The 56,681-nt window shown below is 64.3% G+C and carries 52 protein-coding genes and 1 pseudogene (1 of these 53 running past the window's edge); 34 read left to right on the top strand and 19 right to left on the bottom strand.

Annotated features, from left to right (window positions below):
* Positions 1-105 precede the first annotated feature (105 nt).
* Entirely contained in the window at positions 106-1,941 is a 1,836-nt protein-coding gene (locus tag DIE06_RS30465) for a S10 family peptidase (RefSeq protein WP_124664601.1), read from the top strand.
* A 187-nt stretch (positions 1,942-2,128) separates the two neighbouring features.
* Here DIE06_RS30465 and DIE06_RS30470 read toward each other — a convergent pair whose 3' ends face one another.
* From DIE06_RS30470 to DIE06_RS30490, 5 genes are all read right to left on the bottom strand, one after another.
* Positions 2,129-2,917, bottom strand: coding sequence for a sulfite exporter TauE/SafE family protein (locus DIE06_RS30470; RefSeq protein ID WP_124664602.1), 789 nt, complete (start codon positions 2,915-2,917; stop codon positions 2,129-2,131).
* A gap of 109 nt (positions 2,918-3,026) precedes the next feature.
* A complete protein-coding gene (locus DIE06_RS30475; protein ID WP_124664652.1) occupies positions 3,027-4,382 on the bottom strand; it encodes an MFS transporter in 1,356 nt (451 codons plus the stop codon).
* 61 nt (positions 4,383-4,443) lie between these two features.
* Positions 4,444-5,484 carry an isocitrate/isopropylmalate family dehydrogenase gene (locus DIE06_RS30480; protein ID WP_124664603.1) on the bottom strand — a complete coding sequence of 347 codons (1,041 nt, stop codon included), beginning with the start codon at positions 5,482-5,484 and terminating at the stop codon, positions 4,444-4,446.
* A 111-nt stretch (positions 5,485-5,595) separates the two neighbouring features.
* A complete protein-coding gene (locus DIE06_RS30485; protein ID WP_260433817.1) occupies positions 5,596-6,702 on the bottom strand; it encodes a TauD/TfdA family dioxygenase in 1,107 nt (368 codons plus the stop codon).
* Positions 6,703-7,174: 472 nt separating this feature from the next.
* Positions 7,175-8,095, bottom strand: coding sequence for a LysR family transcriptional regulator (locus DIE06_RS30490; RefSeq protein ID WP_221624075.1), 921 nt, complete (start codon positions 8,093-8,095; stop codon positions 7,175-7,177).
* A gap of 141 nt (positions 8,096-8,236) precedes the next feature.
* On the opposite strand from DIE06_RS30490, the gene DIE06_RS30495 reads away from it, so the two are divergent.
* Together DIE06_RS30495 and DIE06_RS30500 are read left to right on the top strand one after the other, a co-directional pair.
* Complete coding sequence (locus DIE06_RS30495) at positions 8,237-9,541, top strand: aconitase/3-isopropylmalate dehydratase large subunit family protein (protein WP_124664604.1); 1,305 nt, start codon at positions 8,237-8,239, stop codon at positions 9,539-9,541.
* A 34-nt stretch (positions 9,542-9,575) separates the two neighbouring features.
* Complete coding sequence (locus DIE06_RS30500; protein ID WP_260433818.1) at positions 9,576-10,115, top strand: 3-isopropylmalate dehydratase; 540 nt, start codon at positions 9,576-9,578, stop codon at positions 10,113-10,115.
* Positions 10,116-10,313: 198 nt separating this feature from the next.
* Here the strand turns inward: DIE06_RS30500 and DIE06_RS30505 are convergent, their stop codons facing one another.
* A complete protein-coding gene (locus DIE06_RS30505; protein WP_124664606.1) occupies positions 10,314-11,702 on the bottom strand; it encodes a TolC family outer membrane protein in 1,389 nt (462 codons plus the stop codon).
* Between the two features lie 278 nt (positions 11,703-11,980).
* Between DIE06_RS30505 and DIE06_RS30510 the strand changes: the two genes are divergently transcribed.
* The 5 genes from DIE06_RS30510 to DIE06_RS30530 all read left to right on the top strand — a co-directional run bounded on the left by DIE06_RS30510 (position 11,981) and on the right by DIE06_RS30530 (position 17,824).
* Positions 11,981-12,475 carry a YbhB/YbcL family Raf kinase inhibitor-like protein gene (locus tag DIE06_RS30510; RefSeq protein WP_124664607.1) on the top strand — a complete coding sequence of 165 codons (495 nt, stop codon included), beginning with the start codon at positions 11,981-11,983 and terminating at the stop codon, positions 12,473-12,475.
* A 94-nt stretch (positions 12,476-12,569) separates the two neighbouring features.
* Complete coding sequence (locus DIE06_RS30515; RefSeq protein ID WP_185733509.1) at positions 12,570-13,763, top strand: HlyD family secretion protein; 1,194 nt, start codon at positions 12,570-12,572, stop codon at positions 13,761-13,763.
* 44 nt (positions 13,764-13,807) lie between these two features.
* Positions 13,808-14,401 (top strand): L-threonylcarbamoyladenylate synthase, encoded by a 594-nt coding sequence (locus DIE06_RS30520; protein WP_124664609.1) that lies wholly within the window; start codon positions 13,808-13,810, stop codon positions 14,399-14,401.
* 15 nt (positions 14,402-14,416) lie between these two features.
* Positions 14,417-15,649 carry an MFS transporter gene (locus DIE06_RS30525; protein WP_124664610.1) on the top strand — a complete coding sequence of 411 codons (1,233 nt, stop codon included), beginning with the start codon at positions 14,417-14,419 and terminating at the stop codon, positions 15,647-15,649.
* Between the two features lie 219 nt (positions 15,650-15,868).
* Positions 15,869-17,824, top strand: a complete 1,956-nt coding sequence (locus tag DIE06_RS30530; RefSeq protein WP_124664611.1) for an aconitase family protein — start codon at positions 15,869-15,871, stop codon at positions 17,822-17,824.
* An 82-nt stretch (positions 17,825-17,906) separates the two neighbouring features.
* Here DIE06_RS30530 and DIE06_RS30535 read toward each other — a convergent pair whose 3' ends face one another.
* The 3 genes from DIE06_RS30535 to DIE06_RS30545 all read right to left on the bottom strand — a co-directional run bounded on the left by DIE06_RS30535 (position 17,907) and on the right by DIE06_RS30545 (position 20,592).
* Positions 17,907-18,638 (bottom strand): DsbA family oxidoreductase, encoded by a 732-nt coding sequence (locus DIE06_RS30535; RefSeq protein WP_124664612.1) that lies wholly within the window; start codon positions 18,636-18,638, stop codon positions 17,907-17,909.
* A 200-nt stretch (positions 18,639-18,838) separates the two neighbouring features.
* A complete protein-coding gene (locus DIE06_RS30540) occupies positions 18,839-19,633 on the bottom strand; it encodes a transcriptional regulator (RefSeq protein ID WP_124664613.1) in 795 nt (264 codons plus the stop codon).
* Positions 19,630-20,592: an ornithine cyclodeaminase family protein gene (locus DIE06_RS30545; RefSeq protein WP_124664614.1), complete on the bottom strand. Its 963-nt coding sequence runs from the start codon at positions 20,590-20,592 to the stop codon at positions 19,630-19,632. Before DIE06_RS30545 ends, DIE06_RS30540 begins: the two co-directional genes overlap by 4 nt.
* Positions 20,593-21,004: 412 nt before the next feature.
* Here DIE06_RS30545 and DIE06_RS30555 point away from each other — a divergent pair, with 412 nt between their 5' ends.
* The 11 genes from DIE06_RS30555 (at position 21,005) to groL (ending at position 31,113) form a co-directional block, all read left to right on the top strand.
* Complete coding sequence (locus tag DIE06_RS30555) at positions 21,005-21,784, top strand: ABC transporter substrate-binding protein (protein ID WP_124664616.1); 780 nt, start codon at positions 21,005-21,007, stop codon at positions 21,782-21,784.
* A gap of 67 nt (positions 21,785-21,851) precedes the next feature.
* The gene (locus tag DIE06_RS30560; protein ID WP_124664617.1) at positions 21,852-23,096 is read left to right on the top strand and encodes an FAD-binding oxidoreductase; all 1,245 of its coding nucleotides are present in this window, start codon (positions 21,852-21,854) and stop codon (positions 23,094-23,096) included.
* 482 nt (positions 23,097-23,578) lie between these two features.
* Positions 23,579-25,150: a hypothetical protein gene (locus DIE06_RS30570; protein WP_124664618.1), complete on the top strand. Its 1,572-nt coding sequence runs from the start codon at positions 23,579-23,581 to the stop codon at positions 25,148-25,150.
* A gap of 276 nt (positions 25,151-25,426) precedes the next feature.
* Entirely contained in the window at positions 25,427-25,786 is a 360-nt protein-coding gene (locus tag DIE06_RS30575) for a hypothetical protein (protein ID WP_059530421.1), read from the top strand.
* A gap of 50 nt (positions 25,787-25,836) precedes the next feature.
* Positions 25,837-26,352 carry a sigma-70 family RNA polymerase sigma factor gene (locus DIE06_RS30580; protein WP_124664619.1) on the top strand — a complete coding sequence of 172 codons (516 nt, stop codon included), beginning with the start codon at positions 25,837-25,839 and terminating at the stop codon, positions 26,350-26,352.
* Positions 26,352-27,137, top strand: coding sequence for an anti-sigma factor family protein (locus tag DIE06_RS30585; RefSeq protein ID WP_409364525.1), 786 nt, complete (start codon positions 26,352-26,354; stop codon positions 27,135-27,137). The genes DIE06_RS30580 and DIE06_RS30585 overlap by 1 nt, the downstream gene beginning before the upstream one ends.
* 28 nt (positions 27,138-27,165) lie before the next feature.
* Complete coding sequence (locus DIE06_RS30590; RefSeq protein ID WP_124664621.1) at positions 27,166-27,588, top strand: quinol oxidase; 423 nt, start codon at positions 27,166-27,168, stop codon at positions 27,586-27,588.
* Positions 27,585-28,217 carry a DUF1571 domain-containing protein gene (locus DIE06_RS30595; RefSeq protein WP_124664622.1) on the top strand — a complete coding sequence of 211 codons (633 nt, stop codon included), beginning with the start codon at positions 27,585-27,587 and terminating at the stop codon, positions 28,215-28,217. The genes DIE06_RS30590 and DIE06_RS30595 overlap by 4 nt, the downstream gene beginning before the upstream one ends.
* A gap of 30 nt (positions 28,218-28,247) precedes the next feature.
* Positions 28,248-28,757: an SRPBCC family protein gene (locus DIE06_RS30600; RefSeq protein ID WP_124664623.1), complete on the top strand. Its 510-nt coding sequence runs from the start codon at positions 28,248-28,250 to the stop codon at positions 28,755-28,757.
* A 375-nt stretch (positions 28,758-29,132) separates the two neighbouring features.
* Complete coding sequence (locus DIE06_RS30605) at positions 29,133-29,426, top strand: co-chaperone GroES (RefSeq protein WP_011544732.1); 294 nt, start codon at positions 29,133-29,135, stop codon at positions 29,424-29,426.
* A 46-nt stretch (positions 29,427-29,472) separates the two neighbouring features.
* Positions 29,473-31,113: a chaperonin GroEL gene (gene groL, locus DIE06_RS30610; RefSeq protein WP_044846298.1), complete on the top strand. Its 1,641-nt coding sequence runs from the start codon at positions 29,473-29,475 to the stop codon at positions 31,111-31,113.
* Positions 31,114-31,223: 110 nt separating this feature from the next.
* On the opposite strand, the gene DIE06_RS30615 is transcribed toward groL, so the two are convergent.
* The 5 genes and pseudogenes from DIE06_RS30615 to DIE06_RS30630 form a co-directional block, all read right to left on the bottom strand.
* Positions 31,224-31,673 (bottom strand): hypothetical protein, encoded by a 450-nt coding sequence (locus DIE06_RS30615; protein WP_124664624.1) that lies wholly within the window; start codon positions 31,671-31,673, stop codon positions 31,224-31,226.
* A gap of 4 nt (positions 31,674-31,677) precedes the next feature.
* The gene (locus DIE06_RS39185; RefSeq protein ID WP_260433819.1) at positions 31,678-31,866 is read right to left on the bottom strand and encodes a hypothetical protein; all 189 of its coding nucleotides are present in this window, start codon (positions 31,864-31,866) and stop codon (positions 31,678-31,680) included.
* A gap of 224 nt (positions 31,867-32,090) precedes the next feature.
* Positions 32,091-32,291: pseudogene (locus tag DIE06_RS39465) on the bottom strand (N-acetylmuramoyl-L-alanine amidase); the annotation flags it as partial.
* 15 nt (positions 32,292-32,306) lie between these two features.
* Positions 32,307-32,789, bottom strand: coding sequence for a type VI secretion system tube protein Hcp (locus DIE06_RS30625; RefSeq protein ID WP_124664625.1), 483 nt, complete (start codon positions 32,787-32,789; stop codon positions 32,307-32,309).
* 397 nt (positions 32,790-33,186) lie between these two features.
* On the bottom strand, positions 33,187-34,053 hold the full coding sequence (locus DIE06_RS30630; RefSeq protein WP_124664626.1) for a hydroxymethylpyrimidine/phosphomethylpyrimidine kinase: 867 nt from the start codon (positions 34,051-34,053) through the stop codon (positions 33,187-33,189).
* Positions 34,054-34,308: 255 nt separating this feature from the next.
* On the opposite strand from DIE06_RS30630, the gene DIE06_RS30635 reads away from it, so the two are divergent.
* The 8 genes from DIE06_RS30635 to DIE06_RS30670 all read left to right on the top strand — a co-directional run bounded on the left by DIE06_RS30635 (position 34,309) and on the right by DIE06_RS30670 (position 40,907).
* Positions 34,309-34,479, top strand: coding sequence for a rubredoxin (locus DIE06_RS30635; protein WP_004186709.1), 171 nt, complete (start codon positions 34,309-34,311; stop codon positions 34,477-34,479).
* 104 nt (positions 34,480-34,583) lie between these two features.
* On the top strand, positions 34,584-35,885 hold the full coding sequence (locus tag DIE06_RS30640) for a hypothetical protein (RefSeq protein ID WP_124664627.1): 1,302 nt from the start codon (positions 34,584-34,586) through the stop codon (positions 35,883-35,885).
* A gap of 182 nt (positions 35,886-36,067) precedes the next feature.
* The gene (locus DIE06_RS30645) at positions 36,068-36,646 is read left to right on the top strand and encodes a YqgE/AlgH family protein (protein WP_044846295.1); all 579 of its coding nucleotides are present in this window, start codon (positions 36,068-36,070) and stop codon (positions 36,644-36,646) included.
* Entirely contained in the window at positions 36,643-37,092 is a 450-nt protein-coding gene (gene ruvX / locus DIE06_RS30650; protein WP_124664628.1) for a Holliday junction resolvase RuvX, read from the top strand. The genes DIE06_RS30645 and ruvX overlap by 4 nt, the downstream gene beginning before the upstream one ends.
* Positions 37,079-37,594: a bifunctional pyr operon transcriptional regulator/uracil phosphoribosyltransferase PyrR gene (pyrR, locus tag DIE06_RS30655; protein ID WP_124664629.1), complete on the top strand. Its 516-nt coding sequence runs from the start codon at positions 37,079-37,081 to the stop codon at positions 37,592-37,594. The genes ruvX and pyrR overlap by 14 nt, the downstream gene beginning before the upstream one ends.
* Before the next feature lie 74 nt (positions 37,595-37,668).
* On the top strand, positions 37,669-38,700 hold the full coding sequence (locus DIE06_RS30660) for an aspartate carbamoyltransferase catalytic subunit (RefSeq protein ID WP_044846292.1): 1,032 nt from the start codon (positions 37,669-37,671) through the stop codon (positions 38,698-38,700).
* 52 nt (positions 38,701-38,752) lie between these two features.
* Positions 38,753-40,030 (top strand): dihydroorotase, encoded by a 1,278-nt coding sequence (locus tag DIE06_RS30665; RefSeq protein ID WP_124664630.1) that lies wholly within the window; start codon positions 38,753-38,755, stop codon positions 40,028-40,030.
* A gap of 19 nt (positions 40,031-40,049) precedes the next feature.
* Entirely contained in the window at positions 40,050-40,907 is an 858-nt protein-coding gene (locus tag DIE06_RS30670) for a 1-acyl-sn-glycerol-3-phosphate acyltransferase (protein WP_124664631.1), read from the top strand.
* 34 nt (positions 40,908-40,941) lie between these two features.
* Here the strand turns inward: DIE06_RS30670 and DIE06_RS30675 are convergent, their stop codons facing one another.
* The gene (locus DIE06_RS30675; protein WP_124664632.1) at positions 40,942-41,781 is read right to left on the bottom strand and encodes a symmetrical bis(5'-nucleosyl)-tetraphosphatase; all 840 of its coding nucleotides are present in this window, start codon (positions 41,779-41,781) and stop codon (positions 40,942-40,944) included.
* Positions 41,782-42,117: 336 nt separating this feature from the next.
* Here DIE06_RS30675 and rfbB point away from each other — a divergent pair, with 336 nt between their 5' ends.
* From rfbB to DIE06_RS30700, 5 genes are read left to right on the top strand one after another with little or no spacing between them, the layout of a single operon-like run.
* Complete coding sequence (rfbB, locus tag DIE06_RS30680) at positions 42,118-43,179, top strand: dTDP-glucose 4,6-dehydratase (RefSeq protein ID WP_124664633.1); 1,062 nt, start codon at positions 42,118-42,120, stop codon at positions 43,177-43,179.
* A gap of 11 nt (positions 43,180-43,190) precedes the next feature.
* Positions 43,191-44,084, top strand: coding sequence for a glucose-1-phosphate thymidylyltransferase RfbA (rfbA, locus tag DIE06_RS30685; protein WP_124664634.1), 894 nt, complete (start codon positions 43,191-43,193; stop codon positions 44,082-44,084).
* Complete coding sequence (gene rfbC, locus DIE06_RS30690; RefSeq protein WP_124664635.1) at positions 44,069-44,620, top strand: dTDP-4-dehydrorhamnose 3,5-epimerase; 552 nt, start codon at positions 44,069-44,071, stop codon at positions 44,618-44,620. The genes rfbA and rfbC overlap by 16 nt, the downstream gene beginning before the upstream one ends.
* A complete protein-coding gene (gene rfbD, locus DIE06_RS30695) occupies positions 44,617-45,522 on the top strand; it encodes a dTDP-4-dehydrorhamnose reductase (RefSeq protein WP_124664636.1) in 906 nt (301 codons plus the stop codon). Before rfbC ends, rfbD begins: the two co-directional genes overlap by 4 nt.
* Complete coding sequence (locus DIE06_RS30700) at positions 45,519-46,412, top strand: glycosyltransferase family 2 protein (protein ID WP_409364524.1); 894 nt, start codon at positions 45,519-45,521, stop codon at positions 46,410-46,412. Before rfbD ends, DIE06_RS30700 begins: the two co-directional genes overlap by 4 nt.
* A gap of 45 nt (positions 46,413-46,457) precedes the next feature.
* On the opposite strand, the gene DIE06_RS30705 is transcribed toward DIE06_RS30700, so the two are convergent.
* The 4 genes from DIE06_RS30705 to DIE06_RS30720 all read right to left on the bottom strand — a co-directional run bounded on the left by DIE06_RS30705 (position 46,458) and on the right by DIE06_RS30720 (position 51,819).
* Positions 46,458-48,356, bottom strand: a complete 1,899-nt coding sequence (locus tag DIE06_RS30705) for a glycosyltransferase (RefSeq protein ID WP_124664655.1) — start codon at positions 48,354-48,356, stop codon at positions 46,458-46,460.
* Positions 48,357-48,626: 270 nt separating this feature from the next.
* Positions 48,627-50,024 carry an ABC transporter ATP-binding protein gene (locus DIE06_RS30710; RefSeq protein WP_124664638.1) on the bottom strand — a complete coding sequence of 466 codons (1,398 nt, stop codon included), beginning with the start codon at positions 50,022-50,024 and terminating at the stop codon, positions 48,627-48,629.
* A complete protein-coding gene (locus DIE06_RS30715) occupies positions 50,014-50,838 on the bottom strand; it encodes an ABC transporter permease (protein WP_124664639.1) in 825 nt (274 codons plus the stop codon). Before DIE06_RS30715 ends, DIE06_RS30710 begins: the two co-directional genes overlap by 11 nt.
* A gap of 165 nt (positions 50,839-51,003) precedes the next feature.
* Positions 51,004-51,819, bottom strand: a complete 816-nt coding sequence (locus tag DIE06_RS30720) for a sulfotransferase (protein WP_124664640.1) — start codon at positions 51,817-51,819, stop codon at positions 51,004-51,006.
* A gap of 271 nt (positions 51,820-52,090) precedes the next feature.
* Between DIE06_RS30720 and DIE06_RS30725 the strand changes: the two genes are divergently transcribed.
* Complete coding sequence (locus DIE06_RS30725) at positions 52,091-53,479, top strand: ABC transporter ATP-binding protein (RefSeq protein ID WP_124664656.1); 1,389 nt, start codon at positions 52,091-52,093, stop codon at positions 53,477-53,479.
* 13 nt (positions 53,480-53,492) lie between these two features.
* Positions 53,493-56,681, top strand: the 5' portion of a protein-coding gene (locus DIE06_RS30730; RefSeq protein WP_260433821.1) for a glycoside hydrolase family 99-like domain-containing protein. The gene runs 2,058 nt beyond the window's last position; the window shows 3,189 of its 5,247 coding nt (coding positions 1-3,189); the start codon lies at positions 53,493-53,495; the stop codon falls past the right edge of the window.

Genomic DNA, 56,681 nt, shown 5'->3' on the forward strand with positions numbered 1-56,681 from the left:
TTGCTCAGCGTCACAACCGCTGCGCTGTCGGCGGCATGAACTCATCCGCAAGGAAAAGTGAATTGTTCAGGGCCGACTATTTATCGTTCTGTTCGAGAGGCAATAATGACGACACTGAAGTCCTTGAAAGACGGTTTCGCGCTATTTGGAACGACACTGAGCGTGCCGCTCGCCGCGGCCGCGGCCGCGGCGCTGCTCGTCACGGGGTGCGGCGGCGACGACGGGTCGGGCCCGAGCGCCGCCACCGCGGCAGCCGCGACGACGTCGAACGGCAGTACCTCGGCCAGCACCAATGCAACGGCCGCCGTCCCGGCCGACCAGCCGTACGTCGACAACGACGTGTACGGCACCGGGCCGAACGACGCGGTCACGGATGCGACCGAAGGGGCCGCGGTCGTGCACCGCCAGGTCACGATCGGCGGCAAGACCGTCCAGTACACCGCCACCACCGGGCACCTGACCACGATCGACCCGATCACGTCGGCGCCGAACGCGAAGATGTTCTACGTCGCGTATACGCAGGACAACCCGGACCCGTCGAAGCCGCGCCCGGTCACGTTCTTCTACAACGGCGGCCCTGGCTCGTCGTCGGTCTACCTGCTGCTCGGCTCGTTCGGGCCGAAACGCCTGCAGTCGTCGTTCCCGAACTTCACGCCGCCGGCCCCGTACAAGCTGCTCGACAACCCGGACAGCCTGCTCGACCGCACCGACCTGGTGTTCATCAATCCGGTCGGCACCGGCTACTCGGCGGCGATCGCCCCGGCGAAGAACAAGGACTTCTGGGGCACCGACCAGGACGCGCACTCGATCGACCGCTTCATCCAGCGCTACCTGACCAAGTACGCGCGCTGGAACTCGCCGAAATTCCTGTTCGGCGAGTCGTACGGCACCGCGCGCAGCGCGGTCGTGTCGTGGGTGCTGCATGAGGACGGCATCGACCTGAACGGGATCACGCTGCAGTCGTCGATCCTCGACTATGCGAATGCGCTGTCCGCGCCGGGCACCTTCCCGACACTCGCGGCCGATGCGTTCTACTGGAAGAAGACGACGCTCAACCCGACGCCGACCGATCTCGATGCGTACATGGTGCAGGCCCGCAACTACGCGGACAACACGCTCGCGCCGCTCGCGCAGAAGCCGAACCCGCAGGACGGCGGCTTCGTGAACGTGCGGCTGAACCTGAACCTGCAGACCGCGCAGCAGATGGGCGCGTACATCGGCACGGATCCGACGTCGCTGATCCAGACCTTCGGCAACCCGGCCGCGCTCGGCAACGTGCCGTCGTCGGACGACAACCCGCCGTACACGTTCTTCCTGACGCTCGTGCCGGGTACGCAGATCGGCCAGTACGACGGTCGCGCAAACTTCACGGGCAAGGGCATCGCGCCGTACATCCTGCCGAACTCGGGCAGCAACGATCCGTCGATCACGAACGTCGGCGGTGCGTACACGGTGCTGTGGAACAGCTACATCAACACCGACCTCAAGTACACGTCGACATCGTCGTTCGTGGACCTGAACGACCAGGTCTTCAACAACTGGGACTTCAGCCACACGGACCCGACCGGCGCGAACAAGGGCGGCGGCAATACGCTGTACACGGCCGGCGACCTGGCGGCGACGATGAGCGTGAACCCGGACCTGAAGGTGCTGTCGGCGAACGGCTACTTCGATGCGGTCACGCCGTTCCACCAGACGGAGCTGACGCTTGCGCAGATGCCGCTCGATCCGACGCTCAAGGCGCAGAACCTGACGATCAGGAACTACCCGTCGGGCCACATGATCTACCTGAACGACGCCTCGCGGACCGCGCTGAAGGGCGATCTCGGCAATTTCTACGACGGGATCCTCGCGAACCGTACCGCGCTGCAGCGCGTGCTGAAGCTGCAGGCGCGCACGCAGCAGTTGAAGCAGCAACAGTTGAAGCAGCAGGGGCAGTAAGCGTCGCGTTGCGGGCCCGCGCGGCCCGGCCTTGCGCCGGGCGGTGCGGGTTCGTGAGGCCCCGGATGGACGACAGCCCGTCGGCGCAGGCCGGTCGGGATGTTTTTTGCAGACGAATGGCTAGTGCGATGCGCCGGCCGTCGCAACGGATCCGGCGGCGATGGAGCGAGGCGGCTGGCCGTGCCGCCTATGCGAGCACGAGCCGCACGCCGACCGCGACGAGCGTCGCGGCGAGCAGGTTGCGGAGCAGCCGCTCGGGCGCGCGCGCCGACAGCAGGCTGCCGAGCACGATGCCGGGCAGGGAGCCGAGCAGCAGCGACAGCAGCATCGACCAGTCGACCGAGCCGAGCAGCCAGTGGCCCATCCCCGCGACGAGCGTGAGCGGCACCGCGTGCGCGATGTCGGAGCCGACGATGCGGGTGGTCGCGAGCATCGGGTACAGCAGCAGCAGCACGGTGACGCCGATCGCGCCGGCGCCGACCGACGTCATCGACACGAGCACGCCGAGCACGGCCCCCGTCAGCACGGTCGACCACAGCGTGCGCGCGGGGCTCGGCGCGAGCGGATTGCGCGCGGCGAGCGCGGTGAGCTGCGGCCGGAAGATCAGCGCGAGCGACGTGAGCAGCAGCGCGACGCCGAGCACCAGCTGGATCATCCGCGCGGTGCCGGGCGAGTTCATTCCGTGCGTGTGCAGCACCCACAGCGTGACGGCCGCGGCCGGGACGCTGCCGGCGGCGAGCCGGCCGGTGATGCGCCAGTCGATCGACCCCTTCAGCCCGTGGACGAGCGTGCCGGTGGCCTTGGTCGCGGCCGCGTACAGCAGGTCGGTGCCGACCGCCGTCGCGGGGTGGACGCCGAACAGCAGCACGAGGATCGGCGTCATCAGCGAACCGCCGCCGACGCCCGTCAGGCCGACGAGGATGCCGACGAACAGGCCGGACAGGGAGTACAGCAGATCGATATGGGGAAGCGACATCGGAAGCAGGCGGTTATGCGGCGTTCGGCGGCGCGCGGGTCAAAGTCCGCCATTGTAGCGGTTGCGCCGGGAGGGGGCCTGCCGCGCCGAAAATGGCTGCCGCACCGCGCTAGGATCGCTCGATCTCGGCGGGCTGCGTGACGGTGACGGTTGGCGCGGCCGCGGTGGCCGGACGCACGATGACGACCAATGCGCCTGCTGCCATGAGGCCCGACAGCAGATACAACGCCGGCATCGTCGTTCCGGACGCGTCGCGGACCCAGCCGATGAAATACGGGCTGACGAACCCGGCGATCTGGCCGAGTGAATTGACCAGCGCGATACCGGTGGGATCCGGCCGACCGGGCTGCGACGACGCGTATGGCCAGAACATCGCGATGCCGGTCAGCGTGCCGGCGGTTGCCAGGATCAGGCCGACGATCGCGAGGCCCGCCGTGCCTCCGGCACCGGCGGCCAGGCAAAGCCCGAGAAAGCCGATCAGCAGCGGCACGCCGAGGTGCAGGCGGCGCTCCTGAAGACGATCGGCGGACCAGCCGGCCACGATCATTGCGATGGCCGCCGCCAGATAAGGCAGCGCACTGATGATGCCGATCTGGCCCGGCTTCGAGAATCCCAGCGCATGAATGATCGTGGGCAACCAGAAATTCATCGCATAGGCGCCCATCTGGATACAGAAATACACGGCGCCGAGCATCAGCACGGTGCGGTTCGGCCGGGCGGCGCGTTTCGTTCCGGCGCACCGGACCGCGGCGGCGTGATGCGCATCGCGGTCGAGATCCGACCGGACGAGTTGCTTTTCGGTGTCGGTCAGCCAGCTGGCCTGCTCGACGCGATCGCTGAGTACGAACAGCAGGACGATGCCGAACAGGATGGTGGGGGTGCCTTGCAGCAGATAGAGCCACTGCCATGCCGACAGGCCGCCGCGCCCACCCGCGAAGCATTCCAGGATCCAGCCGGACAGCGGCCCGCCGATCGCGCCGGAGACGGGAATCGACACCATGAACAGAGACATGACGCGCCCGCGACGCCGGGCCGGAAACCACTGTTCGAGGTACGCGACGATACACGGGAAGAAGCCGGCTTCCGCCACACCCGTCAGGAATCGCAGCGCATAAAACGTCGGCGGCGTCTTCACCAGCAGCAGCGCGGTCGACAACGTGCCCCACGTGAGCATCAGCACGCACATCCAGCGGCGCGGCGACACGCGTCGCAATACCATGCTGCTCGGGATGCCGGCGCATACGTATCCGATGAAGAAAATGCCCGCGCCAAGGCCGAAGGCCGTATCGCTCATCTGCAGATCATCGAGCATTTGCAGCTTCGCGAAGCCGACGTTGATGCGGTCGATATAGTTGCAGATGTAGCAGACGAACAGAAGCGGGATGATGTGTAGCGTCGCGATCCGATACGCGCGATCGAGCGCGCGGGCCTGGTCGTTCGTCGATCCGGGGGCAACAGGTGGCATGGCTTTATCTCCGGGCAAGCGCCGCGGGGGCGTCAGTGATCGGCTGGCGCATCGATGCGTTTCAGCGATGCGTTTTTTGTAGGACTTCAAAACGTGTCGGAGGGCGCGCCACGCCGTCAGACACCGATCCATGTTCGGCATGGCGCAGCAACAACGACAGCGCATTCGTGGCTGCACACGCATCGAAGTCGACATGTGCGTCAGCCGGCAGGTTGTCCGGCGACGGAGCGGCCATCTCGTACACCGCGCGTATGCCGCATCCGACGCGCGCGCGCGTCATCAGGCCAGGCAAGCCTGCGAGCACGCTCGTGTGCGCGGCAAGCAGACGGGCGAGGCCGCCGCCGGCGAGCACCGTATCGAAGCCGTTCGGATCGAACACGAGGCGTTCGAGAGCCTGTTCGATCAGCAGATGCTCGAGCTGGATGTCCGGGTATTGCAACGCCACGTCGGCGACCACGTCGCGCCACATGGCCATTGCTTCGGCGCGATCCGCCTGGTCCACGGAAGTCAGCCTGCGCGAGCGTGTGCCGGCGAGCCGAAAGGCGCGATGCGCGATGCGGCGGATACCGGTTTCCGTATAACGCTGCGTGTACCAGCCCACGAGTTCGCGATCGTCGGCATGGACGCCGTGCATGCGCCGGTCCGTCGCGTCGTCCGGCAGGTCGCCGACGATCAAGCAGTCGGTCGAAGGCGCATGGGGCATTCGCAGTGGCGAGTATCGCCTCAGCGCGGACGGAATGACGACCGCATACAGCTCGACGTGGAGCGCCGCGGCCTTTGCGAATGCGGTTACCGCGTCGGCATGCCGCGGCCCCGGCGCGGTGAGCACGACGTCGGCCATTGCGCATGCGTCATGTGCACTGTCATGCGGTGCGTCTGCATCAAGGCACGCATAGTCGAGCGCGTACCCCTGCTCCTTGAGCCTGTCGAGAAATGCGATGGCGTGACGAACCGGCGCAGCGGCGCGATGCGTGCCTGGAACGATCAGGATGTTCATGGCGAGAGACCTGAATTGCGGGTGTCGTGCGCGGCGAACGGCGGGCCGCGCACGACTAAAGCCTCGGGGTGGCCGTGCGAGACGATGGAGAGGCGGGGTATGCATCACCGGCTAGGCGAAGGCGTGCCGCATCACGCGCGAGGTGCGCGCGTGATGACCTGCCCGTATTCGGCGGTACCAGGCCGCCTGCGGCCGAGATGGCGGCCGCGCCGGAAGTCAGGACGGCACCGCCGATTCCCGGACGAGGCCCGGCTGCTCCGCGAAGTAGTGGTCGTAGCGATGCATGCTGGCGTTGTCGCGGAAGCTATAGGTTTTCAGCAGCCAGCGCTTGCGTGCGTCCTCGTGATCATTGATCTCGATCAGCTCGCGATTATGGAGCGCGTCCTGGTTGGCAAACGAGAACAGATCGCCGGTGCGGATATGAACGCGTTCCTTGCTGGCCTTCACGATCGCGTTCTTCAACGACAGGAGCGCTTCGATCGCGCCGGTGGGTGCCCCGGGCGCATAGGTCGTTCGCGTATCGTAGTAGCGGAAGCTGTGGTCGTTCTCGAGGATCACGTGCGAATCCGATACGACCTGATTGAGATTCGAATCGCGCGAATACTCGTCGTACGGCGTGATGAAGTGCGGTTGCCGCAACAGCGCCTGATGGGTTTCGCTGATGTGCTCGAGCAATGCGCGACCGTCGAGGTAACCGGTGTAGATTCGATTGGCGTCACTGCAGCGCATGCCGAGCAGGCTGAGATAGTCGGCTCGCACGGGGTGGGCGGTGCGGTCGTTATGGAAGAACAGCTCGCCGTCGGTCTTCTGCGTCTGAGTCTGGCTGTACTTCTTGTGCGCGTAGACGTCGTGGAAGAAATCGCCGTTATTGCGCGTCTGGTAAGCGAGAAGCGGACTCCTGGTCAGTTGCGCGAAGAGCTCGAGGAGTGACTCGCCGACGAACGAGGTCTTTTTTTCGTATTTGTCCTGGACCGGATCGTTCTGGTCGAAGACCGGGATGGTGTCGTCGAGCGGGACGTTGCGCAGCAGGTGCGCGTAGCGCCTTTTCCCGCTGCGCTCCATGCGAATGGTTTCGCATACGTTCAGAAAGAACACGGGAACGTCGCCATTTGCGATCAATGCACCGATGCCGCGTTGGAAGCCCGAGTAATCCTGATAAGGGCTCGTGTCGATTTTCTGTAGGGCGGCGGATAGATTGCCTTTCTCCTGATCCGAAAATTTGAACGTCGATTTCATAACATCCTCTTCAAGGTAAGGGGATTGAACGCGAATTTCCAGCCCGACGGGCGGGAACGCCAGATCGCACTCGAAATGGCGATCCATTACGGGTGCAATTTTTGATTCAAGCCGTTCGGCCTGCCGATGAGGCGGGCCGACGCACGATCCGTTGATTTGCGCTTGGGGTGGTCGTGTGGGAGCGGTTTTCTGTAAAGAAAATGGCTCCGGTATTACTGAACGTGATCTGCTCGCTAATTGAGCGGAATATTTTATTTTTTGTGATTGTTCATGTTGGCTGGCCTCTCAGGTTCATTTGCGGAATATTATTTTTTAAGTGTTTCTTTCTGTTGCGCTACATGAATGCAGGTTATCACCGGAACATATTGGGCGTTACTTCAAACGGCATGAAATCCGAATTGTTTCCGACGGGAAACTCTTGCATCGGATGACGGAAACGACACCCGTTGCGCGCCTCTCTATCTGTTTATCCGGCCGGCTGCGTGCGTCGAGTCGCAACAAGGGCGACGCGGGGAAGGGGCGACGGGCAGCCGGACATGCCGGCACGGGTGGCCGGAGATCAGCGGCGCGGCGCGCCCGGATCCGTCGAAAAGAACTGCGTCAGTGCCTGTACGAACATCCTGACTCGCGGTGACAGGAAATTGTCTTCGCGATAAAGCACGTATGCGGTGCGTACCTCCGATGCCCACTCGGGCAGCAACTGCACGAGCGCGTTGTCGGCGATGGCCTCCCGCACGACGTAGCGCGGCAGGTAGGCGATGCCCACGCCCGCCATCGCGGCCTTCAGCAACGTGACACTGTTGTTCGAACGCAGGATGCAGCGCACGCGCGTCTCGAGCTGTCGCTTTCCCTGGCGCAACTGCAGTGCGGTCGTATGGGCCGGGCCGCGAAACAGCAGAAACGGATGACGCGCAAGATCGTCCGGCCCGGCGACGGGAGGATGGGCGTGGATGTAGTCCGGCGACGCGTATATGCCCCAGTGGATCTCGGTCAGCCGGTGCGTGTTGGTTCCAGGCTGTTCGGGGCTGTCGCGGCTGATCACGATGGCGACGTCGATGTTCTGTTCGGCGAGGTCCACCATCCTGTCGGTCAGTTCGAGATCGACCTGAACATGAATGTTGCTGGCGATGAATCGGCACAGTGTCGGCACGACTGCATTGTTGCCGAATGTCATCGGCGCGACGACTCGAAGGTTCCCGATCGGCTCCTCGTGATACTGCCGAACGAACGCGTCGGCGCCGCGCACCTCGGCCAGCAGGCGGGAGCAGTATTCGTAGTAGGTCCGTCCGACTTCGGTGACTTCGATGCGTCGCGTGGTTCGTTTCAACAGCGTGACGCCGAGCCGGGTTTCCAGGCGATTGATCTCCTTGCTGACCGCCGACTTCGACAGCCCGAGCAGTTTCGCCGCCTCCGTGTAGCTCAGCGTGTCGACGATCTTCGCGAAGATCGCCATCGAGGTAAGTTGATCCAGCTGATTCACTTCGTTTCTCCATGGAAACAATCGCTAGGAATACGAGCGATTTGTTCTTGGTTGTATATGGCCGTGCTACTTTTTTTCGCAAGCGACGCCGATGCGGCGACCGAGATCGCGTCGGCGCTTCAATGCCAGGAGAAGGTGAATATGAGTCGTGGACAAACATTGAGCCAGAAGGTGCTGGCGAAGGCGAGCGGTCGGGCGCACGTTGCGCCGGGCGAGGTCGTGTGGGCGAAGGTGGATATCCTGATGTCGCACGACCCGTGTTCGCCGGGCGTGATCAGCGTCTTCAGGAAGGAGTTCGGGGCCGACGCGCGCGTGTGGGATCCGGCGCGCTTCGTGATGATCCCGGATCACTTCATCTATACCGCCGACGTGCTCGCCAACCAGAATGTTCGCGTGATGCGCGAATTCGCGCGCGAGCAACAGATCAGGCATTTCTATGACGTCGGCACGCCAAAGTATCGCGGAGTGTGTCATATCGGTCTCGCGGAGGGCGGTCACAATCGTCCGGGCGAGGTGTTGCTCGGAACCGATTCACATACGGTGACGTCGGGCGCATTCGGCACGTTCGCGGTGGGTCTCGGCATCACCGATGCTGCGTTCGCGCTCGGTACCGGGGAAATCCCGCTGAAGGTGCCGGATACGATCCGCGTGAACTTTCACGGCGAATTGCCGCTGCACGTGCTCGCGAAAGACCTGATCCTCGCGGTGCTCGGCGAGCTGACGATCGACGGTGCGACCTATCAGGCGATCGAATTCGGCGGCGAGGTGATCGATGCGCTGTCGGTCGAGGAACGAATGACGCTCTGCAACATGGTGGTCGAGTGCGGCGCGAAGAACGGGATCATGGTGCCGAACCAGGCGACGCTCGACTATCTTGCCGCGCGTAACGATATCCCGTTCGACGTCGTCGAGCCCGATCCGGATGCGCGGTACGTGCGCGTGCTCGACATCGACGTCTCGAGGTTGCAGCCGCTCGTGGCAAAACCGCATTCGCCGGACAATGTCGACAGCATCGAAAACGTCGGGGACATCCGGATCCAGCAGGCGTATATCGGCTCGTGCACGGGCGGCAAGCTCGAGGATTTCGTCGCGGCCGCCAAGGTGCTCAAGGGCCGCAAGGTGACCGTTCCGACCTTTGCGGTTCCGGCGACGAAGGAAGTCTTCCATCACATCGTCACGACGCAGATCGGTGGCGCGTCGATCTATTCGATCCTCACGGAGTCCGGTGTCGTGTTGTCGTCCGAGCCGAGTTGCGCAGCCTGTTGCGGCGGTCCGGCCGATACGTTCGGCCGCGTCAACGAACCCGTTTCGGTCGTGTCGACCACCAACCGGAACTTCGTCGGCCGCATGGGAAGCAAGCGCGCGAACATCTACCTGGGTTCGCCTTATACGGTGGCCGCGGCTGCGGTGGCAGGGCGGCTCGTCAATCCCAATGCATTTCTGTGAGGCTTGTGAGATGACCCCAAAAATAATTCGAGGCATGGCTTACGTGCTGGGCGACAACATCGATACCGATCAGATCCTCACGGCCGAGTATCTGAAGATCAACCCGTCGAGCGCGGAGGGTTGCGCGCAGCTTGCGTCACTCGCAATGTGCGGGTTGCCGGAAGGCTCGCTCCCGTTCATCGATCCGGCCGTCGGCAAGTCGCGTTACAGCATCGTGGTCGCCGGGCAGAACTTCGGCTGCGGATCGTCGCGCGAACACGCGGTGGTTGCGCTCGGGGCGGCCGGCGTGCAGGCGGTGGTCGCGCAGTCGTATGCGCGAATCTTCTTCCGCAATTGCGTGTCGACCGGCCGGCTGTTGCCCGTCGCGTCGAAGGTGCGACTGTGCGATCGCATCAAGACCGGCGATATCGTCGAACTCCGGATCGACGAGCAACTCGTCCGGATCGGCGACGGCGACGCCACAGTACCGATCGAGCCGGTCGGCGAGCTTGCGAACATCGTCGATGCGGGTGGTCTGTTCGCGTATGCGCGCGCGGTCGGCAAGATTGCGGTACGCGCTGCCGAAGGCGCCTGACGCGCCTGAACCGATTCGCGGGGCCGGCAAGGTCCGGTATCGGGTGACCGCCGCCGACGCATGCGTGCTCGGCGGCAGTCGTCGTTTCGCGTGAGCTGACGGTGAATGCCGGCGTACACGGTCGTCATGCAAGAGCGGGCGGCCAGTGCGTGCGCAGTGCTCGCCGGCTTCGCGTTGCCCCGCGCGGCCGGTGCACGTTCAGTCAACGGTTGCGTGGGCCGGATGGGCGGTCAGCAGTGCGTTGACTTCGGCCAGTTCGGCATCTGTCAATTGGCCCGCGACCTGCGCGAGTTCGAGCCAGTGGATCACGTAGTCGTAGCGTGCACGACTGAACGCGGTGCGAGACCGGTATTGTTTGTCCTCGGCGATGAGGACGTCGGTGGCGGTGCGGTCGCCGACCTCGTACGCGGTCTTTGCCGACTCGACCGAGGTCCGGGTCGATGCAACCGCGGAGCTCAGTGCGTCGATCAGGTCCACACCTTTGCGCAGCGACAGGTATGTCTGCCGTGCGTCGAGCACGGCTTTCTCGCGCGCGTCGAGCAGCGCATCGCCGGCGCGGCGCTCGAGCGCGAGCGTTGCACGCTTGCGGCTCTGCACGTAACCGCCGGTGAAAAGCGGAATCGTGACCTGAACACCGACCACCGACGCATTGCCGGCGCCGCCCGCCACGCCGATACCGGTTGTGTTCGGCAAGGCCGACGCGTACATGTAGCGTGAACTGGCCTGGCTGCTGTGATTGAAGGTGGCGATCAGGTCGACCGTGGGGAGATCGGCGGCCTGGGCGCGGCGCGTGTCGCGCCTGGCCATCTCGCTGTCGATCTCGCTGTTGACGACATCGAGATTGCGCTGCCGTGCGAGCGCGATCCATCGATCCGGATCGGCGGCCGCAAGCGCCGTCACGGATACATCGTCGGACAACGCGGCCAACGGGCCGACCGGATGACCGACGAGCTTGTTCAGGCGCTCGCCGCGGATCGCGGTTTCGTTCAGGGCAGCGGAGCGTTCGGCTCGGGCGAGATGGAGCGCGGCCCGTGCCTGGTCGACGTCCACGATCGTCTGTATGCCCGCATCGAAGGCGGCCTGGGCGATCTTGAGTTGTTCGTCGAGTGCGCTTTCATGCGCGCGCGCGAACGCGAGTTGATCCTGCGCCTGCAGTACGTCGAAGTACGCCCGTGCCACGTCGATCATCAGCGTTTGCCGGGCCTTCTCGAACACGATTTCGCCACGTGCGTTCTCCAGCTTGCCGATTTCGTAAGCCTGCCAGTTGCCCCAGTGAAACACCGGCACGACGAGCGATACGCCATAGCCGTTCGTCGTATAGGCCTGTCGGGGCAGATCGGACACGCTCGCCCAGGTCGAACCGACACCGAGCGCCGCCTGCAGCCGCGGCAGCAGCGCGGCACGCGCCTGCGGCAACGCTTCCGCGCTCGCCGCACGCTGCGCGCGCGCGGCCGCGTAACCCGGATCGTTCGCCTCGGCGTCTTGCCAGGCCTTCATCAGGTCTGTTGCGGCGGCCGCTTGAGTCAGCGTGCCCAACCCGATCAGGGTGCAGGCGCGCAGGGCCGTCGAGAATCGTCGTCGGTTCATTCGATAAGGAATCCAGATCGTTGATATTTTCAGTCAGGTTGCCCGGCACTCTAACGCAGAAGGGGGTGGCCGAGACAATGGCACCGCGTTGACTTCATGGAGAAATTATCGTTTTCCTATGGAAACAATGATTGAGAAGCACAGCGAATTGTTTTTTGTGGATGGGGTGCATGCTATTGTCGCCGGGCATCAAGCAAGCAGTCCGCCGAGCCGTATCGGCCACGGGGCTGCAGGTGGCATTCCGAAGCAATGCACAACCGTTCGAACAGGATACGAAGATGACAACCTTCAGTCTGACCTCTCCGGAATTCACCGAGCAAGGCACGCTTGCCAAAGCCCATGAATACAACGACTTCGGCGGCAACGGCGACAACCGTTCACCGGCATTGAGCTGGCGCGCCGCGCCCGCCGGCACGCGGAGTTTCGCGGTGACGCTTTACGATCCGGATGCCCCGACGGGCAGCGGCTTCTGGCATTGGGTGGCGTTCGACATTCCGGAGGATGCCGACGGTTTGCCGGCCGACACCGGCGCGCAGGATGGTGCGATGCTGCCGGCAGGCGCGATCCACAGTGCGAACGACTACGGGGTCCACGGCTTCGGCGGTGCGTGTCCGCCGGCCGGAGACGCTCCGCATCGCTACGTGTTCACACTCCACGCATTGTCGGTCGACAAGCTCGGGATCGATGCGTCGACGCCGAATGCGGTCGCCCGATTCCTGATTCACGCAAACACGATCGACAGTGCGTCGATCACCGCTTACTACCAGCGCTGAACGCCCTGGCCTCGATCACACCGATTCAAACGACAGGGGAGGCGGCGGCATGCGTCGCGGTGCGTGGGTAGCGTTGAGTGGCGAGTCGGCCCGGGTGGCGCGCAAACGCGCGTTGCCGGTTGCCGTCGTGGCCGTCGCGCTGCTGGTGGTCGGCTGGTGGTTGTTGAAACGACCGTCCAGCAAACAGGCGTTCATCAATGCAACGGTCGTCGTCGTGCGTGCGCCGATCGCGGGAACGTTGTCGTTTCCGCCTGGTATCGAGGTGGGAAATCTCGCGCGGACGGCGATGCCGATCGCGCGAATCGCAGGCGATCTGTCGAATCCGCGCGTCTCCGAGCTTCGTGTGCTCGAACAGCGGCTGAAGGTTCAAAGCGGCGATCTCGCGCAGCGCGAGCGCAGTCTCGCGCTGCGGATCGCCGATCGGCAGCGGCAGCAAGACCGCTATCGCGACGAGAGTCGTCGTCAACAGGCGTTGCAGGCCCGTTACACCGGCGCGCAGATCGCGCAGGCGCGTGCGGAGCTCGCCCGCCTCGACGCGATGTCGACGCTGTCGGAGGCCGACATGCGGCGCGCGAATGCGCTGTTCGAGAAGGGCTATCTGAGCCGTGCCGGGTATGAGCGCAGCATCGCGAATGCGCGCATGAGCGGCGCGCAGGTGCACGCGCAGCGCGCGCAGATCAACCAGAGCGAGGCGGCCCATGCCGCGGCGCGCGCCGGCCTGCAACTCGACGGGCCTCGCGCGCTGAGCGAGCCGGAGCAGCGCAACCGGCAACTGGCGCTCGAACTCGTCGACCTGCGCCAGCAATTGCAGGACACGAAGATGCTCGGTGCGTCCACGAACGACGAATTGACCCGCGTCGCCGCCGAATTCGAGCGCCAGCGAATGGCGACGCTTGCAGCGGATCGCCCGAGCGTCGTCTGGTCGCTCGATGCGCAGAGTGGCGAAGCGCTGACGGCCGGGGCTCCGATCATGCAACTGATCGACTGCAACGATGTGTGGGTCGATGCGTTCTTCGACGAGTCGGACGTGCGCGACCTGGAGGTCGGCGCGCCGGTCAAGGTGTCGTTGTCGCATGATTCGCGGCACTGGTCGGGCGTGATCGAGACGATTCGATCGGGTTCGGGCCGCGTGACGGTGGGCCAGTACGTCGCCGCGCCGCCGCCCGAAATTGCGCGTCGGCAATTGCCGGTCAAGGTGGTGACGGTACGCGTGCGGGTCGATTGGAAACGGGAACTGCAGCCGAGCCAGTATTGCCTCGCCGGCCGCAGCGTCGATGTAAGCATCTGACAGGCCGTCGCGCGCCGACGGCTTCAACAAACGGAGTTCGATACATGTTACCCAACGCTCATGCGGCTCGGATATTGAAGCGTGGCGGCATCCTGATGGTGCCGACCGACACGAACTATGCGTTCGCCGCCGATCCGTGGAACGAAAGCGCGTGTGCCCGCCTTTACGAGATCAAGAAGCGCGACGTCAAGAAACCGTTGACGTTGTTCGTGTCGCGTCCGCAGGAGGTCTGGGCGTATGCCGAGCTTGCCGGCAGTCCGGCCGATACCGTGCGCGAGCTGATGGCGCGCCACTGGCCCGGTCCGCTGAATTTCGTGTTGCCGAAATCGGCGGGTGCGCCGGCTCATCGCTATCTGAAGGAGGATTCGATCTCGGTGGTGTGCAACCGGAATCCGGTGCTGAACGAGTTGATCGAGCTGTTCGGCAAGCCGCTGGCGATGACCTCCGCGAATCTGTCCGGCATCGAGCACGATTGCCTGATCGATTACGAACTCGCGTCGAGAACCTTTCCCGACGCGGTCGACTTCATCGTGCCGCCAGCGGCCGGCAAACCGACGACGACGAAGTCGAGCACCATCGTGTCCGTGCTCGACGGCACGCTGAAGGTGCTTCGTCACGGAGACATCGTGATCGCGTAGCGATCGCGCGCGACGATGAGCGATCCGCTTCCGACTCCGTCACCCGGCATGCGCGATATCCGGTTGTTCGTGGCGTATCGCGTCGTTTCGCGCTTGTACTTCCATTTGCCGGTCCTGTTCCTGCATCTGTACCTCGTTGATCTGGGCTTGTATCGCGTGATCGCGCTGCTGGCGATCTACGGGCTGGTGACCACGGTCACATCGGGGCTCGGCGGCAGGCTGCTCGGCGTGATGTCGGAGAAGAAGGTGGTGGCGACCGGCGAGATGATGAAGGCATGCGGGATCATGTTGCTGCTGGGCGGCACGCGCCTGGCGGATGTCGACATGAACCTGCTGGTGCTGGCGCAGATCGTCGGCGGCACCGGATTCAGCGTCGCGTTGTCGACGGATTCGAGCTTGCTGCGCACCCTCGCGGGGGCCGCGGGCGATGCGGCGCTATTCATGCGTGCGCAGACGCGCTCGCAAAGCCAGATGTTCATTGCGACGCTGGTTGCCGGATCGACCGGAAGCATCCTGTTCGACTACCAGCCGTTCTGGCCGTTCTATGCGTCCCTTGCCGCAAGCGTCGTGTCGACGCTGCTGGTGCTGATGATTCGCGAGCCGCAGGTCGCGTCGCGCCCTGCGGCAGCGCCTCGGCCGGGCGCGCTGGTGTTCGGTTCGAGTCAGCGGTTCTGGATGGGATTCTATTCGCTGTCGCGTGCGTTCACGCTGGCGCCGTTCGTGGGTTTCCTGCCGTTCTACTTCATCATGGTGGACGTCGATCCGCTGCTTTTCGGCGCGGTGCTGGGGCTGTTCACGCTATCGGCGTTCGCGACGTCCGTGGCCGTCAACGGATTCACGCGGCGCTTCGGCGTGACGGCGCTGATGGCCGCGACGCTGGCCTGCATGTTCAGCGCGATGCTCGTGCTCGGCTGCAGCGAGATGCTTGCCGGGCACGGCATCGATTACTTCGTGTCGGGGCTCGTCGGCATCAGCCTGCTCGGCCTCGGATCGGGCGGCGTGCGCCCGGCGACGATGGCCAATCTCGATGTGTCGGCGCTCGATCCGCTCGAACGCGTCGCCTTGTTCGCGCGAATGGAGCGCAACTTCGGGATCGCCAACGGCCTCCTGCTGGCGATCGGTGCGTATCTGCTGGCCGACGCCGGTTTTCAGGCGCTGATGCTGTGGCTGAGCGCGCTGTACCTGCTGGCACTCGGCGCGCTGTTCCATATGAACCGCACGGTCGATGCCGGCGCGGCAATGCGATGAATATGGCGCATCGCTGGCGGCGATGGCAACGCTCGTGCGGCGGGCGCCCGCGTCGATGTGGGCGGCTATTCACACGAGGATGCCGGCGCCGATGCCCGACGCGATGCCGATCCGCTCGCGCGTGAATGGCGGCACGGCCGGCCGAACGATCGCATGCCGCGATCAGGTAACCGGCGGCCGACGGCGCCACCGATGATCCATTGAAAGCAAGGAGCAGTCATGAAAGAGGCATTTGGCCTGACCGGCAAGGTGTTGTACCTGGCCCGCGATCCGGCGCTGATCGACGCGCAGCTCGCCGGACGCGTGCTGACGCGGCAGGAGGCCGGCGCGTTGCGCGACGACGTGTCGACCGACGAGATCACCCCGGTTACGGTGATGCTGACCTACGACGAGCGGCTCGGCGAGTTTCCGTACGTCGGCTTCAAGGCAGGTGAGCGCATGCCGATCGGCAACCATGCGGTGCGAAACGGCGGGTTCGAGGTGACCGTGGCGGGAAAACGCTACGGCAAGGGATCGTCGCGCGAATCGGCGCCCCTCGCGGAGTTGTCGGCCGGCATCCGGCTGATCGTCGCGGAGAGCTTCGAGCGCATCTATCAGCAAAACTGCGACAACATCGGCATTCTCACCACGACCGATTTTTCGGTACTGGATCGGCTGCTCGCCGGGGAGTCGATCTCGATCGACGTGTTCCTGCAGGGCCGCGATGCGCTCACGCAGCAGATCATCCGCAGCGGCGGGCTGCTTGCCTACAGCAAGACCGTCGACTGGCCTGACGCGCGAGCGCGCGATGTGTGTGACGACGCGAGCGCGCAGCATGGCGCGCGCACACTCGTCGAGAAGATCATCGCGCGCCACCTGCATCCGGCGATGCGCGGCGCGGCGCGTGGCGACGGCGTGTTCGTCGCGGCAGACTGGCGTTTCAGCCATGACTACTTCACTGGCATGTGCGCCCATCTGATGCACCGGGCATTCGGCAAGCCGGCCCCATTGCATGATCCGGGCCGGATCATCGCGTTTCACGATCATCTCGCGCTTGCGCGCCAGAGCATTCCTCACGTGCGTGACGGCCTGCTGCCGGGAATCGCGAATCTGGTCGACGGGCACGGCGAGTTTGCGCGGGACTACCCGGTGCGCGCGCACGGCGCCTTGCCGGACCTGCCCGGTTCGGAGGGCATTTGCCATTCGATGATGGCCGAGCAATACGCATTGCCGGGGCAGATCGTCGTGGGCACCGATTCGCATACGCCGCACTCCGGCTCGCTCGGTTGCCTTGCATTCGGCGCCGGAGCAACCGACATCGCGAACAGCTGGACTACCGGCTACGTGCGCTGCAAGATCCCCGAGACACTGCGAATCGAAGTCGACGGCATGTTGCGTCCCGGCGTGACGGCGAAGGATCTCGTGTTGTACCTGCTGCAGATGGAGGCGATCCGCTCGGGCGGGGCGATTGGTCTGGTGTTCGAGTACGGCGGCCGCGCCGTACGGGCACTGCCGATCGACGAGCGCGCGACGTTGACCAATATGGTCGCGGAGCTCGGTGGATTCACGGGTATCGTCGAACCCGATGCCCGGACGGTCGCGTTCCTGAAAGAACACCGCGGCCTGGATTTCGCGCTCGAGCCCTGGATGAGAAGTGATCCGGATGCGTGCTATCGCGACGTGATACATATCGATGCGAGCGAGATCGAGCCGATGCTCGCCCGCCCGGGCGATCCCGGCAACGGTGTTGCCGCGAGCGCGCTGAATCGCGACGTAGCCGTGAGCGTCGCGTACGGTGGCTCATGCACGGCCGGCAAACGAACCGATTTCGACTTCTATCACGAAGTGCTGAGATGGGGTATCGAACGCGGCATGAACGTGGCACCCGATACGCGGTTGTACCTGCAGTTCGGCACCATGGACGTGCGCGAGTATTGCATCGAGCGTGGCTATATGTCGACGTTCGAACAGGCGGGTGTCACGCTCGTGATGCCGGGGTGCGGTGCCTGTGCCAACTGCGGCCCCGGTCAATCGGCGACCCGGGAGGACGTGACGATCAGCGCCATCAACCGCAACTTTCCCGGTCGTTCCGGTCCGGGCGACGTCTGGTTGGCCAGTCCGTATACCGTTGCGGCCAGTGCACTGGCCGGTCGCATCGCGACGTTCGGCGAACTGCGCGAGCGCCATCCGGGCTGATCCGTCCATCGGCCTGCGGTGAGACGGGGGCCGAATGGGCGCGGGGCGGCACGCCTGGCTGCTGTCCGGCGGGGGCGGTCCGTCAGGCGGTCGGCGGGAGTGCGCAACCGTCGGGGCCGCAGGCAGCCGCGTCGCTGCTGACGGCTTCGGGCGCGCCATCGCGCCAGGCCTGCTCGAGCGCCTGCGCGAACACGTCGGCCGGTTGTGCGCCCGACACCGCGTAGCGGCCGCCGAACACGAACAGCGGCACGCCGCGTCCGCCGATCTGCGCGGCGCGCGCGATGTCGGCCTCGACTTCGTCACGGTAGGCGTCGCTGCGCAGCACGGCTTCGACGGCCGAGCGCTCGAGCCCCGCTTCGACCGCGAAGTCGATCAGCGCCGCGTGGTCGAACAGCGAACCGTGCTCGCAGAAATATGCGCGGTACAGCCGCTCGGTCAGTGCGTGCGCGCGGCCGGTCGCTTCCGCGAGCTTCACGAGCCGATGACCGTCGAGCGTGTCGCCGACGAACGTGCCGGGCAGGTCGTAGCCGAGCCCGACGCTCGCGGCCGCATCGGTCACCTGACGCAGCATCTGGTCGACCTGCGCGGGCGACATCCGGTACTTGCCCGCGAGCATCGCCTCGACCGGTTCGACCGGCTGGCCCGGCATCAACCGATACGCGCGCAGCGCGACGTCGACGTGCTCGGCGTGTGCGAACGCGGCGAGCGCCTCGTCGAAGCGGCGCTTGCCGATCCAGCACCACGGGCAGATCAGGTCGGACCAGATTTCGACGATCAGGGTCGGGCGGGCAGTCGGGGCAGGGGTGGTCGTCATCGGCGGTCCGGGGCGGCAAATAAATGTAACCGGGACTATATCATTTTTTGCTTTGACGCTTCGTCGTGCCCTTGCCCGGGCGGAACGGGCCGGCCCCGACGTATCACGAGGCGTGGACACGGATGGTGAGTACCGGAGCGATTGCCGGTGGCGATGCCGACGGCAGCAGGTTTGGCGCCCCAGCCCGCGGCGCTTGCCGCTTACGCGTCGCCCTGCGTTTCCTTCAGATGCTTCAGGTGCTTGTAGACGGTCGCGCGCCCCATCCCGAGCACGTTCGCGACGTAGTTCGCGGCGCTCTTGCCGCGGAACGCGCCTTCCGCGTACAGCGCCTCGACGAGTTCGCGCCGGTGCTCGCGCGTGAGGCCGTTCAAGCCGACCTGCCGGTCGCGCAGCCAGCCGTGCAGGAACGTGTTGATGCGTTCCTGCCAGTCGTCGCGGAACAGTTCATCGGGTTGCGCGACGATGCCCGCACCCTTGATGAACACGTCGAGCGTCGCGCGCACATCGTCGAACACCGCGATATTGAAGTTGATGCACATCATTCCGGCCGGGTGGCCTTCGTCGTCGAACAGCACGTTGCTCACGCAACGCATCCGCCGGCCGTCCCAGTTCAGCTTCTCGTACGGGCCGATCACGCGCTCGCGCGCCGAATGATCGATTTCCTCGAGCGCCGAGTCGTCGCCGACCTCGCGCTTCGACAGGTTGTTCGCGAGATACAGCACGGTCTGGTCGTGCAGGTCGTGGATCACGACTTCCGCATACGGGAAGAACAGCGCCGCGATGCCATCGGCGATCGGTGCGTAGCGGGTGAGCAGCAGGTCTTTGACGGGGGATTGCTTCTTGCGCATCGGAATCGCCATCTCGGGTGAGCGGAGGCCGGACGGTGCGTCGGCGCGGCGCGCCGGCGTGCCGTCGACCGGCTCGTCCGTGCGCCCGCGCGCCGCCGCCGCGGCGGTTGCGCCATTGTATCGGTCCCGCGAGCGCGTGCTGCTCATGCGCGCGTCAGATGCGTGTACAGCGCGTGTGCGATCGCGATGTCCTCGAGCCCGAGGCCGATCGAGCGGAAGAACGCGTGACGCGTGCGCGACGGCGCCGCGCAGGTGCCGGCGACGAGCGCGGGCAGGTCGCCGACGATCCGCTCGGGCGTCCAGCCGTGCCCGTCCGCCGCGATCTGCATTTCGCCCGCGCTCGCGGGCGTCGTGTCGCGGTAGTCGCAGTACACGTCCATGTCGGGCAACCATGCGGGCGGGATCTCGTGTGCGCGCGCGACGTTGGTGCTGATCGACGTGACGAGAGCGGGGCGCGTTAGCATGCCGTCGGCGAGCACCGGCGTGCCCGACGACGTGCACAGCATCACGACGTCCGCGTCGCGCACGCACGCCTCGATGCTGGCGGCCGGGCGCGCGCGCGGATCGATCCGCGCGAGCGTCGCTTGCAGCGATGGGTCGCCGGCCAGCGCGGGCGAATGGACGCTGATCGATGCCCAGTCGCGCAGTGCCGCCGTGTGGCGCAGATGCGCGAGGCCGACCGCGCCCGTGCCGATCACGGCGAGCCGGCGCGCGTCGCGCGGCGCGAGGCAGTCGACCGCGAGCGCCGTCGTGCCGGCCGTTCGCTCGACCGTCAGCTGCCCCGCGTCGCACCACATCAGCGGCTGGCCGGTGCGCATCGACATCAGCGCGGTCCATGCGGTGACGATGGGTTTGCCGCCCGTCACGACGTACGGCGACAGCTTCGCGCCGAACACCTGATCGTCGGCGAGCGCGCCGAGATATGTGATGAAATCGCCGGCCTGCTCGGGGAACAGCGTGAGGGTTTGCGGCGGCTGCACCGCGCGGGCCGACGCGAGCGACCCGAACATGCGGCGCAGCGTGCCGAGCACGTCGAGCGACGGCAGCGCCGCGCGCACCGCGGCGTCGTCGACGGTCAGCGGCAGGGTCGGGGTGGGTTGCGTCATGGGACTTCTCCGGTCTGGGCCGGACAGGACAGTCTCGAAAGAGGGCGTCCGGCGGCGTCTGTGATGGACTAAAAGTCTAATATAGACAAAAGAAGTCTGGTGAATTTTTCTTTTCAGGACCGGATTGCATTGCGCGTCGTGGGAAAAACATAGATAAATCAATGATGTTTCAGGTTGGCGACGGCTGTTCGATGGACTACGTGCGCGCCGGGATTATCGTATCCCCTATAGTCTATAGTAGACTAAGAGTCTATATTTTGCGTGCAGACCAGCGTGTCTGCCGCACGGCGGCCGGCTGCATAGCATGCCGATCCGACGCCCGACGCCCGACGCCCGACGCCCGGCGACGGCGACGGCGACGGCGTCGCGCGACCGGTCTTCATCGCCTCAATCCGGAATCGAAGGACATCCCATGAACTGGAAGCTTTCCCTCTGCGCCGTCGCGGCGCTTGCGTGCGCGGCCGTCACGGCCCACGCGGAACAGACCACGCTGCGCTTCGGGATCGAAGCCGCCTATCCGCCGTTCGAGAGCAAGACGCCGGCCGGCCAGCTGCAGGGTTTCGACGTCGACGTCGGCAACGCGGTCTGCGCGAAGCTGAACATGAAGTGCGTGTGGGTCGAGAATGCGTTCGACGGGCTGATCCCGGCGCTGCAGGCGCGCAAGTTCGACGCGATCAATTCGGCGATGAACATCACCGCGAAGCGCAAGCAGAGCATCGATTTCACGCCGGCGATCTACGTGGTGCCGATCGTGATGGTGGCGCATCGCGGTTCGCCGCTGCGGCCCGATGCTGCAGGCCTGCGCGGCAAGCACGTCGGCGTGCTGCAGGGCTCGTCGCAGGAGGATTTCCTGAAGGCGCACTGGGCCAACGCGGGCGTGGATGTCGTGTCGTATCAGGATCAGGACCAGATCTATGCCGATCTCGTCGCGGGTCGTCTCGACGCGGCCGTGCAGGAAGCGCAGACCGCGCAGGACGGTTTCCTCGACAAGCCGGCCGGCCGCGACTACCAGATCGTCGGCGAGCCGTTGAAGGATCCCGCGACCCTCGGCGAAGGTACGGGCTTCGGGATGCGCAAGGGCGACAAGGCGCTGCAGGCGAAGATCGTCGGCGCGCTCGACGCGCTGAAGAAGGACGGCACGCTGAGCGCGCTGTCGCAGAAGTACTTCAAGCGCGACATCGTCGCGAAGTAAGCCTGGCCGCGCGCCGGCCGCGGTGCCGGCGCGCGTCGCACCGAATCTCGACGCAGTACGGGGAAGCATGGATTTCGACGTCATCGTTCTGGGGGCCGGCATCGTCGGCGTGTCGTCGGCGCTGCATCTGCAGGATCGCGGGCTGCGCGTCGCGCTCGTCGACCGGCGCCCGCCCGGCGAGGAAACGAGTCACGGCAATGCGGGGCTGATCGAGCGCTCGTCGGTCGTGCCGTACGCGTTCCCGCGCCGGCTCGGCACGCTGCTGCGCTACGCGCGCAACCGCTCGGTCGATCTCTATTGGGATTACAAGGCATTGCCCGCGTATGCGGGCTGGCTCGCGCGCTTCTGGCGCGAATCGTCGCCTCAGCGGCTCGCAGCCGCCGCGCGTGACATGCTGCCGCTGGTCGCGGCGAGCGTCGTCGAGCACGACGCGCTGCTCGCACGCACCGACGCGCAACCGCTCGTGCATGACGGCGGGTGGATCGAGGCGTTCCGTTCGCCCGCGCTGTTCGACGCGGAAACGCGCGCGCAGCAGCGGGTGGCCGCCGCGCACGGATTGCGGATGAGCGTGCTCGACGCGCGTGCGTTGCGCGAACGCGAGCCCGGCATCGGCGACGCATTCTGCGGGGCATTCCACTGGCAGGACCCGAAGACCGTGTCGAGCCCCGGGGGGCTCACGAAGGCATATGCGCGGCTGTTCGAACGCGATGGCGGCACGTTCGTGCGCGGCGACGCGACGACGCTCGCGCAGGTGCGCGACGGCTGGCAGGTCGATACCGTACATGGGCCGATCGCGGCCCGGTCGGCCGTGGTCGCGCTCGGGCCGTGGTCCGATCACGTATTCGCGCCGCTCGGCTACCGGATTCCGTTGCGCGCGAAGCGCGGCTATCACATGCATTACCGGCCGACCCGCATGCCGCTGAACGTGCCCGTATGCGATACCGAGGAAGGTTTCGTCGTCGCGCCGATGGAGGGCGGCCGCCTGCGGCTCACGACGGGTGTCGAGATCGCGTTGCGCGGCGCGCCGCCGACCGGCGTGCAGCTCGCGCGTGCCGAGCCGCTGGCGCGGGACGCGTTCGGCATCGGCGAGCGCCTCGATCCGGCGCCGTGGCTCGGGATGCGGCCGTGCACGCCCGACATGCGGCCGGTGATCGGGCCTGCGCCGCGTCATCGTCATCTGTGGTTCGCGTTCGGCCACTGCCACCACGGACTCACGCTCGGCCCCGCGACCGGGCGTCTGCTCGCCGAGATGATGACGGGCGCGCCGACCTACATCGATCCTCATCCGTACCGACCCGCGCGCTTCGGCTGAGCCCGTTGCGACATGACGGCCGCCGCACGTGCGGCCGTCACAATTTTTCATTCGGCTTTCCGCATAATCAAAAATCATGCGCCTGGAAATGATCTGCGTAATAGGTCGGAAAGAAATCGCGAAATAAGAAAATCAGAAAAACGAGCGATTTATTAACACATTTTCATGAAAATGAAAATGCGAAGCAGGCGGCCCGTCCGGGCAATCCGGCGACGCTTCGCAACGGGCGTTCCGATGTGACCTGGAATGTACCGGAACACGTTACTTCGGGCCTCGCAAACGTTACGTTACATCCGTGCTGCAGACGCTTTTATCGTCAGATGATTTGGGCTGCGCGCTCCATTTATTTGCCCGGAAATCCATATAAGACCGTTATTGGCCTGCAATAGGCCAACGAATCATTCCGTTTTATCGGGGTGGCACGCTTCGTGCACTCCGTCCCCATGCTTTATCAACGTAGTGCCAACCGAGATGGGGTAAGGATGGGAAAAAATCTTAAATTGACGGGTGTGGCGCTGTCGGTCGCGACGGTGTTCGGGGTACTGGCTTCGGGTTCGGCAATGGGGGGGACGCTCGATGCGCTGCCGATTCCGCAAGTGATCGTGAATCCGTCGACGAATGGCGTATCGATCGGGCTGGCCGCGACCGGTACGTCGCCGCTGGGTTCGGTCACCGTGGCGGCGGGCGGGGCGGGCGGGATTCAGACGTCGCTGGGCAATCCGGCGCAGGCGTTATCGGGTGCGGTGAACGCGCTGCAAGGCGCGGTCGGCGGCGGTAGCGGCGCCGTGACGCCGCTCGCGCCGGTGCAAGGTGTCGTCAATCAAGTGACGGGGGCGCTCGGTGGCGGCAACCCGGCAGGTGCATTGACTGGTGCCCTCGGCACGGTCACAGGCGCACTGGGCACCCTCGGCAGCGGTGCGAATCCGCTTGCGCCGGTTCAGGGTGTGGCGAATCAAGTAACGGGTGCGCTTGGCGGCGGCAACCCGGGCAGCGCGGTGACTGGCGCACTCGGCACGGTCACAGGCGCACTGGGCAACGTCGGCGGCGGCGCGAACCCGCTGACGCCGATCCAGCACGTCGTCGACCAGGTCACGGGCACGCTGGGCGGCGGCAATCCGGCCGGTGCGCTGAGCAATGCGGTCAATACGATCACGGGCACGCTCGGCAGCATCGGCGGCGCGTCGAGCCCGCTGGCACCGGTGCAAGGCGCCGTCACGCAACTCGCCGGCACGCTCGGCAACGGCAACCCGGCCGGTGCGCTGACGAACGCGGTGAACTCGGTGACGGGGGCGCTCGGCAGCTTCGGCGGCACGAACCCGCTGGCGCCGGTACAGGGCGTCGTGAACCAGGTCGTCGGCACGCTCGGCGGCAGCAACCCGGCCGGCGCTTTGAGCAACGCGGTCAGTTCGGTCACGGGCGCACTCGGTAATCTCGGCGGCTCGAACCCGCTGGCGCCGGTGCAAGGCGTCGTGAACCAGGTCGTCGGCACGCTCGGCGGCAGCAACCCGGCCGGCGCACTGAGCAACGCGGTCAGCTCGGTGACGGGCGCGCTGGGCAACCTCGGCGGCACGAACCCGCTGGCGCCGGTGCAGGGTGTCGTGAACCAGGTCGTCGGCACGCTGTCGGGCGCAAGCCCGATCGCGCCGATCACGAACCTCGTCAGCGGTCTGACCGGCGGCAGCAACCCGGCCGGCGCGTTGAGCGGTGCGCTCGGTTCGGTGACGGGTGCCCTCGCGAACGGTCCGGCGGCCCTTGGGCAGGCGGCCGGCGCGTTGTCGGGCGCGGCCGGTTCGACGGCTGCAGCGGGCGGCAGCCTGCTCGGCTCGGGCGCGAGCGCGGCGGGCAGCGCGGCGGGCGCAGCCGGTTCGCTGCTGTCGACGGGCGGCAACGCGACGGCGACGGTCGTCAATGCGGTCGGCACGACGCTGGGCACGGCGCTGGGTTCCACGCCGAGCCTGTCGGTCACGCCGCACTCGGGCAACACCTCGGCGAACAACCCGCTCGCACCGGTGTCGACGCTGCTGCAGGCGGTGACGGGCGCATTGCCGAAGTAACCGGCCGGAACGCGCGGCGGCGGTCCATCGCCTGCCGCGCGCAACGGGTCGCACGACGCGGCATGACAGTACTGTCATGCCGCGTTTTCTTTGGGTTCCTGATGTATTTCATAGGAGGAATGACGCTGAATTGCGGGGCGGAATGGAATAACCGGCCGGATCCGTCCGTTTACATACCGAGTCGCGGCGCAGCCGGACAGCGGGATAATGGCCATGACGAAGTCGACGTCCCGTCCGGCGGCGCCGTGCCGTGATGCCATGCCAAGGAGAACGGGAATGAAGACGATGCTGTTCGCCATCGCGCTGACCGCCGCGATCGCGCGGCCCGCGGCCGCCGAGCCGCCGCAAGCCGGTGACGGGAAACTGGTCGACGAAGATCACATGACGCTGTACGTGTTCGATCACGACGCGCCGGGCAAGAGTACGTGCACCGGCACCTGCGCGGCCAACTGGCCGCCGGCGCTCGCCGACGGATACGACAAGGCGTCGGGTGCACTGAGCCTCGTCACGCGCGACGACGGCAAGAAGCAATGGGCGTACCACGGCCGTCCGCTGTATCGCTGGAAGATGGACCGCAAGGCCGGGGACGCGGGCGGCGACGGGATTGGCGGCATGTGGCACGTCGCGCGCCCCTGAGAACTGACGGACCGACGGACTGACGGCGCGGCGACGCGCAGGGCACCCGGATGAGCTACGAATCGGACCTGCTGGTGTGGCTGCCGCATCTCACGCGGTATGCGCGTGCGCTGACGGGCGACCGGGCCTGGGCGGACGATCTCGTGCAGGACACGCTCGAGCGCGCGCTGAACCGGCCGCCGCGCGACGGCAGCAACCTGCGCGCGTGGCTGCTGACGCTGTTGCGCCACCGCTTCATCGACCAGTTGCGCGCGCGGCGCGAGATCGCGGTCGACGATGCGACCGCGCCATGGCAGACGATGGCCGCGCCGAGTGACGAGATCGGCGGCCTGCTGCTGCGCGACGTGCAGCGTGCGCTGTACCGGCTGCCGGTCGAGCAGCGCGAGGTGCTGCTGCTGGTTGCGCTCGAGGAGTTGAGCTACCGCGACGCCGCACAGGTGCTCGGCGTGCCGGTGGGGACGGTGATGTCGCGGCTGTCGCGGGCGCGTGAACAGATGCGTGCGCTGCTGTCCGGCGAGCCGCCGGCGCACAGTGCGGCCACGTTACGGGTGATCGGGAAGACATGATGGACGACGACGATCCGCGCAAACCTTCGAACGATCGGGACGATGCCGTGTCGGCCCAGCTGCTGTCGGCGCTGCTGGACGGCGAGCTGTCCGGGCAGGAGCGCCGCGAGGTGCTCGAGCGGCTGCGGTCCGATCCGGATGAAGCCGACCGGTTCGCGCATTACGGCGCGCAGCGCGATGCGTTGCACGCGCTGTTCCCGCTGCCGGCTGCCGCACCCGCGCTGTTCGTGCAGCGGCGCGCGCCACGCTGGCGTGGCCTTGCGTATGCGTTCGCGGGGCTGGCGGCCGGGCTGGTGATCGGCATCGCGCTGCACGCGGGCTGGACGATGTTCGGCGCCGAGCCGGCATTCGCCGCGCGCGCGGATGTCGCGTACTCCGTGTACGCCGCCGATCGGGACCACCCGGTCGAGGTCGACGCACGCGATCCGGCGCGCCTTGCCGCGTGGCTGTCCGCGCGTCTCGGGCGGCCGGTGCGCGCGCCGTCGCTCGACGAATATGGCTATGCATTGCTGGGCGGCCGGCTGCTGCCGGGCGACGCGGGACCGGCGGCACAACTCATGTACCAGCGCGCGGACGGCAAGCGCGTGACGCTCTACATGACGGCCTACGATGCGCGGCGCCTCGCGCCCCAGGCGATGTCGGCCGACGGCCGCCATACGTATTTCTGGTCGGATCGCGGCATGGGTTATGCGCTGTCCGGCCGAGGCGACGAACGACGCCTGCGCGAGCTCGCGATCGAAGCCTGCGGCGCGCTCGGCGGCCCGACCGAAGCATGGAAGGGGTGACGCGCGCGGCATCGACAGGGAGCAGAAGATGAACGTGAAGACGGCGAGGGTGGCGATGGTGGTGGCGGTGCTCGCGGCAAACGCCGGGCTCACGCGGGCGGACGGCGATGCCCCGGTGCGCGTGCCGGTCGACGCCGACGGCGTGCAGCGGGTGGCGATCGTTGGCGGCAGCTATTTCTTTCGTCCGAACCACGTGATCGTCCGCGCGCACGTGCCGGTCGAATTGACCGTATCGGCCGAACCGGGTGTCGTGCCGCACAGTTTCAAGATCGACGCGCCGCAGGCCGGCATCGCGGTGCACACCGAACTCGGCACGACGCCGCGCACGTTGCGCTTCACGCCGACGGCGCCCGGGCGCTTCGCCTACTATTGCACGCATCGGCTGCTGTTCCTGCGCAGCCATCGCGAGCGCGGGATGGAGGGCGTGCTCGACGTCGAGGCGGCGCCATGATCGCCGCGTTGCTGGCCGCGAGCCTGATAGGAGCGAGCATGACAGCCGACCCCGTGACCGTCGCGCAGACGCATTTCGACCAGGTCCACTCGTACCGCGCGACGATCCGCTCGTCGGCGCGAAGCGGCGAGCACGCCGAATTCCACTATGCATACCTGAAACCCGGTTTCGTCAGGATGGACTTCGTGTCCCCGCATCACGGCGCGGTGCTCGCGTACGATCCCGGCGCCGGCAAGGTCCGGCTGCGCCCGTTCGGCGAGCATGCGCCGCCCGCGCTGACGCTGTCGCCGTCCAATCCGCTCCTGCGCGACCGCAGCGGCCATCGCGTCGACCGGTCGGACGTCGGCGAGCTGCTGCGCAACGTGCATGCGCTGCAGCAGGGCGGCGCGACGGTGACGGAAGGCGAGGAAACCATCGGCGGCCGCGCCACGCTGCGCGTGTCGGTGACGGGCGCGCCCGCGCACGTGGTCGGTGGCGTGCATCGCTACCGGCTGTGGCTGGACACCCAGGACGGCTTTCCGCTGAAGGTCGTCAGCTTCGGGGACGACGACGGTGCGCCGCTCGAAACGGTGACGCTCGACGACGTCGAAATCGACGTCGCGTTTCCCGCCCGCTTTTTCGCACCCTGATCCCTGATCCCGACTCGTGCCGGAGGCTGCATGGCGGAATACCGGTTTTCGACGACGTGGCGCGTGGACGCGCCGCTCGCGGCGGTGTGGGACGCGATCTACCAGGTCGACCGCTGGCCCGACTGGTGGAAGGCGGCCGTGCGGACCGTCGAGATCGAGCGCGGCGATGCGCGCGGCGTCGGCGCACTGCAGCGATACACGTGGAAAGGCGCGTTGCCGTACCGGCTGACCTTCGACATGCGCGTGCTGCGCGTCGAGCGGCCGCATGTGCTCGAAGGCCGCGCGAGCGGCGCGATCGAAGGCGACGGCTGCTGGTCCTTCGCCGGCGACGGCACGCGCACCGTCGTGCGCTACGACTGGCACATCCGTACGCGCGAGCGCTGGATGAACTGGCTGGCGCCGGTCGCGCGCCCGCTGTTCGTCTGGAATCACGACGTCGTGATGCGCGAAGGCGCGAAAGGTCTCGCGCGTCTGCTCGGCGCGACGGTCGAGACCGACGGCCGGACGTTCCAGCCGGTCGCGGGCTGCCCCGACATGTGACGATCCGGCGCCGGGCTTTTGCGCCCCTGGCGGCGCGCAAGCAGGCTTTTTCACCCGATGCCGGACGTCCGCGGAACTCGGTGCTTACCCCGGGTCAAACCGATGCGATGGTCGGGATTTCCCGCATCGTGCCCGCAGCCGGAGCGCTGGGTTGATGTCTATTTGATTGTTTTTAAAGGGTTTTTCATCTTTCCTCCCCGTTTTCCCGCCGCCTCGTCCCGCGCGAAAAAACCTCTGGCTCCCCTTCTTGAATTTGTCAAAACCCGTCCATATAATTAGCACTCGCTGCACGAGAGTGCTAACAATTCTCTGCCGGGCGACCCGCCGGGCAGATTCCCTAAGCGTTCTTCAATCTCAGTCAAGAGAGGAGTGAATATGAACCTTCGTCCTTTGCACGATCGCGTGATCGTCAAGCGCCTGGATCAGGAAACCAAGACCGCCTCGGGCATCGTGATCCCCGAAGCTGCCGCTGAGAAGCCGGATCAAGGCGAGATCCTCGCGGTCGGCCCGGGCAAGCGCGACGACAAGGGCGCGCCGATCGCGCTCGACGTGAAGGTCGGCGATCGCGTGCTGTTCGGCAAGTACGCTGGCCAGACCGTCAAGGTCGACGGCCAGGAGCTGCTGGTCATGCGCGAAGAAGACATCATGGCCGTGGTCAACGCGAAGTAAGCGTCCACTGACGGTACATATTCCCAAGAATTCAAGGAGTTAGAAGATGGCAGCTAAAGACGTCGTATTCGGCGATTCCGCCCGTTCGAAGATGGTCGAAGGCGTGAACATTCTCGCCAACGCAGTCAAGGTCACGCTGGGTCCGAAGGGCCGCAACGTCGTGCTCGAGCGCAGCTTCGGCGGCCCGACGGTCACCAAGGACGGTGTGTCGGTCGCGAAGGAAATCGAGCTGAAGGACAAGCTCCAGAACATGGGCGCGCAAATGGTCAAGGAAGTAGCTTCCAAGACCAGCGACAACGCAGGCGACGGCACGACGACGGCAACCGTCCTCGCGCAATCGATCGTTCGCGAAGGCATGAAGTACGTCGCATCGGGCATGAACCCGATGGACCTGAAGCGCGGCATCGACAAGGCAGTCGCAGCGGCTGTCGAAGAGCTGAAGAAGATCAGCAAGCCGTGCACGACGAACAAGGAAATCGCACAGGTCGGCTCGATCTCGGCGAACAGCGACACGTCGATCGGCGATCGCATCGCTGAAGCGATGGACAAGGTCGGCAAGGAAGGCGTGATCACCGTCGAAGACGGCAAGTCGCTCGCCGACGAGCTCGACGTCGTCGAAGGCATGCAGTTCGACCGCGGCTACCTGTCGCCGTACTTCATCAACAACCCGGACAAGCAAGTCGCCGTCCTCGACAACCCGTTCGTGCTGCTGCACGACAAGAAGGTGTCGAACATCCGTGATCTGCTGCCGGTGCTCGAGCAAGTCGCGAAGGCTGGCCGTCCGCTGCTGATCATCGCTGAAGACGTCGAAGGCGAAGCGCTCGCAACGCTGGTCGTCAACAACATCCGCGGCATCCTGAAGACCGTTGCGGTCAAGGCGCCGGGCTTCGGCGATCGCCGCAAGGCCATGCTGGAAGACATCGCGATCCTGACCGGCGGTCAAGTCGTCGCGGAAGAAACCGGCCTGACGCTCGAGAAGGCAACGCTGGCAGAACTGGGCCAGGCGAAGCGCATCGAAGTGGGCAAGGAAAACACGACGATCATCGACGGCGCAGGCGAAGCCGTGAACATCGAAGCGCGCGTGAAGCAAGTTCGCACGCAAATCGAAGAAGCGACGTCGGACTACGACCGTGAAAAGCTGCAAGAGCGCGTGGCCAAGCTGGCCGGCGGCGTGGCAGTGATCAAGGTCGGTGCTGCGACCGAAGTCGAAATGAAGGAAAAGAAGGCACGTGTCGAAGACGCACTGCACGCGACGCGCGCAGCTGTGGAAGAAGGCATCGTGGCAGGCGGCGGCGTTGCGCTGATCCGCGCTCGCACCGCGATCGCAGGCCTGACCGGCGCGAACGCCGACCAGAACGCCGGCATCAAGATCGTGCTGCGCGCAATGGAAGAGCCGCTGCGCCAGATCGTCACGAACGGTGGCGAAGAGGCGAGCGTCGTCGTGGCGGCAGTGGCTGCAGGCACGGGCAACTACGGCTACAACGCAGCAACGGGCGAGTACGTCGACATGGTTGAAGCCGGCGTCGTCGACCCGACCAAGGTCACGCGCACCGCACTGCAGAACGCAGCTTCGGTTGCAGGCCTGCTGCTGACGACGGACGCAGCTGTCGCAGAACTGCCGAAGGAAGACGCACCGATGCCGGGCGGCATGCCGGGCGGCATGGGCGGCATGGGCATGGACATGTAATCGACTTCGGTCGATGGTGTCCGGAACGCGCAGCGATGCGCGTTCCAGCCAAAAGAAAAGACCCGCAGCGATGCGGGTCTTTTTTTATTGGTGCTCCGGGGTGATCGGGATTAGAAGCCCGGCAGGTAGCACGAAGCGTCGTCATCGTTGTCGTGAAGGCCATAGCTACACGCAAACGGATCATGCCAGCCGTTGTGACGGCCATTGTAGAGATAGGCCGTGTCACCGCTGGAGGCCCACGTTAGTGACGCGGTGCCGCCGGAGTAGACGCGCCACGTCCCCGAACTACCGTCCGGGAACGAAACGGTGCCGCTCGAATGGCAGGGCGAGTAGTAATCGTGGACCACAAACTTGCCGTCAATCGGCGCTGCTCGCGAAAAGAATCGCTTCAGTTGATCGACGGTTGGTGTGAAGTTCCTGCACGCCTCCTTTGTGAGCGGATCGTCCGGGTTCGACGTCTGGCCGGATTGCTCGACTGTCACGGCACTTACCCCTCTGGCCTTGCAGATGGTGATCGGGACGCACAACGCAACTGCGGCGGCACATCTGGCTAGATTCATGACGTTACTCCCAGCGTGCCGTGCTAGCCTCGGTTGCGTTCTTGCGCCCGACTTCCGGATGCCGATATACCTCACTCATCTCGACGTTCAGCGTCTCCGACAATTCGCGAACCAGCCATTTGAGCGATGCATTCTGTTCGGCAGTGACGTTTTCGTAGACCAGTTCCGCAGTTTTCTCGTCGGGGTAGTACATGCCGACAAGCTCGATTCCGATTGCGTCCGAGTTGGACGGATAGCGATCCGAAATGCTTTCCGGGATTCGTGGCGATGAGATTCAGCGGGACCGGTCTGATACGCACGCCTAGCCGCCCGGAGGTCCGCAGTCGGGCATTTGAGTGTGGTGATGCAACGTGACTGCAATTTGCCGACGTGATTGGTGATTCTGTTCAGGGAGGCGGTCTGATAGATCGTGCCATCCTTGTCGATCAGGAAGTGGGCACCGTTCGGTACGTGCGCGGTGTTGCTATAGCTATTGAAAGTGCTCGAGACAGTGGCGCCTCCGGTTTGATGGACGACGATTTCGTTCACGTGTTCCATCGGCCCTCGTTCGATGGATGAATATATTTTGACGATCACGCGTTCGGCATCGACATGGCCCTGCTTTGAAATGAAAAGCATGACTGTCTCCGGTTCTCAGGTCGCTTTGCCGGTTCTGATGTCGTATTCTGCCGCGACCGTTCCGCTGCTCCCGCCTCGGGCGTTCTGAACAACATACTCCTGCCGAATGCGGGCGAATGAGAGTTGGACTTCCTCTCGTGGCCGCGCCATGTTGAAATTGGCGACTGAATTGATTCGCGTGATCAGTACGTCATCCAGCGTGATCTTCAGGTACTCGAGCGGCATGCGGCCGGTCTTGCGCGCGACCAGAATGGCGTTCTCAATATGATTCCCTTTCAGGCAATGCAGCATGAGGATTGGCGATGCGCGATCGACATAGTGCTCGATAGTCAGATCGTTGGCCGTGCACTTGCCTCCAATGCTGCCTGTCCCTGAGCGCGTGGTAGATGTCTGGTCGGCGGACCAATCCCACGCCAATACCTCGATTTCGTCAGGATGAGCTGCATCTCGAGATTCACCTCTGATGCCGGTTAGTTTCAGGAAAATGTCCTGCGCCATCGCATGCTCCTTTTCATCGGTCATATTGAATGAACTGAACCCTAGCATTGCGCTTGGCGGCCAATCTATTGGACCGGTTCGATTTTCGGCGCGATTGTGCGTTGAAAAGTACGACGCCACGCCATCGGTCAGCCGAGAATCGATATGAGTAGGGCAGGCGCGAACGCGGATTCGGTTGCGATAACTGAATGGGCGGGATCGCGCGGGTCGACGGATCGGATCTTGGGCTGCGCAGGGCGGGAAATCGAACGTTGGGAGGGGGTTGCGCCGAGCAGGTGGTTGTTGTCGATCTACTGCGTGCATCAGCGTCGATTTGCCGATGCGGGATGTGTATTGCTGAGACGACATGAAAGGCGGCCGGAGTTTGATCGCTCAAACTCCGGCCGCCCCAGGCAACTCAATGGCGGTGCGACGTCCTCGGCACCGGATCGGCCTTCACGGCCGGCGGCGTGTCCGCATCATCGTTGCTGCGGGCCCAGAAGAACCGGTCGGGCAGGTACGCGCCCATGCCGGGCCGGAACGCGTCGCGGACGGCCTGGTACAGGTATTCCTGCGCTTCGCGCACCGCTTCGGGCGGTTCCTGGCCGTTCGCGAGCAGTGCCGCGATCGCCGCGCCGAGCGTGTCGGTGATGCCCATCAGCCGATGCGGTGAGCGATCCCACATGTCTTCGCGAAGCTGGCCTTCCTCGCCGTACAGCGTATTGACGAGCCGGTGCGAGCCCGTCTCCGACGACAGGATGTACTCGCAGCCCTGCGACAGCAGGTGCGACACGGCCGCGTCGAGATTCGGCGCCTCGGCATCGCCGTCCGGCTGCGCGAGCGCGATCAGCGTCGCGTGGTCGGCGACCAGCAGCGTCGTCTGCGGCGCGAGCAGGTCGGCGATCGATTCGCGCAGGTCGTCGGCGGCGAGCACGTGCTCGTCGTCGAGCGTGAAGTCCGGTGCGAGCACGAGCGGCACGCCGTCGTAGTCGGCGACCACTTCGGCGATCGCGCTCACGACTTCCGCGCGCGTCGCCGCACCGATCTTGAATGCGGCAACCGGCATGTCCTCGAGCAGCATGCGGGCCTGGGCGGCGACGACATCGGGATCGAGACCGGTCACTTCGTCGCAGGCGGCGGAGTCGCGCACGGTATAGCCCGTCAGGACGGACACGCCGTGACAGCCCATGCTCGCCAGGGTCATCAGATCGGCTTGGAGGCCGGAGCCGCCGGTGGGATCGGACAGGCCGAAGGTGAGGACGATCGGAGGGGCGTTGCTGGACATGTAAAAATGGGGCAAGAAAAAAACGGGGAAGCGACGGAGCTGCGGACGGCGAGGCGAAGTGGGCGTGTTGGCCCTGTGTTGCCCGGCAGGCCGCACTTTCCAGCCATTATGCGGCGGAATCCGGCCCGCACGACGGAATTTTTAGCGCAGCGCAACGTAGTTGCCGTACTCCATTGCGATTGCTAGGCAGTCCGGCCCCGACACGGTACCATCATGGCTCCCGAATTTACCGACTTTTCCCCGACGCGGCTTAAGATGGAATACAAGAGCTGGATGTGCCTGATTTGTGGCTGGATTTATGACGAAGAAGCCGGGCTGCCCGAAGAGGGCATCGCCCCGGGCACGCGCTGGGAAGACGTCCCGATCAACTGGACGTGCCCCGAATGCGGCGCGCGCAAGGAAGACTTCGAGATGGTCCAGATCTGACCGGACCCTTGGCCCACGGACACACCGCTCCGGCCTCGCGGTTGCCCGGCGCTTGCGCGCCGCGGCCGGCGCGAGCGGCTTGACGATGACAGGCGCGCGTGTCCATGACGTCCGATCCGGCGAACGTTCCCCACCCTGACGCACTGCCCAACCCGCGCGGCGGGGCTGTGCCCGCGGCCGACGCGTGGCTCGCGGCGGCCGCCGACGCATTCGAGCGTCACGACGACGCGGCCGCGCCGCTGTCGGCCGCCGCCGCCGTGCTGGCGGAGGCCGGCTGGCTGCCGGCCGCCCGATTCGCCGGGCAACTGGCCGCCGCGGCGCCGTTTGCCGCCGCCGAACCGGCTTCCGCCGTCTGGCGCCTCGCGCTGCGCGATTTCCGCGCGGCGGTCGAGCGTCACAATCTGCGCGAGCTGGCCTGTTCGCCCCTCCTGTTCGACCATTTCCGTGCGCTGCGCGCGCAAAGCGCGGCCGACCTGCACGCGAGCGTGCCGCTCGACGTGCTGGCGCTCGTCGGGCGCGCAATGCCACCGGCGACGCTGCGCGCGCTGCCCGACGCATTCGCGAGCCGGGCGCGGGCCCGTTACGAGCAGGCGCTGCTCGGCGTGCTGCGCGCGCCGCACGGCACGCCGGACGGGGCGCTCGACGAACTCGATACGACCCTGACCGCGCTGGCCGACGACGCGCCGTACGACTTCTGGCGGCTCGCCGCCGCGTGCCTGCGCGCGCTGCGCGCCAGCGCCGCGCCCGAACTGAAACGTTTTCTCGCGCGGACCAACCTGCTGCTCGGCGAGCACGCGCAGGGCAGGCGCAGCGCGCCGCCGGCGCTCGTGCGCGAGACGGCCGCGCTGCTGTGGCGCGATTTCGCGCTGTTCGGTGCGGCCGCGGAAGACGTCGCGCTCGTCGACGTGCTGCACGACTATGGACTGACCGTGGACTGGCACGTCGCCGGCACGCCCGCGTCCGAGGCGCTGTGGGAAGCCGACGCCGCGCGGGCCGAGCGTGATGCGGTCGCGGCGGCCCCCACCCGCATGCTCGGTGTCGTGACCGTCAACGCGCACGCGTATGAGGATTTCCTGCAGACGGCCGACGCGTCGATGGCCGACCTCGCCGTCGATCCGGCGGCGGCCGATGCGGGGGCTGCCTGGCGCGCATCCGCGGCCGCCTACCGGGTCGGCACGGCCGCATGCGCGCTCGGGCTCGGTCACGCGGCGCTGCTGGCCGATACGATCGGGCTCGCGTGGCGCCGTGCCGCGCACGGCGTGCCGCTCGCCGGCGGCGGGCTCGACGCGCACCGCCGCGCATCCGACATGCTGCGCGGCGCGCTGCTGAAGATCGCCGCGGGGGTGGCGCCGCCGGACCTGACCGCGGTGTCCGAGGCGCTTGGCACGGCGCTCGGCCGGACCTGACGCGCAACGGGGCGCGATCGCGGCGGCAACCCTTGCCGCGCGGGCCGGCAACACGCTGCCGACAGCGCCCGCGCGCGTGTTAGAGTGCCATGTGATCCGCGCGCGTCATTGCCAGCGTCGCGCGGCGTTGCTTGTTGATCGCGGCCCGGTCAGGTCGCGGCGTCTTTGCTAAAATTCAAACCATGTCAAAGCCTTCCGATCGCATCAATCTCACCAACCAGTTCCTGATCGCCATGCCGAACATGGCGGATCCGACGTTTTCGGGAACGGTGGTCTATCTTTGCGATCACAGCGAGCGCGGTGCGCTCGGCCTCGTCATCAATCGTCCCACCGACATCGACCTCGAATCGCTGTTCAGCCGCATCGACCTGAAGCTCGACATCGAGCCGCTGCTGCACATTCCCGTGTACTTCGGCGGCCCGGTCCAGACCGAGCGCGGCTTCGTGCTGCACGAGCCGGTCGAGGGCGCGAACTACAACTCGTCCATGTCGGTCGAGGGCGGGCTCGAGATGACGACGTCGAAGGACGTGCTCGAGGCGGTCGCGACGGGCACCGGCCCGAAGCGCTTCCTGCTGACGCTCGGCCATGCCGGCTGGGGCGCCGGGCAGCTCGAGGAAGAGATTTCCCGTAACGGCTGGCTGACCGTGGCCGCCGATCCGCGCATCGTGTTCGACACGCCGGCCGAGGAGCGCTTCGAAGCCGCACTCGGCCTGCTGGGCGTCAGTTCGTCGATGCTGTCCGGCGAAGCAGGGCACGCATGAGTGGCGCGGGCGCGCGCGATGCGACGCTCCTGGCGTTCGACTATGGCGAGAAGCGGATCGGCGTCGCGATCGGCAATGAGCTGACGCGCTCGGCCCGCGCCCTTGTCGTGATTCCCAACCTGAACCGCGAGCACCGCTTCAAGGCGGTCGGCGAACTGCTGGCCGAATGGCGGCCGGACGCGCTCGTCGTCGGCCTGCCGATGCATCCGGACGGCACGCCGCACGAGATGACGCAGCAGGCGAAGCGCTTCGGCAACCAGTTGAACGGCCGCTTCGGGCTGCCCGTCACGTGGGTCGACGAACGCTATTCGTCGGTCGAGGCCGAGGCCGGGCTGCGCGAGCGTAACGTGCGCGGGCGCGCACGCGCCGAGATGCTCGATGCCGAGGCCGCGCGCGTGATCCTTCAACAGTATCTCGATCAATTGTCCGACCATGAGCACCATTGACGCCGACGCGCTCTACCGCGTCCTGCTCGATCAGATCCGCGACGCATACGGCACGGCCTTTGCCGAGCCGGGTGGCCCGCGGCTCGCCGGCATTTACAGCGGCGGCGCCTGGCTCGCCGAGCGCCTCGCACGCGATCTCGGCGCGCCGGGGTTCGGCGTCGTGAACGTCGCGCTGCACCGCGACGACTACGCGAAGAAGGGGCTGCACAGCCAGGCGAGCCCCACGTCGCTGCCGTTCGAGGTCGACGGCGCGCGCATCGTGCTCGTCGACGACGTGCTGTACACCGGCCGCACCGTGCGCGCCGCGCTCAACGAACTGTTCGACTACGGCCGTCCGGCCGCGGTCGAGCTTGCGGTGCTCGCCGATCGCGGCGGCCGCGAGCTGCCGGTTGCCGCGCGCTTCTCGGGCGGCACGCTCGACGTGCCGGCCGATGCGACGCTCGTGCTCGCGCGCGACGAAGCCGCGCAGTTCACGCTGCGCATCGAGACGCACGGCGCCTGACCGAACCGCGAAACCGTATCCCGGGCCGCCGGTTCGTACCGCGGCCCGTTTGCATAGTTGGAATCACGCACACCATGACCACCGACACCACTGGCCGCACCGGCAATCCCGCCGCGGCCGCGAGCCCCGAGCGGTTCCGCTACGGTTTCCTGAAGGGCAACCCGCAGCTCACGAAAAACGGCGAGCTGAAACACCTGCTGTCGATCGAGGGCCTGCCGCGCTCGATCGTCAACCACATTCTCGATACGGCCGAGCAGTTCGTCAGCGTGACGGACCGCGAGGTGAAGAAGGTGCCGCTGTTGCGCGGCAAGTCGGTGTTCAACCTGTTCTTCGAGAACTCGACGCGCACGCGCACGACCTTCGAGATCGCCGCGACGCGCCTGTCGGCCGACGTGCTGAACCTGAACATCAACGCGTCGTCGACGAGCAAGGGCGAATCGCTGCTCGACACGATCAACAACCTGTCGGCGATGCATGCCGACCTGTTCGTCGTGCGCCACGCATCGAGCGGCGCGCCGTACCTGATCGCCGAGCACTGCGCGCCGCACGTGCACGTGATCAACGCCGGCGACGGCCGTCATGCGCACCCGACGCAGGGCCTGCTCGACATGTACACGATCCGTCACTACAAGCGCGACTTCACGAAGCTGCGCGTGGCGATCGTCGGCGACATCCTGCATTCGCGCGTCGCGCGCTCGGACATCCACGCGCTCACCACGCTCGGCGTGCCCGAAGTGCGCGCGATCGGCCCGCGCACGCTGCTGCCGGGCGGTCTCGAGCAGATGGGCGTGAAGGTATTCCATAACCTCGACGAAGGGCTGAAGGGCGTCGACGTGATCATCATGCTGCGCCTGCAGAACGAGCGGATGAGCGGCGCGCTGTTGCCGTCGGCGCAGGAGTACTTCAAGACCTGGGGCCTGACGCCCGAGCGCCTCGCGCTCGCCGCGCCCGACGCGATCGTGATGCACCCGGGCCCGATGAACCGCGGCGTCGAGATCGATTCGCAGGTCGCCGACGGTCCGCAGTCGGTGATCCTCAACCAGGTCACGTTCGGCATCGCCGTGCGGATGGCGGTGATGGGCATCGTCGCCGGCAACAGCGACTGAGCCCGCATTCGCGCATCCTTATTCACGCAATCAACGCATTCACAGACAGCGCATGAAGATTCATATCCAAGGCGGCACGCTGATCGACCCGGTCGCCGGCACCGAACGGCAGGCCGACGTATTCGTCGCGGACGGCAAGATCGCCGCGCTCGGCACCGTGCCCGCCGGTTTCAACGCGGAGAAGACGATCGACGCATCGGGCCTGATCGTCGCGCCCGGTCTCGTCGACCTGTGCGCGCGGCTGCGCGAGCCTGGCTACGAGCACAAGGCGACGCTCGCGTCCGAGATGGCCGCGGCCGTCGCGGGCGGCGTCACGACGCTCGTGTGCCCGCCGGACACCGACCCCGTGCTCGACGAGCCGGGCCTCGTCGAGATGCTCAAGTTCCGTGCCGGCAACCTGCACCAGGCGAACGTCCATCCGCTCGGCGCGCTCACCGTCGGCCTCAAGGGCGAAGTGATCACCGAGATGGTCGCGCTGACCGAATCGGGCTGCGTCGGTTTCACGCATGCGAACGTGCCGGTGCGTGACACGCAGGTGCTGCTGCGCGCGCTGCAGTACGCGAGCACCTACGGCTACACGACGTGGCTGCGGCCGCTCGACGCGTTCATCGGCCGCGGCGGCGTCGCCGCGAGCGGCGCGCTCGCGTCGCGGCTCGGGCTGTCCGGCGTGCCGGTCGCGGCCGAGACCATCGCGCTGCACACGATTTTCGAACTGATGCGCGTGACGGGCGCGCGCGTGCACCTCGCCCGCCTGTCGTCGGCGGCCGGCCTCGCGCTCGTGCGCGAGGCGAAGGCCGAGGGGCTGCCCGTGACGTGCGACGTCGGCGTGAATCACCTGCACCTGATCGACGTCGACATCGGCTACTTCGATTCGCAGTTCCGGCTCGACCCGCCGTTGCGCGGCGAGCGCGATCGTGAAGCGATCCGCGCGGCGCTCGTCGACGGCACGATCGATGCGATCTGCTCCGATCACACGCCGGTCGACGACGACGAGAAGCTGCTGCCGTTTGCCGAAGCGACGCCGGGCGCGACGGGGCTCGAACTGCTGCTCTCGCTCACGGTGAAGTGGGCCGATGAAACGAACACGCCGCTCGCGCAGGCGCTGCGCCGCATCACGGCCGCACCGGCCGACGTGCTGCAGCTGCCGGCAGGCCGCATGGCTGAAGGCGGCGTGGCCGACCTGTGCGTGTTCGACCCGCGCGCGCACTGGCGCGTCGAGCCGCGCGCGCTGAAGAGCCAGGGCCACAACTCGCCGTTCCTCGGCTACGAACTGCCGGCCTGCGTGCGTGCGACGCTCGTGGCCGGGCAGGTCGCGTTCGAGCGCCACTGAACCACGTCGGATTCTCGCCATGACCGCTCTTCGCAAGCTGCGTCTCGTCTTTCACCTGCTGCGCGGCATGGCGATCGTCGCGCTGCGCTTTTCGCACGTGAGCCCCGCGCGGCGCCTCGAGCTCACGCGCCGCTGGTCGCTCAAGCTGCTGCGGATCTGCGGGATGCGCCTCGTCGTCCACAACGATGGCGCGCGGCTCGACGCGGGCGCGCTCGTCGTCGGCAACCACGTGTCGTGGCTCGACATCTACACGGTCAATGCGTGGCGGCCGACGCCGTTCGTGTCGAAGGCCGAGGTGCGGCAGTGGCCGGTGGTCGGCTGGCTGGCCGAGAAGCTCGACACAGTGTTCCTGCAGCGCGAGAAGCGCACCGAGGCAATGCGGGTCATGCACGAGATGGCCGACCGGTTGCGCAACGGCGGCGTGATGTGCGTGTTTCCTGAAGGCACGACGTCGGACGGGCAGGCGCTGCTGCCGTTCCATGCGAACCTGTTCCAGGCCGCGGTGTCGGCCGGCTGCGCGGTGCAGCCGATCTGCCTGATGTACGAGGACGCGCGACAGCGGCAGTCGGTCGCGCCAGCCTACACGGGCGAGCTGTCGCTCGGGATGTCGCTCGACATGGTGTTGCGCGGCGGCCCGCTCGTCGTGCACCTCTACGTGTGCGAGCCGATCGCACCGGGCGGCGATCGCCGCACGACCTCCGCGGCGGCCCGTGATGCGATCGCGGCCGCGCTCGAGACGTTGCAGGCGAAGGTCGGCAAGCCGTCGCTCGAGTCGCTGGCGGAGCTGGAGAGGCATGCGTATCCGGCAACCGAAGTCGGCGCCGGGGCGGCGGGCGACGCGGCGGTCGAGGAGCCGGTGCCGGGGCGCGAGGGCTGACGCGCCGTTTCGCGGCGCGCGTCTCGCAGGCGGGCTATTCGCCGCCCGGTGTGCGGCACGCTTCGCACTGCACCTGCGTGACCGTGCGCTGCGCCGGGTCGGCCGCCAGTCGCACGGCCGATAGCTGATTTCCCCATACGCATCCCGAATCGAGCGCGACGACGTTGGCGCGCAGCACCAGGCCAAGCGCGGCCCAGTGACCGAACACGACCGTCACGTCTTCGGTGCGGCGGCCCGGCACGTCGAACCACGGCAGGTAGCCGGGCGGCGCGCTGTCGGGGCCGCCGTTCGCCTTGAACTCCATCGCGCCGTCGGGCGTGCAGAAGCGCAGGCGCGTGAACGCGTTGAACGCGACGCGCATCCGGTCGCGTTTTTTCAGGTTCGGACTCCATTGGTTCGGCTCGTTGCCGTACAGGGCTTGCAGCGTTTCACGCCAGTCGGGGGCGCGCAGCGCGCACTGCAGTTCGTCCGCGAGTTCGAGCGTGAGCGTCGTGTCCCATTGCGGCAGCACGCCCGCGTGGACGAGCAGCTTGCCGTCCTCGAAGTGCGCGAACGGGAGGTGGCGCACCCAGTCGAGCAGCGCGTCGGCGTCAGGCGCATCGAGGATTTCGCCGATCGTGTCGCCGGGGCGTTCGGTGCGAATGCCGGCCCAGACGGCGAGCAGGTGGAGGTCGTGGTTGCCGAGAACGACGGTCGCGCGTGGGCCGAGCTCGACGAGTGCGCGCAGGGCGGCAAGAGAGTCAGGTCCGCGGTTGACGATGTCGCCGGCGATCCACAACGGCGTGTCGACAGGGGCCGAAAGCTTTTCGAGCAGCGACTGGAAAGCGGAATGACAACCTTGGATGTCGCCGATGGCGATGGGGGTACGGGTCATGAAAGGGAGAGTGTTACAAATTTTGGGGGTGCGAGAAGAATAATCCGTCCAAAGTCGTGCGGCGCAACGTTCATTCCGCGAAAGTTCGTTGATTTGGCATGAATCTACATGTCACATAGAGGTTCGTAGCGCTGTATCAAGTTGTTAGCGGCATGGCTTTTGCAAGGCGCGGCTCCCTATAATTGTCGTTTTCCCGAACAAAATTAGCATTTCATGACTTTGGCGGCCATGTCGACCGGTTAAAATTCCCGGTTGGATGTGACAAACACAAATACTTGCGAATTTGATGCAGCCGGCGCCTGACGGTGTTTGCTGCGAATTGTTAGAGGGAACTCCATGATTCTGGTTACGGGCGGGGCAGGTTTCATCGGTGCTAATTTTGTACTCGACTGGCTGCGAGAATCCGACGAAGCCGTGCTCAACGTTGACAAGCTGACCTACGCAGGCAACCTCCGTACGCTGCAATCGCTGGACGGCAATCCGAAGCATGTCTTCGCACGCGTCGATATCTGCGATCGTACCGCGCTCGACGCGCTGTTCGCCGAGCACAAGCCGCGCGCGGTCCTGCACTTCGCCGCCGAAAGCCACGTCGACCGCTCGATCCACGGGCCGGCCGATTTCGTGCAGACCAACGTCGTCGGCACGTTCACGCTGCTGGAGGCGACCCGCCAATACTGGAATGGCCTGAACGACGCCGACAAGGCGGCATTCCGCTTCCTGCACGTATCGACCGACGAGGTGTTCGGATCGCTGTCCGCGACCGACCCGCAATTCTCCGAGACGACGCCGTACGCACCGAACAGCCCGTATTCCGCGACGAAGGCCGGTTCGGACCACCTGGTGCGCGCGTACCATCACACGTACGGCCTGCCGACGCTGACGACGAACTGTTCGAACAACTACGGCCCGTACCAGTTCCCCGAGAAGCTGATCCCGCTGATGATCGCGAATGCGCTCGCGGGCAAGCCGCTGCCGGTCTATGGCGATGGCCAGAACGTGCGCGACTGGCTGTACGTCGGTGATCACTGCAGCGCGATTCGCGAAGTGCTCGCACGCGGCGTACCGGGCGAAACCTACAACGTCGGCGGCTGGAACGAGAAGAAGAATCTCGAGGTCGTGCATACGCTGTGCGACCTGCTCGACAAGGCACGCCCGAAGGCGGCCGGTTCGTATCGCGATCAGATCACCTACGTGACGGATCGCCCGGGCCACGATCGCCGTTATGCGATCGATGCGCGCAAGCTCGAGCGCGAACTCGGCTGGAAGCCTGCGGAAACGTTCGAGACCGGCCTCGCGAAGACCGTCGACTGGTATCTCGACAATCAGGTCTGGGCCGACGAAGTCGCGTCGGGCGAGTACCGCAAGTGGGTCGAGACCAACTACGCGAAACGCGCTTGAGGAGAGAGACGATGGCACGTAAAGGCATCATTCTCGCGGGCGGTTCGGGCACGCGGCTGTATCCGATCACGCATGTCGTGTCCAAGCAACTGCTGCCGGTGTACGACAAACCGATGATCTACTACCCGCTGTCGACGCTGATGGTCGCGGGCATTCGTGACGTACTGATCATCTCGACGCCGCAGGACACGCCGCGCTTCGAGTCAATGCTCGGCGACGGCAGCCAGTGGGGCATGAACATCCAGTACGCGGTGCAGCCGTCGCCTGATGGCCTCGCGCAGGCGTTCATCATCGGCAAGGAATTCGTCGGCAACGATCCGTCGGCGCTGATCCTCGGCGACAACATCTTCTACGGCCACGATCTCGCGAAGCAGCTCGAGCGTGCGCACGCGCAGGAATCCGGCGCGACGGTGTTCGCGTACCACGTGCACGACCCGGAGCGTTATGGCGTCGTCGAGTTCGACAAGTCGTTCCGCGCGCTGTCGATCGAAGAGAAGCCGGCGAAGCCGCGTTCGAACTACGCGGTGACGGGGCTGTACTTCTATGACAACCGCGTGTGCGACATCGCGGCCGATATCAAGCCGTCGCCGCGCGGAGAGCTGGAAATCACCGACGTCAATTCGCGGTATCTCGCCGACGGTGCGCTCAACGTCGAGATCATGGGGCGCGGTTACGCGTGGCTCGATACCGGCACGCACGATTCGCTGATCGAGGCGGCCACGTTTATTGCGACGCTTCAGAAGCGGCAAGGTCTTGTTGTTGCGTGCCCGGAAGAGATCGCATACCGCAAGCAATGGATCGATGCCGAGCAACTGTTGAAACTGGCCCAGCCGCTCGCAAAGAACGGCTACGGTCAGTACCTCAAGAACATTCTCACGGATCAAGTCGCATGGCCATCCAAGTAACGGCGACGGCGCTGCCCGAAGTCAAGATCATCGAGCCGAAAGTGTTCGGCGACGCGCGCGGGTTCTTCTACGAGAGCTTCAACGGGAAGGAATTCGCCGAGCAGGTCGAACCCGGCATCGAATTCGTGCAGGACAACCATTCGCGCTCGGCGAAGGGCGTGCTGCGCGGGCTGCATTACCAGATCCAGCACGCGCAGGGCAAGCTCGTGCGCGTGGTCGAAGGCGAAGTGTTCGACGTCGCAGTCGATATTCGCAAGCGCTCGCCGAATTTCGGCAAGTGGGTCGGCGTGACGCTGTCGGCGGAAAACCATCGCCAGCTATGGGTGCCGCCCGGCTTTGCACACGGTTTTGTCGTGCTTTCGGAGGCTGCGCAGTTTCTCTACAAGACGACCGATTATTGGTTTCCGGAGCACGAACGCAGCATCGTGTGGAACGATCCGGAAATCGGGATCGAATGGCCGATCGATTTCGAGCCGCTGCTGGCCGCGAAGGATGCGGCCGGCAAGCGTTTGAGCGAAGCTGAAGTTTTTGCATGAGGAGCCGCATGAGTCAGCCGAAGATTCTTGTGACCGGCGTCAGCGGTCAGGTCGGATTCGAGTTGTTGCGAGCCCTTCAGGGGCTGGGAACGGTCGTTGCCTGCGATCGCTCGATGGTGGACCTCGCCGATCTCGATCGTTTGCGCGCCGTGGTACGGGAGCAAGCTCCGGCCGTCATCGTCAACCCTGCCGCCTACACCGCGGTCGACAAGGCCGAGGACGAAGTCGAGTTGTCAATGCGATTGAATGCCGAAGTGCCGGCCGTCTTGGCAGAGGAGGCGGCGCGTCTCGGGGCCGTGCTGGTGCATTATTCGACGGACTATGTGTTCGACGGTACGAAGGATAGTCAATACGTCGAGGACGACCCCGTCAATCCGCAAAACGCTTACGGACGGAGCAAGCTCGTGGGTGAGCAGGCGATTGCTGCATCCGGATGCGCCCATCTGATTTTGCGGACGAGTTGGGTCTACGGTACTCGCGGCAAGAACTTTCTCTTGACGATGCTGCGGCTTGGCACGGAGCGTGAAGAATTGAACGTCGTAGTCGACCAGATCGGCGCACCGACGTGGTCGAAGACGATCGCAACGCTCACGGCCCATATCCTCGCTCAGGCTGCAGGTGTCGGCGAAGCAGATCGCGACGCATGGTGGCGTGAACGATCGGGTATCTATCATCTTTGCGCGTCGGGTTCGACGTCATGGCATGGCTTCGCCGAAGCTATCTTCGACGCGGCGAATCTCGCGCGCAAGCCGAAGGTCAATCCTATCCCGGCATCGTCGTATCCGACTCCCGCTGCGCGACCGGCCAACTCCCGGATGTCTGGCGACAAGCTGTCGAGAACGTTTGGAATCCGGGCACCCGACTGGCACGATGCGTTGCGCCTGTGCATGGCGGAAAGATGAGTACAGAACTGCGCGCAGGCGCGGTTGTCGTGTTTTACAATCCGGATGCCGCTTGTGTCGAGCGGGCCAACCGCTTGGCGGAACAGCTTCGGTGCGTTGTGGTCGACAACTCGCCGACGATGCGGAGTGCGAAGGATCTGGGGCTTGCCGAGTCGATCGAATATCTTCCCAATGGCGACAACAAAGGTATCGGTGCAGCATTGAATCGGGGCGTGGCGGCTTTGATCGACGAAGGGTACGAGGCAGCATTCGTATTCGATCAGGATAGCGAGCCATCATCCATGTTGCTGACGGAGCTATCGCGCGTGATCGCGAAAGCCAATGTCGATTTCGTTAAGATCGCCTTGGCTGGCCCGGCTTACGACGATGCGAGACTCGGTGGCGTGGCTCCGTTCGTCCGATTTCGAGTTTGTCGGCTCGAACGCGTCATGCCCGCGGGACACGATCTGATCGATGTTGATTTCCTGATCACATCCGGGTCATGCATCAACCTGCGTTACTGGACGGAGATCGGCGGGATGGATGAGTCGCTCTTCATCGATTTCGTCGATCTCGAATGGTGTGTCCGGGCCAAGCATCGCGGGTTCAGGGTCGTTGGTGTGCCGTGGGTAACGATGCAGCATGAATTGGGCGAAGAGCCCGTGCGGATACTTGGCCGCGCGTATCCGATGCACAATCCGCTGAGGCATTACTACCTGTTCAGGAATGCCGTCGCCCTGTTTCGTCGCGGCTATGTTCCCTGGCAGTGGAAAAGCTCGGAGGCGTTGAAGCTGCCAGTGCGGCTCGCCATCTACGCGTTGTTCCCCAAACAGGCGCAGGAACATTGGCGGATGGCGTGGCGCGGGTTGCTTGACGGTTTACGTGGAAAGGCCGGGCCCTACTCGCGCTGACGATGGCGGGCGGAGGGACTCCCATCCATCGTCTTGCGTACTGCCTCATTCGAGCATGTCGAGACGTGGCGGCTCGGCAAGCGCGAATGGCGCGACCTGGCCGCTCAGCGTCAGGTTGGGATTGTAGGCAGGATCGAACTCAAAATGACCGGCCCAGCGATTTTCCATCCAGCGCACCTCGCCGACGAACCGCTGATACTTGTCCGGATCCATGTCGGAGCCGCGCGTTGCCGATTCGTGGTGGTATAACTCCGCATACGGCGTCCAGACATTCCGATAGCCGGCCTCTCGGACACGGAGGCAAAAGTCCACATCATTGAAGGCGACTGCGAGTTCCTCATCCAGTCCGCCGACCTTCAAGTAGATGGCTTTGCTGATGACGAGGCATGCTGCGGTGACGGCGGACAGATTTTGCATGGCCACGGCACGGCAGAAGTAGCCGTACTGTCCTCTTGGCAGCAAGGTATGCATATGGCCTGCCACGCCGCCCAATCCGATCACCACACCGCCGTGCTGCAGCTTGTTGTTCGGATACCAGAGTGCGGCTCCGACTGCGCCATTTCCGGGTTGTGACGCAATGCCGACGAGTTCGTCCAGCCAGTCCGGCGAAATGACTTCGATATCGTTGTTCAGCAGGCAGACATAGTCGCCCGTCGCGATCTCGACGGCCCGATTGTTCAGCGCGGAAAAATTGAATGGCGAATCATCCCGCAGGATTCGAACTCGGGAATCGGTTCTCAGCGAATCGAAATATGCGAGTGTTTCCGGTTTCACGCTGCCGTTGTCGACAACGATGATCTCGTAGTTCGGATAGATCGTCCTGGCGAAGATGCTATCAATGCACTGCTTGAGAATCGACAGGCCGTCGCGCGTCGGAATGATGATGGAAGTCTTCGGCGCAGGTCGAGGGAGCGCATATCTGACGCGAAGCGTCGAATGCTCATTGCATGGGTGCTCGACGATTGCACGCGTCTGCGTACGGGCGAGATGCTCTTCAAGCGCACGGATCGCGGCTAGCAATGCGTACGGTTTTTCGCTTCCGCTACTCGCGGTGCTGCCGGGAAGGATGCGCCAGTGGTATAGGACATGAGGAATATGAACCACTGCATCGTGCCCGGCAATTTCAATGCAACGAAGCGCGAGATCGTAATCCTGACTCCCTTCGAGTCCTTTCCTGAATCCCCCTGCGTCGCGCACGAGGGCCGTTTCGTACACGCCCAGATGTGAAAACACATTCTGGGAGAGAAACAGCTGCGGATTCCAGTCACTCTTGAAATACGGCGAGGTTCGCTCGCCGTCGGCCGAAAGCTTGTCCTCGTCGCTGTAGAACATCCGTGCGTCCGGATGCCTGTTTAGGTACTTGACTACCATGAACAAGGCGTGCGGCGGAATGACGTCGTCGTGATCGAGCAATGCGACATATTCACCGGTCGCGATGTTCAGCGCGCTGTTGCTTGCCTCGGAAATGTGCCCGTTCACAGACCGATACACGACCTTGATTCGGCTGTCACTTGCACGAGCCGCTTCGAGTACCGCTCTAACCGATTCGGATGGTGATGCGTCGTCGGCGATGCACAGTTCCCAATGCGGATAAACCTGCGCACGGACTGATTCGATCATTTCGCGCAGAAAGCGCTCGTCACTGTTGTACGTGGGTACGACAATCGAGATCAGCGGACGGCGCTCGAAATGTTCGATTTCGGCGAGTGACTGGATTCTTCTTTGCTGGGTGAACGTGTCATAGCGTTCGATCCATGAACGATAGACTTCGGTCGGGAGGGGGCTATCTGCAAAGCCGGCACCGTTGTTCAGCCGACTCAGGCGTGCGCGTAGCCCGCGAAGGCCATCGCGTCGCAATGCTCCCAGGTTGTAGCGAAAGGCACTGACGTAGCCCCCGCGTATCTGCGCCTGACGAGAGAGTGTCTGAAACGTCAGTCGGATCATGCGCGCGATGCGGTTCAGGCCCCGTAGCGGCGCTGTCACGCGCCACGACGTCGAATTACGCAGTGCTGCGATCTCGATCCGCAACCTGATGACTTCTGCTTGCGCAGCAGCGCCGGCGTCCGCCTCTACGCGTGCTTGCTTCAATTGCTCTCCCAGCAGATGCGTACGCAAGAGGGCTTCTGTAAGCTGATGTTCGAGCGGCTTGTCGCGAGATGCGTCGCTGCCGGGCGCAGTCGACGGTCGTGAGTTATGCATCATGGCGATGTGATGTTAATCCTGAGACGGGACGGCTGATTCGACCGACAGCGAGATGTTCCGCATGGGTATTCCGACCAGTCCAGTCGATGACGACGCGGCCTCCGACTTGAATACATAGGCGTCGTGTACACGGAGCAGCAACTGCTCTCCCGGCAACGCGGCGTCCGCGACAATGACGTCGATAGCATAGTCGCCGGGCGCGAGAACCGGCATCAGGAAAGTGAACTCGGCAGCTATCTGTTCGTTTTCTGCAAGGCTGAGCGGATGCTCCGTGGAGACCCAGTACGTGTGATCTCCAAACAGCATGCGACCCAGCTTGTCCTTGACGGTGAACCCGACCACCGCTTCGGATATCGGATGGGCGACCGATGCCTTGATGCGCAGTGTTGCGAGCTCTCCGCCGGCCATCCAGAGCAACCGGTTGCCATCGTCTCTTGTCAGTTCTACCGATTGGAGCAATGCGCCGCCGCCGAGTGCGGTACCGGTTTGCGAAGGATCGAAAGTGAAATTTCGGGCGGCTGCGGTTTCGCGAGACGAGTATCGGGCCCGCTGATCCAGTCTTTCTCCGTCATTGCTATCGAGGGCGGCCACTGGAGGCGCTGAGATACTGCTCTTGCCTTGCTGCGATTCGTAATAGGCTTGAAGGTAGCGATTGCTGACATCTTTTGGGTCGCCTTCGTCGACGATTACGCCGCGATCGATCCAGACGGCACGCGTACACAGGGTCCGGATTGCCGATGTGTCATGGCTCACGAACAGGATCGTGCCGGTCTGCATGAACTGCCGAAGAAAGCGCATGCATTTTTGCGTAAAGAACGCGTCTCCGACGGCCAATGCTTCGTCGATCACGAGAATATCGGCGTCGACGTGTGCGATCACCGCGAAGGCGAGGCGCACGAACATACCACTGGAATAGGTCTTGATCGGCTGATCAATAAACTCGCCGATATCGGCGAACGCTTCGATCGCGGCAAAGCGTTCGTCGATCTGCTCTTTCGAGAGACCGTGTAGCTGTCCGTTCATGTAGACGTTTTCTCGCCCGGTATATTCGGGTTCGAAGCCGGAGCCGAGCTCAAGCAAGGCCGCGATTCGGCCTGTCGTGCGAATAGAACCTTCGGTCGGGGATAGCGTTCCACAGATAATCTGCAGTAACGTGCTTTTCCCGGATCCATTTCTACCGATGATCCCGACTGTTTCGCCGCGGTTCACGGTCAGATCAATGTGGCGCAATGCCCAGAAGGTTCGACCCGCGGCCTCTGCATGCCGGCGCAATCGGGTTTTGAGCTTCGTGCCGGGGGCAAGGCGTGCGGCGAAGTTGAAAACCAACTGGACAAGACGGTCGGACGGCCGATCATACGCTTTGAAGCCCTTGCCGAGCGACGCTACCTCGATGACGCGCTCAGATGACATCCGCGAATCCTTTTCGTGTTTTCTGGAACCATGCGAAACCAATCCACGACACGATCAGGCTGATCGCCAGATAACCGCTCCAGATCGTCCAATCGATCGGCTTGCCCCAAATCAGGACGTTTCGGCTTTGTTCGATGGGGAAGGTCAGCGGATTCCAGTACACCAGGTTCCGGATGTTTTCGGGCAACGATGAAAGAGGAAAAAAGATCGGTGACAGGAACATCAGTGCGGTCACCAGAATGCCTATCGTTTGGCCAATGTCGCGCAGGTAGACACCGGTGGCCGACAGTAGCCACGAGATGCCCAGAATTAGCAAACAAAGGGGGGCCAGAACGACCGGCAGCAGCAGCGCCGTGATCGGGATGCTGCCCTGGATTAGGAATTCGGCGACTAAGAGAATCGTGATGCTGACGAATGCGTGAAAGAGTGCCGAAAGCAAGCTGATGCACGGCAGGATTTCAAGCGGAAAGACGATCTTCTTGACGAAATTGGTGTTGACTAGTACGAGCGACGGCGCGCGGTTCACGCATTCCGAGAATATGTTGAACGTCAGCATGCCGGCGAAAAGCACAACCGCGAATTCGCTGTGCGAGCCTGGCGTCGATTGCCCGCCCCAACGGGACTTGAACACCCCGCTGAACACGAACGTATACACGCTCAACATGAGGAGCGGGGTAAGCATCGACCAGAGGATGCCGAGTGCCGACCCTTTGTAACGCCCGACAGCATCTCGCCGGGCGAGATCGAACATGAGGCGGCGGTTCTTCACCAGCGATGTCAATAGGTACGTCGGCGAGGCACTGAAGCTTTGCATGGGTCTACGAACGGAAGCGGTGTGAGGCAGGAGTGGTTTCGAGTCTGCCCGAGCGGCCATGTGCGGCGGAGGCCCGAATGCGGTACCCGAGACGGAATCGGGGGATTATCTCATAGCCTGTTTTGCTGTCCGCTGCATTCGGCACGCTTGGGCGTACCGAATGCATCACTGGTAACCAAATGTGTGCAGGGCCTCGAGCGCACTGTATTCGCAATGCGCGATGACGTCTGGCGAGAGCTGGCTTCTCCACGCACTGATCCGCTCGGGAAGGAACGGTTGCGCGAGGTTTAGGTGGCTCGGATTCGTGCGCAGCTCGGGGCCGCGTCGGCTTGCATCCAGCATCGACTCCTGGAACGGAACGTCGAGGAATCGCGTAAGTTGCTCGATGGTGGCTGCCGGTTGCAACACGAAATCTTCATATCGGATGAGCGCGTAATTCGGGCGATCCTTGAGCACGTGATACAGATGCAAATTTGTGTAACTCCAGATGCGCGGAAAATACTCATCGATGCCGGCAGGTGCCCAATCGACGTTCAGCAGCGATGCAACCGACCCGCGGACGTCGCGAATGATGTGAACGAACTTGATCGGGGCGTCGAGCAGGCCAGACTGTTCGAGCTTGCGGATCGACAGCAAGTCGTCCGGAGACTTGTCACCGCATTCCCGCTTGCCGAGCCGGTTCGCGAGTTCGCGATACAGTGCCTGAAGCGCGCCGGCTAGCGTGGGTTCGGCCGACTTGATCACGTTGCGGATGTCGTCTTCGGTGAAATGTTGTCCGAAAACCACGGGAAAGTCATCGGATGCAACCAGCGAATGCGCGATGACGTCAGCAGCCCTCTCCCAGTTCGAGATGCTTCCCGCGATGTGGGCGCTGGTGCTGATCAACGTCGTTTGCATCGGGATGAACAAGTCGGGGTGGAGGTTGAGTGTCTCTTTAAGCAGCGTCGTGCCGGAACGGGGCGAGCCGAAGATAATGAACATGTCGGAAGGAGGGTTGTTGCTGTTGCGGGGCGGGGCAAGTGCTGCCGCGGCGCCAAAACATCAATTATTGCAGATCGAAGGGGGATGAGGCTGTTACGTCTGGTTACCAATGAAACCGATGGCGCTCGATGTTGCGGCTGGCGACGGGATATCCGGCGTCGATACCCGTCAGCTGCGGGGGCGGTTTGCTAAAATGGCGCGTTGCGCCCGGCTCGGCGAGCTGGGTAATTTGCAGTGGTGCGCGGATCGCGCCTTCGACGAAAGGGCTTCAATGTCACAGCAGATTGTCATTCGCGCATCAGGAGTGGCAAAAGGATTTCATTCATACGATTTGCCGGCGAATCGCCTCAAGCAGGCGGCGTTCAGCATGGCGAGCCGTATGCTACCGAGCCGCAAGGGGCGCGGTTACGCGCGGGCGAAATCGGATGCTTATGCCGATGTCTTCTGGGCGTTGAATGACGTCAGCTTCGAGGTCGCCAAGGGCGAAACGATCGGAATCATCGGCAGGAATGGTTCCGGAAAGAGTACGTTGTTGCAGATTGTCTGCCAGACGCTTTCGCCGACCCGGGGATCGATCGATACAGTTGGTAGGGTGGCCGCCTTGCTTGAGCTCGGCTCAGGGTTCGATCTCGAATATACGGGCCGCGAGAACATTTATCTGAACGCGCAGCTTCACGGGCTCTCACGTCGCCAGATCGATGAGAGGCTCGACAGGATCATCGAGTTCGCTGATATCGGTGAATTTATCGACCAGCCGGTGAAGACGTATTCGAGCGGCATGTTTGTGCGGCTCGCATTTGCGGTCATCGCGCACGTGGATGCCGACATCCTCGTCGTGGACGAAGCGCTGGCGGTCGGTGACGCCTTCTTCAATCAGAAGTGTATGCGGTTCATGGACCAGTTTCGGAAAACTGGCACGATTCTATTTGTCAGTCACGATACGTCGACCGTCAAGAAGCTGTGCTCGCGCGTCATTTGGATCGACAAGGGCAAGGTCAAGCGCGAAGGGGATCCCGGGGCAGTGTGCGAGGCATACTTGGACGCCTATTTCGACGCTGCGTCTCCAACTGATGCGACGCCTGCGCAGCAGCACACGTCAGGCCCGCGTGGCAGTGAGGCGCAAACCGATACGCGACTGTCGACAATCAACTTTACGCCCTTTCGTAACGACATCGAAGTGCTTCGGTTCAATCCCCATGCCGCCTCGTTCGGCAGTGGTGCGGCGCGCATTGTCAATGTCGAGTTCATCGATGATGCAAATGTGCCGCTCGCGTGGGCGGTGGGTGGGGAGTGCGTCACGCTGCAGGTGACCGCCGCTATTCACGATGACGTGCGCGCACCCATCGTCGGCTTTTTTTTCAACGATCACCTTGGCCAACCGTTGTTCGGGGAAAACACTTACCTGACTTACAAAGGCGAGAACTCATCATGTCGCGCCGGCGATACGCTGGTGGCTCGCTTCTCGTTTACGATGCCGCTTTTGCCGGTCGGCGAGTATGCGCTCAACGTGGCGATCGCTGACGGAACCCAGCAAAACCATGTGCAACTGCACTGGATTCATGACGCATTGCCGATTCGCGTGCATTCGTCGAGTATTGAACATCACCTCCTTGCAGTGCCAATGCTGCGCGTGGGCGTTTCCGCATCGTCAGTCGCGTAGCACCAAGATTACTATGGCCAACGAATATTTGAAGATTTCCGAGCATGCATCGTCATCGCCAAGCCGCGAGTCCGAAATGACGTCAGATCAGAACGACGATCTTGTCTGGGATGGTGAACGCTATATTCCCGGCATGTCGGCTCAGATCGAAGTGGAGCACATGCATCGGTATCTCGTTGCGCGCAAGCTCGCGTCGGGGCTGCGTGTGCTCGACATCGCGTGTGGCGAAGGGTATGGGTCATTTGCGCTGTCTCGAACCGCGGCGTCCGTCGTAGGTGTCGACATCAGTGGCGACGCGATTCATCACGCGCAATCCGCGTATGGTCGCGCGGCGGATAACCTGGCGTTCGTCGTCGGGTCAGCCGCTGACATTCCGCTGGCCGATGCAAGCGTCGACATGGTTGTGAGCTTCGAAACGATCGAACATCACGATCAGCACGAGGCGATGATGCGCGAGATTAAGCGGGTACTGCGCCCCGACGGTTTCGTCATCATTTCGAGTCCGAACAAGTACGAGTACTCCGATGTACCGGGATACTCAAACCCGTGGCATGTCAAGGAACTCTATCTGGACGAGTTCGAGTCTCTCTTGCGTTCACAGTTCTCACAAGTTGCGCTTTACGGCCAGCGGGTGATGACGGGATCAGTCCTCGCTGCGCTCGAGTTGCGCGAAGCGCCAATGCGTACGTTGCAGCGGGACGATATGACGGGCGACGAAGAGCATACCGGTATTGCTCGGCCGCTCTACTTCGTTGCGCTGGCATCGGACGTCAAGCTTCCAAGTCTCGACGTGACGATGTACGAGGTTGCCAACGTGGCCGGCGAGGCGATTTCGAAGACCCAGAGTGGCCGAGTCGAATGTAAGGTGTACTGGCAGACGGATACGGACGAGTCGTGGTCCGAGCGCCATGCCATGGGGTGTTATGTGCTTGGAGACGGGAACGAGCGCGTCGCGCATCTTGAATTGCGCGAGCCGGCAGCGGCGCTCAATGTGCGGAAGCTGCGTATCGACGTGACCGATCGCCCTGGCGTTGTCGATCTGATCGATGTCCAGCTTGTCGATCCCGACGGGCATGTTCTTTGGACATGGCGCAGCGATTTTGCCGGGAAACCGGAGGTGTCGGGCGCGTTCGTCCTTGACGAAGGTTGGCCGATAAAGCTCGTCGTCCCGGGTGACGATCCATGGTTTGAGTTGCCGGCGCCGGATCATGTATTGCAAAAACTGACGAATGGTTGCGCGTTATCGCTCCGCCTTTCGGTGCGTGCGGAGGCCGGTGCGATCGCGGATCTTGCGATCCGATCGGACGAACAGTTGAAGAAACTGAAAACGCATATTAGGGGAGCGATACAGGAAAGTGGTGTTGGGGAAACCACCGGCGACACAGTGACGTCCGGGAATGCCGTCGGCGAGGTCGATATCGACGACGCGCTGAGGGGGCTTGCGCGCATGACGGATCGCCTCGAGACGGAACGGGTTATCCGCGAACGTCTCGAGGCGGAACTCGAAGAGAAAGAAAAATGCGCTGCGATCCTGTCCGAGAATGTGCTCCACCTCGAGCGCGAACTTGCGCCCATGACGGATCGCCTCGAGACGGAACGAGTGATTCGCGAACGTCTCGAGACGGAACTCGAAGAGAAAGAAAAATGCGCAGCGGTTCTGTCCGAGAATGTGCTCGGCCTCGAGCGCGAACGCGAGCGAATTTCAAACGAGCACCATCGCGCCGTTGACGAGTTGCGGCGGCGCGGCGAGCTTCTCCGCACCGCGGCCGCCGATGCCGATGCGCGTGTAAGACAACGCGATGAATACATCAATGCGCTGTTTGCCAGCACGTCGTGGCGCATCACGAAGCCGCTTCGCTTTGCAAAGCGCCTGTCGGTCGGGGGCGCCGAGCGTGCTGCGGCGATCCGCTCGGCGGGCAAGGTGCTCTATCGGCGACTCCCGGTTCCTCATTTCTTCAAGCGAAAGGTAAAGGGGCTCTTTTTCAGGGGGTTTCCGGGCGTGTTTGCGCATACGCGCGCGTATCAGGACTGGGCGGCGCTGCGTAGCCGGTTGCGTGGTGAGGTCGTAGCCGTGCCAGTCCAGGAGCATGCTGCGGCAGCGTCGGCGTCATCGTTCGTTGAGCCTGAACCGAAGGCTGATGAAGTGAATCTCGCGGCGCAGCTTCTGCCGGTCATGGCGGTAAGCCCGTCGCAGGACTATCAGTCATTTCCGCCGACGGCGCCGCGAAAGGTGCCAGTGAAGGCTATCGCCTTCTACTTGCCGCAATTCCATCCGTTCCCGGAGAACGACGAATGGTGGGGGCGCGGCTTCACCGAGTGGACGAACGTAACGCGCGCCGTGCCCCAGTTCGCTGGGCATTATCAGCCGCACTTGCCCGGCGAGCTCGGCTTCTACGATCTCCGGATCCCCGACGTGCAACGCCGTCAGGTCGAACTCGCGAAAGCGGCAGGGTTGGGCGGGTTCTGCTTCTACTTCTACTGGTTTGGCGGCAAGCGCTTGATGGAAGCTCCGATACGCCAGTATCTTGAACATCGTGAATTCGACCTGCCGTTTTGCCTGTGCTGGGCAAACGAGAACTGGACGCGTCGCTGGGACGGCCTGGATCAAGAATTGCTGATTTCGCAGCATCACTCGCCCGAGGACGATCTCGCGTTTATCGAACATGTCGCTCAGTACATGCGCGACGCCCGTTACATTCGCATCGACGGCCGCCCACTGCTGCTGGTGTATCGCCCGAATCTGCTTCCCGATGCGCTCGCCACCGTTGCGCGCTGGCGCGAGTGGGCTAGAGCAAATGGTCTCGGCGAGCTGTATCTCGCTTATACGCAGTCGTTCGAAAGGGTGGATCCACGTGAATACGGATTCGATGCGGCCATCGAATTCCCGCCGAACAACAGTCAACCGCCGTCGAAGGCAGATAGCGTTACGTTGATCAACGGGGGTTACGCCGGCCATATCCTGGACTGGACACATTATCTGGAGCGCAGCCGATCGTATCAGGATACCGAGTACCGCTTGTTCCGCGGTGTGACGCCATCGTGGGACAACGAGGCTCGCAAGCCCGGGCGCGGAACCGTATTTGTCGGCTCGACACCGAAGTTGTACGAGGAGTGGCTATGCAACGCAGCTACTGATACCGTGCGGCGGATCGGGAACCCGGATGAGCGTCTTGTCTTCATCAATGCGTGGAACGAGTGGGCA

This window comes from Burkholderia sp. Bp8998 (assembly GCF_003854235.1).
Classification (GTDB): Bacteria; Pseudomonadota; Gammaproteobacteria; order Burkholderiales; family Burkholderiaceae; genus Burkholderia.

Bases quoted from the DNA above. Each gene is read 5' to 3' on its own strand.
- DIE06_RS30465 (WP_124664601.1), top strand. From the start codon at position 106: ATGACGACACTGAAGTCCTTGAAAGACGGTTTCGCGCTATTTGGAACG.
- DIE06_RS30470 (WP_124664602.1), bottom strand. From the start codon at position 2,917: ATGTCGCTTCCCCATATCGATCTGCTGTACTCCCTGTCCGGCCTGTTC.
- DIE06_RS30475 (WP_124664652.1), bottom strand. From the start codon at position 4,382: ATGCCACCTGTTGCCCCCGGATCGACGAACGACCAGGCCCGCGCGCTC.
- DIE06_RS30480 (WP_124664603.1), bottom strand. From the start codon at position 5,484: ATGCATACCCCGCCTCTCCATCGTCTCGCACGGCCACCCCGAGGCTTT.
- DIE06_RS30485 (WP_260433817.1), bottom strand. From the start codon at position 6,702: ATGGATCGCCATTTCGAGTGCGATCTGGCGTTCCCGCCCGTCGGGCTG.
- DIE06_RS30495 (WP_124664604.1), top strand. From the start codon at position 8,237: ATGAGTCGTGGACAAACATTGAGCCAGAAGGTGCTGGCGAAGGCGAGC.
- DIE06_RS30500 (WP_260433818.1), top strand. From the start codon at position 9,576: ATGGCTTACGTGCTGGGCGACAACATCGATACCGATCAGATCCTCACG.
- DIE06_RS30505 (WP_124664606.1), bottom strand. From the start codon at position 11,702: ATGAACCGACGACGATTCTCGACGGCCCTGCGCGCCTGCACCCTGATC.
- DIE06_RS30510 (WP_124664607.1), top strand. From the start codon at position 11,981: ATGACAACCTTCAGTCTGACCTCTCCGGAATTCACCGAGCAAGGCACG.
- DIE06_RS30520 (WP_124664609.1), top strand. From the start codon at position 13,808: ATGTTACCCAACGCTCATGCGGCTCGGATATTGAAGCGTGGCGGCATC.
- DIE06_RS30525 (WP_124664610.1), top strand. From the start codon at position 14,417: ATGAGCGATCCGCTTCCGACTCCGTCACCCGGCATGCGCGATATCCGG.
- DIE06_RS30530 (WP_124664611.1), top strand. From the start codon at position 15,869: ATGAAAGAGGCATTTGGCCTGACCGGCAAGGTGTTGTACCTGGCCCGC.
- DIE06_RS30535 (WP_124664612.1), bottom strand. From the start codon at position 18,638: ATGACGACCACCCCTGCCCCGACTGCCCGCCCGACCCTGATCGTCGAA.
- DIE06_RS30540 (WP_124664613.1), bottom strand. From the start codon at position 19,633: ATGAGCAGCACGCGCTCGCGGGACCGATACAATGGCGCAACCGCCGCG.
- DIE06_RS30545 (WP_124664614.1), bottom strand. From the start codon at position 20,592: ATGACGCAACCCACCCCGACCCTGCCGCTGACCGTCGACGACGCCGCG.
- DIE06_RS30555 (WP_124664616.1), top strand. From the start codon at position 21,005: ATGAACTGGAAGCTTTCCCTCTGCGCCGTCGCGGCGCTTGCGTGCGCG.
- DIE06_RS30560 (WP_124664617.1), top strand. From the start codon at position 21,852: ATGGATTTCGACGTCATCGTTCTGGGGGCCGGCATCGTCGGCGTGTCG.
- DIE06_RS30570 (WP_124664618.1), top strand. From the start codon at position 23,579: ATGGGAAAAAATCTTAAATTGACGGGTGTGGCGCTGTCGGTCGCGACG.
- DIE06_RS30575 (WP_059530421.1), top strand. From the start codon at position 25,427: ATGAAGACGATGCTGTTCGCCATCGCGCTGACCGCCGCGATCGCGCGG.
- DIE06_RS30580 (WP_124664619.1), top strand. From the start codon at position 25,837: ATGAGCTACGAATCGGACCTGCTGGTGTGGCTGCCGCATCTCACGCGG.
- DIE06_RS30585 (WP_409364525.1), top strand. From the start codon at position 26,352: ATGGACGACGACGATCCGCGCAAACCTTCGAACGATCGGGACGATGCC.
- DIE06_RS30590 (WP_124664621.1), top strand. From the start codon at position 27,166: ATGAACGTGAAGACGGCGAGGGTGGCGATGGTGGTGGCGGTGCTCGCG.
- DIE06_RS30595 (WP_124664622.1), top strand. From the start codon at position 27,585: ATGATCGCCGCGTTGCTGGCCGCGAGCCTGATAGGAGCGAGCATGACA.
- DIE06_RS30600 (WP_124664623.1), top strand. From the start codon at position 28,248: ATGGCGGAATACCGGTTTTCGACGACGTGGCGCGTGGACGCGCCGCTC.
- DIE06_RS30605 (WP_011544732.1), top strand. From the start codon at position 29,133: ATGAACCTTCGTCCTTTGCACGATCGCGTGATCGTCAAGCGCCTGGAT.
- groL (WP_044846298.1), top strand. From the start codon at position 29,473: ATGGCAGCTAAAGACGTCGTATTCGGCGATTCCGCCCGTTCGAAGATG.
- DIE06_RS30615 (WP_124664624.1), bottom strand. From the start codon at position 31,673: ATGAATCTAGCCAGATGTGCCGCCGCAGTTGCGTTGTGCGTCCCGATC.
- DIE06_RS39185 (WP_260433819.1), bottom strand. From the start codon at position 31,866: ATGTACTACCCCGACGAGAAAACTGCGGAACTGGTCTACGAAAACGTC.
- DIE06_RS30625 (WP_124664625.1), bottom strand. From the start codon at position 32,789: ATGGCGCAGGACATTTTCCTGAAACTAACCGGCATCAGAGGTGAATCT.
- DIE06_RS30630 (WP_124664626.1), bottom strand. From the start codon at position 34,053: ATGTCCAGCAACGCCCCTCCGATCGTCCTCACCTTCGGCCTGTCCGAT.
- DIE06_RS30635 (WP_004186709.1), top strand. From the start codon at position 34,309: ATGGAATACAAGAGCTGGATGTGCCTGATTTGTGGCTGGATTTATGAC.
- DIE06_RS30640 (WP_124664627.1), top strand. From the start codon at position 34,584: ATGACGTCCGATCCGGCGAACGTTCCCCACCCTGACGCACTGCCCAAC.
- DIE06_RS30645 (WP_044846295.1), top strand. From the start codon at position 36,068: ATGTCAAAGCCTTCCGATCGCATCAATCTCACCAACCAGTTCCTGATC.
- ruvX (WP_124664628.1), top strand. From the start codon at position 36,643: ATGAGTGGCGCGGGCGCGCGCGATGCGACGCTCCTGGCGTTCGACTAT.
- pyrR (WP_124664629.1), top strand. From the start codon at position 37,079: ATGAGCACCATTGACGCCGACGCGCTCTACCGCGTCCTGCTCGATCAG.
- DIE06_RS30660 (WP_044846292.1), top strand. From the start codon at position 37,669: ATGACCACCGACACCACTGGCCGCACCGGCAATCCCGCCGCGGCCGCG.
- DIE06_RS30665 (WP_124664630.1), top strand. From the start codon at position 38,753: ATGAAGATTCATATCCAAGGCGGCACGCTGATCGACCCGGTCGCCGGC.
- DIE06_RS30670 (WP_124664631.1), top strand. From the start codon at position 40,050: ATGACCGCTCTTCGCAAGCTGCGTCTCGTCTTTCACCTGCTGCGCGGC.
- DIE06_RS30675 (WP_124664632.1), bottom strand. From the start codon at position 41,781: ATGACCCGTACCCCCATCGCCATCGGCGACATCCAAGGTTGTCATTCC.
- rfbB (WP_124664633.1), top strand. From the start codon at position 42,118: ATGATTCTGGTTACGGGCGGGGCAGGTTTCATCGGTGCTAATTTTGTA.
- rfbA (WP_124664634.1), top strand. From the start codon at position 43,191: ATGGCACGTAAAGGCATCATTCTCGCGGGCGGTTCGGGCACGCGGCTG.
- rfbC (WP_124664635.1), top strand. From the start codon at position 44,069: ATGGCCATCCAAGTAACGGCGACGGCGCTGCCCGAAGTCAAGATCATC.
- rfbD (WP_124664636.1), top strand. From the start codon at position 44,617: ATGAGGAGCCGCATGAGTCAGCCGAAGATTCTTGTGACCGGCGTCAGC.
- DIE06_RS30700 (WP_409364524.1), top strand. From the start codon at position 45,519: ATGAGTACAGAACTGCGCGCAGGCGCGGTTGTCGTGTTTTACAATCCG.
- DIE06_RS30705 (WP_124664655.1), bottom strand. From the start codon at position 48,356: ATGATCCGACTGACGTTTCAGACACTCTCTCGTCAGGCGCAGATACGC.
- DIE06_RS30710 (WP_124664638.1), bottom strand. From the start codon at position 50,024: ATGTCATCTGAGCGCGTCATCGAGGTAGCGTCGCTCGGCAAGGGCTTC.
- DIE06_RS30715 (WP_124664639.1), bottom strand. From the start codon at position 50,838: ATGCAAAGCTTCAGTGCCTCGCCGACGTACCTATTGACATCGCTGGTG.
- DIE06_RS30720 (WP_124664640.1), bottom strand. From the start codon at position 51,819: ATGTTCATTATCTTCGGCTCGCCCCGTTCCGGCACGACGCTGCTTAAA.
- DIE06_RS30725 (WP_124664656.1), top strand. From the start codon at position 52,091: ATGTCACAGCAGATTGTCATTCGCGCATCAGGAGTGGCAAAAGGATTT.